Source organism: Bartonella jaculi (assembly GCF_039543045.1).
GTDB lineage: Bacteria > Pseudomonadota > Alphaproteobacteria > Rhizobiales > Rhizobiaceae > Bartonella > Bartonella jaculi.
Genome location: NZ_BAABIZ010000002.1, coordinates 57,672 through 115,342, shown reverse-complemented (window position 1 = coordinate 115,342; position 57,671 = coordinate 57,672). Strand labels below are relative to the sequence as shown.

Genomic DNA, 57,671 nt, shown 5'->3' with positions numbered 1-57,671 from the left:
AACATCAATGCTTTCCAAAGACACTCTCTCATGTATTATACTAAGTCGCCATCTTAATATCTGTAATAAACGTGGATTACACGCCCGTGCTTCTGCAAAATTTGTACAAACTGTTGACAATTTCAACGCCATTGTTGAAGTCGAAAAGGATGGAAAAGTCGTTGGTGGCTCATCAATTATGGGCCTTATGATGTTAGCAGCTTCACCCGGTTGTAACCTGACTATCCGCGTTTCAGGACCTGAAGCAAGGGATGCACTCGATGCTCTTGAAAAACTTATCAACAATAAATTTGGAGAGGAACACTAAAACTTCTCACCAAAAAAAGCATGATAACCCCTGAGATAAAAGAGACTTCTTGCCATAATTATTTTAATTGGCTTTCTCGTTTTATCTTAAAGATATCAGCTTTCTCTTAAAGATATCAGAATTCATATTCCGTTTGTATTGCCGTTACAATGATTGTAGGCATACGTGCTTGTAATCATTGTATTGTTGTACGTGATATCTGTATAAGTTTCCTTTCCTACAGATATTTGATCAGTTTTATGCTTGATCGTTATGGCTATTGCCACGCTTAACACGCAATAATAAAATGGTTATAAAGACATGCTAAAGTAGCTTTGAGTCTACTTCTGAAAAATGTAAAAGATGATCCCACAATCAGAAGTCCATCAACTTTTCTTATTTTAAGCTGTATTTGTAGCGTTGATAATGAAAGCGCAAACCTCATTGCATATCTCTGCAATAAAATTGCACGCAACTTGCATTTTGTTGGAAATATGAAGATTATCTTAAATTCATAATTATGATAGCCATTTTTTAGCTCTTTTTTTTCTATATGATTGCCCCATTCCTAGTGGAGTGATCTACTTATTAATTCATACGTCATTGTGCTCACAGTGATGTTTTCTAACTATAAAGAGGTAACATGCAACGTTTGTTTAGTGCACTTCAGATTCCACAAGAAACAACGAGCGCTCTTATATCGCTGCAAAATGGCTTGCCAAATGCGCAGTGGATTAACCCGCAAAACTTTCACATAACTTTATCCTTTTTTGGTGAAGTTGAAGACGGGGTAGCAGATGAGATTATTCGGTCCTTGGATACAATAAAACTTCCCCCTTTTGCGCTAAAAACAAACGGTTTCAAAGTTTTTGGTTCAGAAGATGCCCCCCATTCTCTTGTTGTCCGTATTGAGCCTTGTGAAACTCTTAATCTTTTGCACGAACAGATGCAAAATATCCGGAACCGCTTGAAGTTAACGCCTGATGAAAAGCAATTTACCCCGCATATCACTCTTGCAAGATTGCTCGATATTAGACCTCAGGATCTTCCTCCTTATCTGTCTCATCGGAGTGATTTTTCATTTCCTCCTTTTGAGATTGACCGTTTTGTTTTACTGTTATCTCCATCTCCCGAAAGCAATTCTCCTTATATTGTGAAAGGAAGTTGGGTACTTCAAAGATAAAGGGTGTTTTTAACACCCTTTTAAAACCTTTTTTAATAAAATGCTTCAAAATGTGAAGCTACATACGTTGTAATACTGTGGTCTTACATTGCAGATGTTTATGCGGAATCAGATTCAGTAAAAGCTTCTTTTGCCCCCCCTTTGGCTACGCCAACTATCGCTGGACGTAAAACACGTTCGCCGATGATGTAACCTGCCTGAACAACTTCCTGAACAGTATTATCTGGAACATCGGAGTTAGAAATTTCAAACATTGCTTGATGAAAGTGAGGATCAAATTTTTGTCCCGCTGGATGAATTCTTTTCACGCCGTGACGTTCTAATGCTGCTATCATTGCACGCTCAGTCATTTCAACACCCTCAGCTAATGTTTTCAAACCAGCATCATTCTCCTTTGCCCCTTCAGGAATAGCCTCCAAAGCGCGGTTGAGATTATCGGAAACAGATAACATATCACGTGCAAAATTAGCGATTGAATAAACCCTTGCATCAGCCACATCACGTGCAGTACGACGCCGAAGATTTTCCATATCTGCAGCAAGACGTAAAAGTTGATCTTTCAGCTCTTTATTTTCATCCTGCAAAGCAGCTAAGGAATCAGTAAACTCATTTCCTTCCTCTTCAACATCTGCACGAGCTTCTGCTTTACGCATTTTTAAAAACTCATCGGCAGCTTGTTTAAGTGCATCACGATCAGCTGCTTTTTTCAAATCGCAATTTTCCAATGAAGCGTCAGTAAATTTGTTTTTTTCGTCAGACATAAAAATTCCATTCCTTCATAAGATTCATTACTATCGATATCGAAATTTTATAAACAAAAATCAAGGGGTATTTGCATATCTTAACACAATGAGCGTCTATAAAAATATCATCTGGGTTGTTCTAACGCAATAACTGCGAAACAAGTTGAGCTGTATAATCAACCATAGGTACGATTCTTGCGTAATTCAGCCGTGTTGGCCCAATAACCCCCAAAGCACCGATGACTCGTTGTTGTGAATCACAGTAAGGTGCCACCACTAAAGAAGAACCAGAAAGTGAGAACAACTTATTTTCCGAACCAATAAAGATACGGACCCCTGAACCTTCATCCGTTAAATCAAGTAGCTGCGCCATACTTTCACGCGTTTCAAGGTCATCAAAAAGGTGTCGTAACCGCTCTAAATCTTCTTCTGCTTTCACATCTTCAAGCAAATTGCTTCGCCCACGAACTATAAGGTGTATTTTATGATCAGCACCTTCTCCTCCCCAAAGAGCTAACCCCGTTTCAACAAGATGATGAGACAAATTATCAAGCGCAGCCCGTGTTTCTGAGCATAAACGCGCAATTTCTTCTTTAGCTTCACTCAATGTTCGCCCCTGAATATGGGCATTGAGAAAATTCGTTGCCTCCGTCAATTGTGCATGGGTAACCCCTTCCGGTAAATGAACAATACGATTTTCAACCTCACCTTGTTGAGTCACCAAAACGGCAAGAGCGTGCTCTCCATCAAGGCGCACAAATTCAATATGCTTCAATGTTCCTTCATATTTTGTCGCTAGAACTAATCCTGCTCCACGTGAAAGATCTGAAAGAACTTGGCTAGCTTGGATGAGAAAATGTTCAACCGATTGTGCATGACCAGCCTCCTTAACTTGGTTTTCAATACTTTCGCGCTCCTCAATTGGCAAATCACCCGCTTCCATAAATGCATCGACAAAAAATCGTAAACCTGATTGTGTCGGCATTCTTCCTGCAGACACATGAGGTGCATAAATCAAACCGAGATGTTCAAGATCACTCATCACATTACGAATTGTCGCAGGCGATAATGTCTGTTGCAAAAGCCGTGAAAGATTTCGTGATCCTACAGGTTCACCCTCATTGAGATAAGCTTCAACGATATGACGAAAGATATCACGTGAACGCTTATCAAGATATTGTAGTTCATTATCAATAGGTTTGTGCTTCATCACAATTGTTTCACTACTTCAAAAATACTCTCTTCTTATATAAGTTTTGCCAAGGTTTGGTCAAACAGTTTAAAGCAGTGCAAAAGTGTAATACATATTTATCATAAAAAAAAATATTATTATAAAAAAGAAAGATACTTTTATATGTCTTTCCAATTATTGTCCTCATCAAATACCTAAGATGTCATTTGAACGAAATATGAATAAACATTCAAAAATATTATGTCTCGTAAAATTTGGCAGAAATTATATTATATGATCGTTCAAACTGGTTTTTAGCACAAAAAATAGCTATCCCCTTTCAATTTAGAGAGATGTATATGAGAAGCATAACAACTAAAAAACTCGTCATTGCTACACACAACACCAGCAAATTGCATGAAATTAGTACATTGATCACTCCCTTTGGTCTAAAAATACTATCAGCAAAAGAGCTTGGATTGCCTGAACCAAAAGAAACAGGAACAACGTTTGAAGAAAATGCTTATATCAAAGCCTTTGCAGCCGCAAAAAATACAGGACTTCCTGCCCTCTCTGATGATTCAGGCTTAGAAGTGGATGCATTAGATGGTGCACCAGGTGTTTATACAGCTGACCTTGCTCTTCAACCCGATGGCACACGTAATTATTTAAAAGCTATGCAAAAAATAGAAGATGAACTCCAAAAAATTGGAGCTTATGAAAAAAAACAACGAAAAAGTCGGTTTATATCGGTTATCTGTATTGCATGGCCTGATGCTCATGCAGATTATTTCCGCGGGTGCGTTGAAGGTACATTTACTTGGCCTCCACGCGGCGATAAAGGTTTTGGCTTTGATCCTATCTTTTTACCAGATGGATATGAAAATACCTTTGGCGAAATGACAACAGAGAAAAAACATGGCTGGAAACTCAACGATAAAACACCCCTCTCGCATCGTGCGCGTGCTTTCAAGCTTTTGGCCGAAAATCTTCTGGTACTCTCATGAATGAAGCTTTTGGCATTTACATTCATTGGCCTTTTTGTGCTGCCAAATGCCCCTATTGTGACTTTAATTCGCATGTTCGCGTAAATGGGGTCGATCAGCCACGTTTCGTAGCTGCCTTTGAACGTGAAATAGAAACACAATACCATAAAATAGGTCCACGTCATATTACCAGTATTTTTATTGGTGGGGGTACCCCCTCCCTCATGACCCCTCAAACTGTTGATGCCTTATTAGAAGCGATTGCAAAAAAGTGGACGGTCAATGATAAAGCTGAAATTACACTTGAAGCCAACCCATCCAGTGTGGAAGCAGAACGCTTTCGCGGATACCGCACAGCAGGAATTAACCGTTTATCCCTAGGTGTACAAGCGCTTAATGATAAAGCACTACGACAACTTGGCCGTCTTCATGATGTAGAACAAGCTCTTCACGCTATTGCTTTAGCGCGAGAAATCTTTCCACGTTTATCCTTTGATCTCATTTATGCCCGCCCCGAACAAACACTCGAACAATGGAAATACGAACTTTTCCAAGCCATTGATTTGGCAGCAGATCATCTTTCTCTTTACCAACTCACTATCGAGGAAGGAACCGCCTTTAAACGGCTTCATGCCGCAGGAAAACTTATTCTTCCCGCATCAGAATTGGCAGCAGACCTGTATCACCTCACCCAAGAAATAACCGCACAACATGGACTCCTTGCTTATGAGATCTCAAATCATGCAATCCCCGGTGCCGAATCAGCGCACAATCTTCTTTATTGGCGCTATCACGAATATGCAGGCTTTGGTCCAGGCGCCCATGGACGCTTTATCGAGCACGCACCAAATTACTATCCTGCCTCTTCAAAAGCACCTGCTTCTCAAATTGAAAAACCTGAACGTTATGTCACAATAAATGAAAAATATCCCGAGCATTGGCTCGAATTGGTAGAAACTACGGGACACGGCTGCATTGAGACAGAACAATTAACCACAGAGCAACAAGCAAATGAAATGCTCCTCATGGGTTTACGCCTCTGCGAAGGTCTGGATCTTTCGCGTTATGAAACCTTAAACACTAAGGGATTACCAATGGAAAAGCTTATCGATTTACAACAACAAGAGCTGGTAGAAATGATAGGAAACCAACGCTTAAAAGCGACAAACAAAGGACGAATCCTTCTTGATCATATCATCAGCCAATTGGTAAACTAAAATCTTTATAATTCTCATCTCCATCATATTAATTGTGATATAATTTTACGGTTTTCAATTTGTAGCAAAAATGCCGTTGAAAAAACCATTGCTTCCTTTTTATGCAAAAAAATCAACAATGAAACGTTCATAAATAACCGTGAGAGTTTCCATCGCATCTAGAGTCACACATTCATCCACCATATGCATGGTTTGCCCCGGTAAACCAAATTCAACCACTGGGCAATAATCCTTAATAAATCGCGCATCCGAAGTTCCCCCAGACGTTGAACATTCTGGTATATTCCCTGTTACACTTTCAATAGCATTGGATAATGTGTTAACAAGTTTATCATTTTTGGTCAAAAAAACATCACCCAAACTTGGAATCCATTCAAGTTGATAGGTGGGGTATTGATCGTGCATATTTTTTGATTGCACTGATGTAAGACGTTCTTCAACTTCCCTCATAAGTGTTTCTTTTGTCCAAAGATCGTTGTAGCGTATATTAAAATGAATCGTCGTCTGTGCTGGAATAACATTCACCGCAGGATTACCTGTATCAATGGTTGTTAATTCCAAATTACTTGGTTGAAAATTTTCTGTGCCTTGATCTAAAGCAGTTTGTGTCAACGCTTGAAGAAGCTTACTTACTAAAGGTAATGGATTGGCTGCACGCTCGGGAAAAGCAACATGACCTTGGCGACCTTTAACGGTAACAATACCAGAAAGTGATCCTCGGCGGCCAATTTTTATCACATCACCAACCGTTTTTACGCTTGTTGGTTCACCCACAAGAGCGGCGGTCCATTTTTCACCTTTTTGCTCTGCCCATTTGAGAAGTTTTACCGTACCGTTAAGTGCAGGACCTTCTTCGTCACCAGTGATCAGAAGGCTTACCGTTCCTTTAATAGGCTGTTTTTCAAGAACTCGAGCCAGCGCCGCAATAAAACAAGCGATCCCGCCTTTCATATCAACAGCACCTCGCCCGTATAATTTCCCCTGATCTATTACACCTGCAAAAGGAGGATACTTCCAGTCTTCCAACGCACCCGGCGGCACAACATCCGTATGACCGGCAAACATAAGATGTGGCCCTTCTCTCCCCATCTTGGCATAAAGATTTTCAACAGCTTCTGTATTTTTATCTGTAAAAATGGGACGCTCAACACAAAACCCTATCTTCTTTAAAAATTGTTCCAAACTTGATAAAGCACCCGCTTCATGAGGCGTAACAGAAGGACAACGAATAAGCGCCAGTAATAGCTGAAGTGGATCTGTAAGGACAGGCATAAGTGCGCTTCCGATCTGAATTTAAGAGTGACCCAAAGATTATTAAGCTGAATTACAAAAAAGATAAAGTAAAAACATTGAAGACACTCAGCAAACCAAGCAGGGGAAGACAATCGTGCTGAGGCTTCAATGGCTTGCTCATCATGCGATGAAGCACATATATAATGAAATGCTCAACACAAAGTTCCGCAAAACATTGTCTTTATAAGGTTTTTTATATTTCCAACTTATATGAATGAAAATTGATCGCTTGCAACATATGACCATTTTCTTTCAACCAAGCGCGATACGTTTTACTATCTGGACAAAGTTTTTCACAAAGAGCCCAAAATTTTGGTCCGTGATTCATTTCAATAAGATGAGCAACCTCATGGGCAACAACATATTCAACAATTTCTTTTGGTGCCATAACAAGACGCCAAGAAAAAGAGAGACGTCCCCTTATTGAACAAGAACCCCAACGACTTTTAGTATCTTTATAACAAATTGATTTCACTTTACGCTCTACTTTATGTGCATAATGTCCCACCAATGGCGTTATAATGAGCGCAGCCTGCTTCTTTAAAACATCAGCAACACGTCTTGGCAAATGTTCTAATTGACCATAAACAATAATTTGAGGCTCTTGACCCACATCTCCTGCAACGATTTCTGTTATCCCACGCCCTGCTTTATGTCTTATGGTATGTGCAATACCCAATATAGGAATTGTTATACCCTCCTTGAGATAAGAATTTTCGTGAGAAAATTGTACGCGAGAAAGGCGGTCCTCAATCCAAGATCGGTGCTTTTCAATAAAATCTTGAACTGAACAGCGGCTTATCGCAGGTGGTGTTGTTACACAAATCTCCTGATTACTCGCATCAATACGTAATGTAAGACGACGCGCATGCTTATGTTCCCGCACCCGCAGAGGCACAACGCGATCAGAGAAAATAAAAGGCTGTTCATAAACAATCATATATTATGTCTTCATCATCAATGAATTTATCTCTTATTCTGCATTAATTCGGTCAACCAATGACCTTAAGACTGTTTCAAGACAATCCAAATCTTGTGGACGTGAAAAGCGGTGATCCGCATCACGAACAAGTGTCAATGTTACATCATGTAAAGGCAAATGGTTAAGTAAAGTCAATGTATGCTGATAGGGTATCTCCTCATCTTCCATCCCTTGTAAAATATGAATAGGACAGCCAACATCAATGCACCCCTCCATAACGCAGTTGTCTCGTCCATCTTCAATCAAGGCTTTTGTAAAAGGCATCGGCTCGTCATCACCAACGGCAGGTCGTTCAATATATCCTTTTTCTTCCAAAATTTTCCATTCCTCTGGGCCTAATGCTGGTTCCACCAAGGTTTGTGTAAAATCAGGAGCTGGTGCAATTAATACCATACCAGCAAGTGCCTTATTCTTCTGCGCAAGCATCATAGCAAGCCTTAAAGCAATCCACCCCCCCATAGAGGTACCAATCACTATTTGTGGTCCTTCACAATAGGTTTCAAAAATCGCTAAACTTTCCTTCACCCAACGTGAAATCGTCCCTTGAAAAAAATCACCCTCAGACTCTCCATGGCCAGAATAATCAAAACGTAAACAGGACAAATTATTCTTCTGAGCAAAATCATCAACCAACATCGCTTTACTTCCCAACATATCGGATTGATAACCATGAAGCCAAACTAAACCAAGAGAACCATTACCTTTGCGATAACGCACGGCTAGATCCGTACCTTCAAATGAAAAAAACTGGCATAAATTATTGAGATTCATTCTTATATTCCTCTATGAAAGATCTTTACTTATAAAAGAAAAAACTCCGTCTTCCAAGTCAACTCTCAAAGCAATAAATCAAATAATGAAACGAATTCTAGTTGTTTTTCCGTATATAATTGTATATTAAATATGTCATAGATGAATCAGAATAAGGAGCATAAATCATTCGCAGACCATTTAAAATGACACCCACGCAGAAAGATGGGCCACGTTCAAACCAGGATATTCGGGTTCCCTGCGTTCAGCTTATCAATGATGAGGGACAGCATCAAGGGGTTGTTGCAACGCAAGAGGCTCTTGCTATGGCTGCAGATGCGGGGCTTGATTTGGTTGAGATTGTACCAAATGCAGATCCTCCAGTGTGTAAAATTGTCGATTTGGGAAAACTGAAATATCAAACCCAAAAAAAGGCAGCTGAAACACGCAAAAAACAAAAAATCATTGAAATCAAAGAAATTAAGATGCGTCCAAATGTTGATATTCATGATTATGAAGTCAAGCTTAGGGCCGTCCGTCGTTTTATTGGTAACGGTGATAAAGTAAAGATTACTTTACGTTTTCGTGGTCGTGAAATGGCCCACCAAGATCTTGGAATGAAACTTCTGCAACGCGTTAAGGAAGATACAAATGAAATTGCTAAGATCGAATCTGAGCCAAAGCTCGAAGGCCGTCAAATGATGATGGTGATAGCTCCTAAATAATTTTTCATGGAGACAAAATAGAGTGCACTATAATGCGCGACTTACCTAGAGTGAGCAGAGGAATATAATGTTAAAAGCATCGCATTTGATTGTTGCGGTGCTTTTTAAGATTGGTAGTCGCTGTGCGCTAATATCTCTATAGGACGGCGCTTCTTTATCAAGAAGGTAAAACGTTTTTAATAAAAAGTACCTCAATCTTGCGTCAAACAATGATAAAATAGAGAAGCGTTTCATGGGCAAAAAACAAATTTTCCCTTTTGATAAACAACTTATCATCCGTCTTTTACGAGAAAATTTTTATAAACATGTGCGCTGGTACAGCATCGCTATTTTTTCAATGATCATCATTTCCTGCACAACTGCAGCCAGCGCATGGTTGATGCGTGATGTTGTCAATTATATTATTGATGCACAAAATTTTAGTATGATTGTTTTGGTGTCTAGTATCATTGCTTTCATTTTTATTCTCAAAGGGATTGCAACTTTTGCACAAACTTATTTTCTGAGCAAAGCAGGAAACAGTATCGTTGCTGAACAGCAGCGCAAAATTTATGCACGCCTTATGGAACAGGGAGTTTCCTTTTACCAAAATAATACTTCATCCGATCTTCTCGTCCGTGTCACCCATAACGCTACAGCAGCCCGTAATGTCATTGATATCATTATTACAACTTTTGTACGTGATTTGCTCTCCGTTAGCGGTTTGTTACTGGTTATGTTTATCCAAAATTTTGCGTTAATTACCATTACCTTAATCGTAGGCCCACTGGCTTTTTTTGGTATTCGAATGACTTTAAAACGTGTTCGTAGTCTTGTGGAAAAAGAACTTCTTTCGCTCGGTGAAATTATCAAAATTGTGCAAGAAAGTACTATTGGTATTCGGGTCATTAAAGCTTTTTCATTAGAAAAGCTGATGAAAAAACGCATGAATCAAGCTATTTGTGAGGTTGAAAAACAAGCAAATAGTATCGCAAAACTTCAAGCTATTACAAATCCGATTATGGAAACACTCGCTGGCGTTGCTATTGCCGGTATTATCTGCTTTTCCGGCTACCTTGCAACCCAACGCGCAGGCGTTCAAGGTGAATTAATGTCTTTTATTGTTGCTTTACTTCTCGCCTACGAACCTGCAAAAAGATTAGCAAATGTACGTGTTAAAATCGAAGCTGGTTTAGTCAATATCCGTACAATGTATGAAATAATCGACACTCCACTTACATTGATAGAGCATAAAGAAGCTAAAGATCTGGATAAAACGCAAGGAGCTATTCGTTTCGAACATGTTTCTTTTGCATATACGGATGGCCAGATGGTATTGAAAGATATCAATCTAGAAATAGAACCTAGAAAAATGACAGCATTGGTAGGACCCTCTGGTTCAGGAAAGTCAACCCTTATCAACCTTATTATGCGCCTTTATGATCCTACACAAGGACGTATATTAATAAATAGTCAAGACATCCGCTACATCACATTTCGCTCCCTTAGAAAGCTGATGGCCTATGTAGGACAGGATACTTTTCTTTTTCAAGGAACTGTTAAATACAATATTGGGCTTGGAAAAGAAGGTGCCAGTGATAATGATATTATAAAAGCAGCAAAAGCAGCCAATGCTCATGACTTTATTATGGGGTTGCCAAATGGTTATGACACACAGATAGGTGATAATGGCAGTAATCTTTCAGGGGGACAAAAACAACGAATAGCCATTGCAAGAGCAATGCTTCATGATAGCGAGATCTTAATTCTTGATGAAGCAACAAGTGCCTTAGACTCACACACCGAAGCCCAAGTTAGTGAAGCACTTCATCATCTGACCAAAGGGCGTACAACTATTGTCATCGCCCATCGCCTTTCAACTATCGTTCGTGCTGATAAAATCGTTGTCATCCAAAACGGAAAACTGGTTGAACAAGGTACCCAAAAAGAACTGCTAGCAAAAGAAAATGGCTTTTACAAAAAGCTTTATAATATCCAATTCAAAAAGCAAATGTCCTAAGCAGTTGGACCTTAAAAACCTCAATCCTTAATAGTCTCTTTCATAAAATAAGCCAAAACTAGAATTCTTTTCATTCCCTATGGCACCTTTAGCTTTGAGATGACGCGAAATATCCAAATTAATTGTTCCCTTCGTCGTCCCATTTGATCCCGCTTCAAAACCTAGATAAATGTTATTGTGTATGTAACGTCCAACACGCAAGCCCGTATTACCTTTTTCATCAACTATAACATCAAGATCATCAAGACCAATTTTAGTCCGTAAAGCGTTCAATAAGGATGTATTAGAAGCTCCTGCAAGTTCAGCTGCCGCCGCTGCAAGCTGCGCAATCTGAAAGGGTGATAATTCATTAAGAGAGCGCTTAAAAATCAAACGCGCTAAAACTTCATCCTGTGGTAAATTGGGTTGTGAAGAAAAATTAATATTAAGATTATCAATCGTTCCACTTACAGTTACAGTGACCCGAATATCACCGCTATTATTATTGGTTACAAAATAAACCGTAGGATTAAGATTACCGCTAAAACTCGCTTGACCTTGATCAAAATTAAGACGTTGTGAAAGAATATCAAAACGTCCACGAATCATCTTAAATTCACCAATTGGATGCACATCATTCAATGGACCTGCTAGGTTAATGCGTCCCCCCAGTTCAGCATCTAACCCTCGCCCACGCACAAAAAACTGATTGTGCGCCATAATACGCATATTCGATAGCACAATAGAGGGAGATTCTTGAGAGATACCACGATTTTTGTTCGTGATTTTAACATCAGCACGTTCGAGTGTTTTTTGAATCGGTTTGGTTAAATTCTTATTTTTAATATCAAGCAATTTCGCATTTTGAAAATGATCAGGAACAAGAACTTCAGCCTTTTCAACTGTAATATCACCACCAATAACAAGATTATCCCCAAAATGCCCCGTCATTGTCATCTTACCTGACAGCGTTGCAAGAATCATAGAACCGTCATTGTAATTGGCGTTATCGAGATTAAATACCAAATCTGGCTGTAGATCATTCGTAATATGCCCCGAAGCAGAAACTACCCCCCCCTCAGACGAAAAAGCAGAAGCTTTCTCTATAAGGATGTGATTGCCATTTAGTTTGCCTTCAATGGTTATATTATTTAGCCCTAAATTCGTTTTTGAATCGAAAAAGCTACCATTAACTATAGAAAGATCCCCTATTAACTGCGGCTGAGATAAAGTACCATTTAGAGTGGCATCAATTCTTGCTGTGCCCTTTAAATGCGCACCACGCTCAGCTAAAAATGGATCCAAAAAAGCAAGCGGCATTAACCCTTTAACATTTAATCCAACTCTTGAATCTTGCAGAGAAATAGGTCCACTTACAGAGAGATCTAGCTCCTTCTCTCCAGTCGCTGTAATACGCTCGATATGAAATGTCGATTTTTCATAAGAACCGCGAGCAGTCATATTTATCGATGCAAGCCCTTTATGTGTTGTAACGGTTAAGTTTTGGCTAGAAAGCTCAAAATGAGCAGATGGATCTTTCAATGTTCCACCAATATCAACCTTGCCCGTCACCATTCCACCAAGCGCTTGTTTTTCGATAAAACCGTTCGCTAAATGCGCAGGCAAATTTTGTAAATTGACATGCAAATCAAACTTATTTTCACCCAAAGACATAGCCCCACGCAGTTGCGCTTGCAACCCATCGCCGGTTAAATCTCCATTTAAAGTAAGATTTTGATCTACCATTTTACCTGTAGCAGAAAGTACAAAAGGCGTTATTTTCTTTTCTTGAAGAGCAACGGTTGTCAGCCCCTCACTTTTTATATCATAGGTCACAACAGGTTTTTTCAAACTGCCACGAATCATAATCTGCCCTGTTAAAGTACCAGCAGCTCCAAGATCAGGTTTCCACAGATTGGCCACAGTAACAGGAAAAGCATTCATTGTAAGATGCAGATTTAGGGTATCATAAAAATCACCCGCAAGTACAATCTTGCCTCCATTAACTGAAAGTCCCAATTCATTTATCACCATGCCATCTTTATCAAAAACAATCGTAGCCAATTTTGGCAATGTTGCGTGAAGATTAGATTGTTTCACATCCATGGTTTCAATCTGTATTTCTCGTTTTATGCCTTCTGAAAGCCCCATCGTAATCATATGACCAGAGAGCTGTACATTTGTATTATCATGCAACATTGTTTGAACAGTAAAAGCTGTTTGCCCATTTCTATCATTGGCGTGAGCCTTCAAACGATTAACCATCAACAAAGGTGTTTGAATATTCTCTGCATTGATAAAACCCTCAAGCTGGGGTGTGCCAAAAGGATCAAATATATCAGCTTTGACTTCCAACTTTTTAATTTTATTCTTTGCAAAACTTAAACGATCAACGTGGGCCTCCAGATTGGCTTTTTGACTGCCATTTTGCTCGTCAAAAAGAAAATCTCCTTTTACTTTTCCACCACCTTCCTGCAAAAATAATGCAGCAAGCACTGAAATATCATCAGCGTCAATATGCAAAGCGCCTTTCACAAAACCTTCAATTGTTTGAGAAAGATTACCGGTTATCTTGGCGTTCCCTCCCTTAATATGAATATCCTGAAGTTTTCGAAGCTGATTGGCTTCCTCAAAAGAAGCAGAGACATGCAGTGGTTTCTTAGCAAAAGTTCCTTCACCTTTTACAGAACCTGTTAAAGAAGTAATTGGCGATGTATTATCTACCAGTGTCTCCATAGTGAGTGTTGTGTTTTGAAGTTTCTTCCCCACTAAAAAGGCTTCAGCAACATGGGCGCTTGTTCTAAGCTTTATACGACTGTTTTTTCCTCTGGCAGTACTTTGAATTGTGAGCGCACCACTTATTCTCGGATCTAACATAGCGAGATCAGATACTTGAGCAAACAAGTCCATCTTAGCGCTCTCACTTGAAAAACGTCCATCAGCCTTTATGTTTGCATATTGATTTTTCAAATCCAAACGACGCAAAACAAAATCCGTTGTATTTCGAGCAACACCACCCGAAAGAGTAAGATTACCTTTCAATAAACGATCAAAAGGCTTCACGCCTATTTTCGTATCGTTAGCCATCCCTGATAATTCAAGATCAAAAGTGCCACTCATTAAACCAATCGTTCCTTTGGCTTTAATATCTGCGCTACTAGAAGGTAATTTATTACTCAACAGTCTTAAAAGAACGAATGTTTGTGCTTTTAAACCAAGATCACCCTTAAAAACAAAATGATCCATCTTTCCTTTTAACCAAGCAGAAAAACCCTGAGCCGTAACACTAAAATCATGAATCAAAACCGGTTTGCCAGAAACAATATCTGTATCCAGATGCACATGAACTGTTTGGCTTGAATCTTTTTCCAATGCGCTGTTAGCCTTTATAACCCCCTGAAGTGTCCCATTAACTTGGATACCGACATGACGAGAAGCTACATTATCAAGATTTTCGCTCACCCCCCCCATATCAAAAATTGCATCACGAATATGAACATTTTGATTTTTCAAATGATGCACAACAAATCGCCCACTCCAAGATTGTTGCCCTTCACGCCCATAATCAATGGTTAAAGCAAGGTTATCGGCACGCGTTTGTGCTTCTGATGCTGGTAAATGCGCAGACTCATTTTCCTTATCAAGAGCCATTTTTCCGTCAACAAAAAGCCGCCGTAAAAACCCATCTGCTGTTACTTCAGCATTAGCAACAACATTCATTGCTTTTCCCTGAATGACCATATGATCAAGGTGTGTTACGCCTTCTTTTGTCATTCTTGCTTCTGCTTGCAACGTTACATCAGATTCGAAAAAACTACGATATTGAGGAGGCATTAAAAAGCCAAGCGTACCTACCAGCTTAGTAGAAATACTATGTCCTTCTGAAATACTTGCAAGAATAACATTGCCATCTAAAATAGGGTGATGATCTGCCTCTAAATAAAGCTTGACAACTAAATCATCAAAAGTACCTTCACCTTTAATAGAAAAATTGACTGCAGAACTCTTTTCAAGGTTAAAAACATGAGTCAAAATGCCATTTTGCGGTTCATTGGCAGAAATATTAATTTTAGCTGTACGGTCGCTATCGGATATCTTTGTTAGAATAGAAAAAGAACCTGGTGCATCTAAACGATGCGCTGCTATATCAACATCAAAGTCATCATGAGCCAAAGTCAGATGTCCCTTTAAGGAGACATCAGTAGAAAAACCAAAAAGACTCTGTTCAAACGCCACACGCTCAGCTGTAAGCGTCTTGATAGAAAGAGTCAGTGGCAATTTTGGAAGAGAGAACTTTCCCGATTCAATGGCAGGAATAAGGGTAGAGCCATACGGTTTGCGTAAAAATGTAATCTGTTCTACCGAAAGCTCATTAATATCCATGCGCCCCTTAAGCAAAGCTAGACGATTCCAATCCATTTTAGCATTGGTAATTTTAAGCCAAACGCCCTTTTTATCACTAACGGTAATGGCATCAATCGACATTTGAGAAGACAATGTCCCCTGCATATTATGTAAACGAACTTGCCGATTAGGCGCTGAAAGTCTGCGTTCAATCAAAGAGACAAACCATGAACGATCATCCGCTGCGGCTTCGCTAGAAGTTATCTTGCCTCCTTTCGTAAAAACAAAAGTGCTTACCAGAAGAAAAAAAAGTCCAAATAAGAAAATCGATAAACGCACACTTTTTTTCATTAAAATGCTTGCCCTATACCCACATAAAAACCAATACGAGGATCACCTTTTTCCCGCTTAAGAGGAAAAGCTAAATCAACGCGTAAAGGACCAAGACCTGTCATATAACGCCCTCCAACACCAACACCCCATTTAATTTTTTGAGAAAAATCAAAACGCGCCTTTTCCCCTACGAGACCTCCATCAACAAAACTAACAAATCCTATCTTATCATTTAAAGAAAGGCGTAATTCTGCTGAACCCTCAACAAGTGCACGCCCCCCAATAATAGCATTATTTTCTGTTTTGATACCAATATTACGATATGCGTAACCGCGAACAGACCCACCACCACCAGCAAAAAAGAGCCTATCCGAAGGTACATATGCTGCATCGCTTCCAATAATCGTACCAAGCTTTGCTCGCGCTGCAAAAACAAAATGATCCTTTTCATCCAGCGCCCAATAAGAACGCCCTTCTAAAGTCATTTTTGTCACAAAACTGCTAAAACGCATTTCATAAAAAGGTTCAACAACCGCTTCACCATACAAACCTTTTGTCGCATTGAACTTATTATCACGACTATCGTAAATCAAACCACTTGGTAACCCAATTGTTGTAAAATTACGGCTCCCCAAATAAGCATTACGTGAATAACCATTAGAAACTTCTACAGCAACCTGTCCTGATAAATCATTATTAAAGATATGTGTAATACCCAATTTTCCTCTGATAGCTTTTGTCGTGTAATTGTCTAAGACATCTTGCTGCACTTTTAGTTCCGTTCTAAAGTCCGTATCAGGAGTCAATATACCGGGCTTTATAAATGTACCTCCAAAAAGATAATCAAAATTCTTGAAATTATACGATTGCTCCTTATTACTGCCGACACCACTTATTTTTGTCTCAATTTTAAGACGTTCTGCATGACCAAAAAGATTTTTATGCATCCAGTACGCTTCAAAACCCGCACCATCTAATGTCGAATAACTGCCACCAGCACCAAACCGTCGTGGTTTGCGCTCTTCTACAACAAGCGTAAGCGGTAAACTACCATCAGGATTAATTGTATCAGCCTCACGTATATTTACAGCACGAAAAACATCAAGTCGCGTAAGTCGTTCATTCGCTTTGACTAACGCGTCAGAATCGTATTTCTGGCCTAATTTTAATCCTGCCATCCATGCGATATAGGCTGAATCCACGCGCGGCTCCTTACTAATATTCCGCACCCTTAAAGGACCGTAATAAGCCTCTCGTCCAGGATCAATCGCTATCTGCGCATCAATGAGACGTGTAGCGTGATCCGCAATAACTTCACTATTAATAATTTTAGCTTTAGCATAACCTTGTCGGCGCCATCCTTCAATCGCCCATCTTTCTGCTTTAAGAACGGTTTCAGATTTGGCAACAGCCCCAACTTTATAGCCTAACTCTCCAATTGTGCGATTTTTATTGGTTTTATATTTCACAAATGGAGCAACTTTATCGATACCAGCAACACTAAAAATATATCGTGGACCAGCATCAATCATAATAACAATATTGGATTGTGCTGGAAGCTGAGTCACAGGACTCAAATCAGAGGCTTCAAAACCATTAATTTTAATACTAATAATACCACCATAGCGTCCATCAGCATAAAGAGCAGAAAGAATTGCTCGATAATCTGAACGGGCTTTAGCTAACAAACCAGAAGAACTAGATAAGGCTTTATCTTTATCAGCGACAAGAGAAGAAACAGCCTTAACTATTTTAATACCATCTGGCGGCGCCCCCGGTGATGCAATAACATCAACTGTATAAAATTTCTCTGTACTATTAACATCAAAAGAGGAATTTATTTTCTTTTGACCAAAAAGTGGAATGCCGAAAAATTCAAACGCTGCAAGCGGCTGTGGAAAAGCAAAAACGAAGCATAACCCCATAAATACACAGCGCACGATTCCTGATTTTAATAAAATCCGCGTTCGACATATCATCAAATCAGATACCTTTAGTACATTCACATCTTTACAAATAACATCAAACAAAAAAGATAAATATATCTACTTGCAATATTTCACACGTTTGCTCACACAAAACAACATCTTTGGCTTGAAATGCATAACGTCATCCTCCCCCTTATATTCACGAAATCCTGCACTGCTGTGCAACACAAACAGCTCCCATCTTTTCTCCTAGCATATTCATTTAGTGCATTATAAATGTTTTGTTTGGCCGCATATTATCATGGTTAAATTTGTGCAAATTATCATCCATGATTGCATTACAAAAGCTTGCACACGTATATAGATCTCTCACTCCCAAAAACCATATGGACACTTCTTGATTTTTATGTGCAGATGTGATTGTTTCTTCTAAGTCAAACGGGGAGGCAAGCTGATGATCGCACGTGTTACAACTGTTGCTTTTCGCGGTCTAGAAGCAGTACCTGTTGATGTACAGGTTATGATCTCCTCTGGTAAAATAGGAATGGCTATTGTTGGATTGCCAGATAAAGCAATTGCAGAAAGCCGTGAACGCGTGCAAGCAGCTCTCCATGCTTGCGGACTTTCTATGCCCAATAAACGGGTTACCATTAATCTTGCACCAGCTGATTTACCTAAAGAGGGATCACATTATGATTTGCCAATTGCTGTAGGCTTAATGCTTGCTATGGGAGTTCTTCCTCCTGACGTAGCACAAGATTACATCATCTTAGGAGAATTATCACTGGATGGGTCACTTACCGCCATCAACGGTGTTTTACCAGCTGCAATGACAGCTTTATCACTTGATAAAGGGCTTATTTGTCCCCATCAATGCGGACCTGAAGCGGCATGGGCAAACGCAGAGATGAACATTCTTGCACCTGAGACTCTTCTCACCATAGTTAATCACTTTAAAGGAACCCAAATACAAAAACGCCCACAACCGCGCCAATATACAATCCAAACTGAATTTCCAGATCTTTGCGAAATTAAAGGACAAAAAACCGCCAAACGCGCATTAGAAGTTTGCGCTGCTGGGCGACATAACATTTTGTTTGTAGGTCCTCCTGGTGCAGGAAAGTCTATGTTAGCTCAACGCTTACCTTCCATTTTGCCGCCTCTTGATAGCCGTGAGCTCTTAGATGTTTCTTTGATCGCTTCTATCACTGGAGAAACAGTCCATAATACCATTTCACTCCACCGCCCTTTTCGTGCCCCGCATCATTCTGCTTCCATGGCAGCAATGATTGGTGGTGGTCTTAAAGCACGACCAGGAGAAGTCTCACTTGCACATAACGGTGTTTTATTTCTTGACGAGTTGCCTGAATTTTCTCCGCAAGTTCTTGATTCTCTTCGTCAACCTTTAGAGAGCGGAGAATGTGTTATCGCCCGTGCTAACCACCATATTAGTTATCCCGCTCGTATCCAACTCGTTGCTGCAATGAACCCTTGCCGATGTGGTATGGCAGGCGAAAAAGACCATGTTTGTGCTAAAGGAATACGTTGTCAAATTGATTATCAATCACGCATTTCTGGTCCTCTGCTCGACCGAATTGATTTACGCATCGATGTCCCTGCTTTAACAGCTATGGATCTTATGCAACCAGAACAATCAGAAAAAAGCTGTGATATTGCAAAACGTGTTGCACGGTGCCGTGCTATTCAAACCAAACGTTTTGCTAAACTGGGACTTGACTATATTCGCACCAACGGCGATTGTCCTGCTAAAATCATCGAACAAATTGCCATTCCTGACAAAAACGCCGCTAAACTCTTAAGGGATGTGAGTGAAAAGATGCACCTTTCTGCACGCGCCTATCATCGCATTCTCAAAGTTGCACGCACTATTGCTGATCTTGACGAAGCAAACCATCTTTCACGCCACCACCTTGCGGAAGCTATTTCCTATCGATTGGGCACTGAAAGGTTAACAGTTCTTACCTGAAAACAAGTATGCGTCAATAAAAACTAACAGGAAAATAACGCAGATAAAGCTCCGCAAGTTTGCCATCATCTTCTAGAGATTTTAGAGCATAATTGAGTGTATCAACTAATTTTGCATTCTTTTTTGCAACAGCAAGCTGCATTCCTTGCCCCAATAGTTGTGGAGCCATATAAGTACCTCCAACAAAATGACAGCAATCAACGGACTTTGAATCGTTTAACCATAAAGATAAAGCAAATCCATCATCGAAAATAAGATCAATTTTATGATCCTGTAACGCTTTATAGAGCTCTACCCTGTCTTTAAATCCTTGCCCTTTAGCTTCAGGAAAATAACTATGAAACAACTTTTCGTGAGCACTCTTAAACAAGAACCCACTGCTTAAATGTGCAAGTTTATCACTTATTGGCTCATCGAAATTCATAAGTCGAGATGCAACAAACCGAGCGGGAAAGCGCAGATAAGTTTTTGTAAAAACAAGATCTTGACGCGTTTCGATCGTTTCTTTTAAACCAGCGATAATCACTTCTGCACCGCCATTTTTAACATGATCTACGAGTTCTTCCCAAGGAACAACTTCCACTTCACAGAATTTCTCAAGATTTAATTTTGCGCAAATAGCGCGCAACAAATCGAGATTATAGCCCGCAAAGCGTCCTGTTTTGTCAAGAAAATTAAAAGGAGGAAAATCAAAAGTTGTTACAAAACGCAAACGGGTTATACCCGTTGTATCAGGTCGTAGCAAATGCTCATGCGAATCAAAAAAAGAGGGGAGTCTCCCAGCTGTTTCAGCTTTTGCCAAGAATGGAAAGAGGAGTACCCATGCTATCAATAAGGCTTTCATAAGAGTATTTAACACATCTATAGATTTATTTATTTTCAAAATCTTTCCCCCCTCCTGATTTCTCAAAGTTAAAATGCAACTTGCTTAGTCACAATATTATTTAATGCACTTAACTAAAACATCTGGTACTTTCATAAATTAAAATGGCTGGTATGTTTTTAAACTGTCAAAAAACTGAAAAAAATTCCTATGTGTTTTAGGATACAGCGGTAATATCAGAATTTTTGCATAAATCTTCTCAAATCAAATAAACGCACAAAAAAAAGAAAGTAATAATGAAAGAAAGCGTTTTTTAGCACAAATGTAAAACTAAAGACTTTTGTGCTGTTATCAGTTTTATTTTATCTTAAATATCCTCACTGAAGTAAGAAAATCTCTTTTATCTTCCTTCTGAAAAACGCGTACAAACCACTAACCGTATATACTTCGAATGCTATTTCATAATTTTTAGAAAAATCCTCCTCTTGCCAACACCAAATGACGCAAAAACACATCATCCGTATCCGTTTTTAGGCATTATGCAAAAATAAGCAAAACGAACGGCATATTTTTACAAAGCTAATTATCGTATATCAAACAAAAAGGACGCCTATAAAAGACTTCGTTGGCTTTCTACAGAGTCTTACTCATCATAAGGAAGCAATAATATCTCATGCCTCTCGTAAGCGAAAAATCCACGTGGCTATTCGTTTCTTCTCAAAAATTAACAATCCATGGAAATGGCTTTTATCAAATTGCATTACGTTTCTCTAAATCCAAAATGCAATGTACGGTACAACATCATTTGCTTATGCAAAAATCATTCTCTCTTGAACGCCATTATATATTAACAGATGTTGAATATAAATCTGATATACGGTAAATGTTTAATGTGGTTATTCCATAAATAACTGGCCGAAATGTTAAGCGCACAAAAAGCTGATGAAATATTGCAAATTGAACACAGAAATGGATTAACTTTATGAGTGATGAAATAACTTCACCAATATGTGGTGATGAGTATGATGCCGCTTCCATCAAAGTTCTCAAAGGTCTTGATGCTGTACGTAAACGTCCTGGCATGTATATCGGTGACACCGATGATGGTTCAGGTTTGCACCATATGGTCTACGAGGTTGTAGACAATGCTATTGATGAAGCTTTAGCCGGTCATGCTACCCTTGTGAATGTCACACTTCATGCTGATGGATCTTGCTCTGTTCGTGACAATGGACGTGGAATTCCAACAGATATTCACCCAACAGAAGGCATTTCAGCAGCTGAAGTTATCATGACGCAACTTCATGCAGGTGGAAAATTTGATCAAAACTCTTATAAAGTTTCAGGTGGATTACACGGCGTTGGTGTCTCTGTTGTTAATGCATTATCGGTTTGGCTAAAACTGCAAATCAAACGCAATGGTAAAATTCATGAAATATCATTTACTCATGGAGTCGCTGACGCCCCGCTAAAAATCATTGGTGATTGCGATGCAGAAAGTGGAACAGAAATCAGATTTCTACCAAGCTCTGAAACCTTTACCATGGTTGAATTTGATTTTGAAACCTTGGAACGCCGCCTGCGGGAACTCGCTTTCTTAAATTCTGGCGTATATATTCTTCTTGTTGACGAACGCCATGCTGACATTAAATCCGTCGAATTACACTATGAAGGTGGATTAGTTGAATTCGTCAAATATATTGATCAATCAAAAAAACCGCTGTTGAACGATCCTATTTACATTGCAAGTGAAAAAGATGGGATGAGCGTTGATGTTGCTTTATGGTGGAATGATTCCTATCATGAAAAAGTCTTATGTTTTACCAACAATATCCCTCAACGTGATGGCGGAACCCACTTAATAGGTTTTCGGAGCGCTCTAACACGTCAAATTAATGGCTATGCTGAATCTTCAGGTATTGCAAAAAAGGAAAAAGTTAACCTGACTGGTGATGATTGCCGTGAAGGCTTAACCGCTATTCTTTCAGTCAAAGTTCCAGATCCAAAGTTTTCTTCGCAGACAAAAGATAAATTGGTTTCTTCTGAAGTGCGTCCTATTGTTGAAAATTTGGTGAATGAGGGGCTTTCGGTATGGCTGGAAGAGCATCCTAATGAAGCAAAGTTGCTTATTAGTAAAGTGGTAGAAGCTGCAACAGCACGTGAAGCAGCGCGTAAAGCACGTGAACTCACAAGACGAAAAGGAGCGCTCGATATCACTTCTCTGCCAGGAAAGCTTGCCGATTGCCAAGAACGTGATCCAGCTAAATCAGAAATTTTTATCGTAGAGGGCGATTCAGCTGGTGGTTCCGCAAAAAGTGGGCGTTCACGCCAAAATCAAGCGATTTTGCCCCTACGCGGTAAAATTCTCAATGTTGAGCGGGCACGCTTCGACCGCATGCTCTCATCTGAGATGATTGGAACACTTATCACCGCTCTTGGAACTTCTATTGGTAAAGATGAATTTTCACCGGATAAATTACGTTATCATAAAATCATCATCATGACCGATGCGGATGTTGATGGTGCGCATATTCGCACCCTGCTCCTTACTTTCTTTTTTAGACAAATGCCCGAATTGATTGAGCGTGGACATCTTTATATTGCTCAACCCCCCCTCTATAAAGTGACGCGTGGAAAGGCTTCTCAATATATCAAAAATGAAGCAGCATTCGAAGAATTTTTGATTGATTCTGGACTGGAAGAAACAACTTTAGAATTATCAACAGGAGAGATTCGTGCAGGAGCTGATCTGCGCCAACTCACCGAAAACGCTCGTGTGTTACGCCAACTTTTAAATGGTCTTCATACACGCTATGATCGCACAATTGTTGAGCAAGCAGCAATTGCCGGTATTTTTAATTCTGAAGCTCTTTCAACATCAGAAAAAGCACAACAAACAGCGGATAAAGTAGCCAAACGTCTTGATTTGATTGCTGATGATATGGAACGTGGTTGGAGCGGTTACAACACATCAGATGGAAGTTTGTGTTTTGAGCGCGTTTTACGTGGAGTTAAAGAGGTCATTACCCTTGATGCAGGACTTATCAATTCAGCCGACGCACGTCAAATTGATCGCGTTTCCCAAAATCTCATAGAAATATATAATATCCCACCTCTCTTACACCGTAAAGATAAGTCAGAGCATATTTTTGGACCCATGAGTCTTTTAGAAAGTATTTTTACAAATGGTAAAAAAGGCATCACTCTCCAGCGTTATAAAGGTCTGGGAGAAATGAATGCTGAACAACTTTGGGAAACAACTCTTGACCCTGATGGTCGCTCTCTTTTACAAGTCAAAATCAATGATGCAACCGATGCCGATTCACTCTTTTCCCGTTTAATGGGTGATGAAGTTGAACCGCGGCGGGCTTTTATTCAAGATAATGCTTTAAATGTTGCTAATCTTGATATCTAAAAGTACTCTTTTGTTTCTGGCTGTATAAACGTCACGGTTTTATACATTTCTTTTTCGTATTTGAACATTCCCTCTCCGCTTCATTTACGATAAAAGAAAATAGGAAAGGTCACATACATGGCAGCTGAAACAGAACGCGTAGGAGCCAAAGGTGGTATGGAGAGCTCTTTCGGCTTTAAAAGAGTTGATGAGGCGCAAAAACAATCCATGGTTGATGGCGTGTTTCACTCTGTTGCTGAAAACTATGATAAGATGAATGATATCTTGTCACTGGGGCTACACCGTGCATGGAAAAATTCCATGGTTGCATGGCTCTCTCCACCAGCACGTTCCAATTGGAAAGTTCTTGATGTGGCTGGTGGTACCGGTGATATTGCCTTTCGCATTCTTAATGCTTCACGCCGCAAAGCTCATGCTACAGTCCTTGATATTAACGGCTCGATGCTTAACGTCGGCAAAAAACGTGCACAAAAAAACGGTCTTGACCCTCTGATTGATTTCGTTGAAGCCAATGCAGAACATCTCCCCTTTGAAGATCAAAGCTTTGATGCTTACACTATTGCCTTTGGAATCCGCAATGTACCGCATATTGATCAAGCTCTTAGAGAAGCTTTTCGTATTTTAAAACCGGGGGGGCGTTTCTTATGTTTAGAATTTTCAAATGTCGAAGTACCTCTGCTTGATAAAATTTATGACCTTTGGTCTTTTCATGCCATCCCCAAACTTGGTCAAATCATTGCAAATGATGGTGATGCTTATCGTTATTTAGTTGAATCTATTCGCAAATTTCCTAAACAAGATGATTTTGCTCATATGATCAATCATGCAGGTTTTTCGCGGGTATCGTACCGCAATCTTACGGGCGCAATCGCAGCACTCCATTCAGGCTGGAAAATTTAAAAATGGTGCAAATTTCCACTTACTTTCAATTAATGCGTGCAGGATGGGTTCTAGCACGGGAAGGCGTTTTGAGTGCTCTGCCTCACGATGATCTTCAAGGATTTCCCGCATTCTTGCACCGCATGGCAAGAATATTAGAACGACGCAAAACCAAAAAGAAGCAGAGATCTGAAAATATTTCATATGCCATTAATAAACTTGGCCCTTCTTACATAAAATTTGGTCAATTTCTTGCCACAAGACCTGATATTGTTGGACGTAATATCGCAGAAGATCTGGCACAACTACAAGATCGTGTTCAAACATTTTCTTGCACTGCTGCCATTGCACAAATTGAAAGTTCGCTTGGTCGATCTATCAATGATTTATTCGTCAACTTTTATCCCCCCATTGCTGCCGCTTCTATTGCTCAAGTTCATCCAGCTGAATACTCCAATGAAAAAAGCCATATAAAAAAATGCGCTGTTAAAGTCATTCGCCCTAATATCAGAACGCGTTTTGCTAAAGATCTTAGAGGCTTCTATCTTATTGCCCATTTACAAGAACGTTACATTCCCGCTTCTCGACGCCTTCGTCCTGTTTGTGTTGTTGACACTTTAGCACAAACCACACGTATTGAAATGGACTTGCGATTAGAAGCAGCAGCGATATCAGAAATGGCTGAAAATATTCAACATGATGTAGGCTTTCGGGTTCCAAAAATTGATTGGGAGCGGACAGGACGCAACGTTCTCACAATGGAATGGATTGATGGCATAAGAATATCTGAAATTTCTGCTCTCAAAGAAGCTGGTTTCGATTTAAAAGCTTTAGCAATCACGCTTATCCAGTCCTTTCTTCGCCATACATTGCGTGACGGTTTCTTTCATGCCGATATGCATCCTGGTAATTTATTCGTGGACTCAGAAGGATGTATTGTTGCTGTTGATTTAGGAATTACGGGACGGCTTGGGAAAAAAGAAAAGCATTTCCTTGCTGAAATCCTTTACGGTTTTATTACCCGTGATTATTATCGAGTAGCATATGCGCATTTCGAGGCAGGATATGTGCCTCCATACCATAATATTGAAAGCTTTGCTCAAGCCAATCGCGCTATTGGTGAACCAATTCATGGACAATCAGCGCAAAGCATTTCCATGGCAAAGTTGCTCACACTGCTGTTTGAAGTCACCGAATTGTTTGATATGCAAACGCGACCTGAACTTTTATTATTACAAAAGACTATGGTTGTTGTGGAAGGTGTTGCCCGCACATTGGATCCAGATTTTAATATGTGGAAAGCCTCTGAGCCAGTCGTTAGAGAATGGATTGGCAAAAATTTAGGTCCCGTGGGAATTGCAAAAGACTTTAGTGAGGGAGCCCAAGCACTCCTTTCTCTGGCACGTAAAACACCGCAACTGATACAAAATTTCCAACGTATGGAAGAAGACCTTAATCAAATGGTAAAAACAGGATTTAATCTTTCTCCAGCTACTCTTAAGCAACTTGCTGTCGAGCAAAGCCGCTCTAACCGCTATGCTCGTTATAGTCTCTTTATCATTGCGCTTTGTTGTGTTTGTCTCATTTTTTATCTTTTTCGCCTTTTTTAATCTGCACAATATGCTAAAATATACCCATTATGCAATCATTGAAATCAATTTATTTCTTGAGTATATTTTATGGCAAGCATTACTATCCGTAATCTTTCATCTGAAGCCAAAGAAGCTTTGCGCATACGTGCCGCGCAAAACGGCATTTCTATGGAAGAAGAAGCCCGCCGCCTTTTAAGCAATTCCACTATTCCAGCCATACAACCATCTCAAGCAAGTGCTCTTGAAGCGCAATCATTGCAATCAAAGTCACTCCTTCTTATTATTGGGGGAAGTATTGCTGCCTATAAAGCGCTTGATCTAATTCGCCGTTTGCAAGAACGGGGAGCACGCCTAAATATTATTATGACAAAAGCAGCACAAAAATTTATTACACCTTTAGCAGCTGAAGCTCTAAGTGGTCGTACTGTGTATAGCGATTTATTTTCACGCCAAGAAGAACATGATATCGGTCATATCCGACTAGCGCGTGACGCTGACTTGATTATTTTAGCACCAGCTACAGCTAATCGTATTGCAAAAATAGCCTCTGGCATAGGAGATGACTTGGCCAATTGTGTACTTTTAGCAGCACGTTGTCCACTCTTGATTGCGCCGGCCATGAATCCCGCCATGTGGGCACATCCAGCAACTGTTCGCAATATCACGCAGCTTCACGCAGATGGCGTTCATATAGTTGGACCAGAAACCGGCAAAATGGCTGAGCGTGATGAAGCTGGCTGTGGACGCATGAGTGAACCTTTAACCATTGTAGCTGCAATAGAAACTCTTTTGCGTGTACATGTACAAGAAAAACCTCTTTCTGGCAGGCATTTTATTGTTACTTCTGGTCCTACCCATGAACCAATTGATCCAGTACGTTATCTTGCTAATCGCTCTTCGGGTAAACAAGGCCATGCCATTGCAACAGCTTTAGCCAATTTGGGTGCCAAAGTGACACTCATTTGTGGACCTGTTGATCTTGCTGATCCAAAAGAGGTAAAAACCATTCATGTTGAAACAGCTTGTCAGATGTTACAGGCTGTTCAAGCTGCATTGCCTGCCGATGGCGCAATTTTTGTTGCTGCCGTTTGCGACTGGCGCAGCCAAACGCAATCTTCACAAAAAATTAAAAAAAATGCCAATAAAACGCCCCCATCTTTGTATATGATCGAGAATCCTGACATCTTGGCAACTGTCGGACATGCTCCAAACCGCCCTCCACTCGTGATTGGATTCGCTGCTGAAACTTGCGACACCGTTGCCAATGCACAAAAAAAATGTATTGAAAAAGGCGCAGATTTTATTCTTGCTAATGATATTTCTCTGCCTGATGGTACAAGCGTTATGGGTGCTGATACAAATCAAGTTTATCTTATCAGCAGAGAAAATGTCGAACAGTGGCAGCACATGAGTAAACAACAAGTCGCGCAAAAATTAGCGAACTTTATTGTATCATTCTTCCACTCTCCCTCTCCTGCTCGTTAAAATTAGCAAAAAAACCTTTATTTCAATTCTTCAGAAAGTTGAACACTTCTAAATTAAACTGCATAAAATGAGAAATGAATCTTCCTCACTAAATCATGCAAAGTATTTGTGTACATAGATCTTGTTCGTTGAATAACCGCCTTTACACAAAGATCCATCTCCTTCACTCAAAAGAAATGAAAAACCTATGGGTAACACTTCAATCTTTTTGAAAAGAGTTAATCTTGATGATTTTTATGACCACAAGCACATGCTGTTTATTGCATTAACATGACAGAAAAATCTTATCGTGATTTTCTATAATGTTTAAAGAATAAAAATTCCTTTTCTTGGCTGTCTACCCTTAATCAATAAAATGATACGATCTATGAAACAAATGGATATTTAAAAGCACTTTCCAATCTATCTCTTGCTTTCACTGTTTTTTTCTTATTTACTTACTTATGATTTTTACTGCTGCCTATCGCGCTTTACAACGTCTTATAACTCCGCAATATCGATCTATGATATTGAAAGTATTTGGTATTACCTTTGTTGTGCTCACCATTCTATGGTTATGTGTGCGCCAGCTTTTTATATCCTATTTGTGGCCTTGGATTGCACATTTTCTTCCTGGATTACCAAGTTGGGCAGGATGGTTAGGATTTGGCATGTTCATCATTTTTAATCTTGGTTTGGCTTTACTGATGGCTTTTTTGATTGCCCCTATCACTGCTATGATCGGTGGCTTTTTTACTGATTCTGCTGCTGAGATTATTGAAAAAGAAGATTACCCAAACGAGCTTATTGGTCATGCTCTGTCGTTCGGGCGTTCTCTCATTCTTTCTTTTAAATTTGTTATTTTAAGCCTTTTGGGTAATATACTCGCTTTTATTTTGTTTTTCGTGCCGGGTATTAATTTAATCGCCTTTTATGTTATTAACGGCTACTTACTCGGTCGCGAATATTTTGTATTTGCTGCCTACCGCTTTCGCTCTGAACAAGAAGCACATGCTTTTTTACGCGTTCATTACGTAACGGTTTTTGGTGCGGGGTTGTTGATTGCGCTTTTTGTTTCAATTCCTGTTCTCAATTTAGCAACACCCCTTTTTGCAGCCGCCTTTATGACACACTTACACAAGATGCTTTCCCAAAAGGCATCATACGCATCACCCCCACATAACGGCACTCCTTAACTTCAAAGCGCGTAAGAGCGGGCACAAAGCGTACTTGATCCTTTAAAAGATCGTTTACCCCTTATCATCAGGAAAAATCCTTGCCTCTCTCTAGTGTTTTGCTAACATAATGTTATCGCATCCATTGTTTTTATAGACTATTTGGCCTTATTGATGTTTATAGTTATAAGGTTTTTTTGTTTCAGATTTATACTACTCGTGTTAACAGTTTGCTGAATGTTCGTTTTTTATCAGAAACAAATGGGGTGTTTGTCAACCAGCACAAGCTATGGGCTTTAATATCAAAGCAAACAATGAAAATTAATTAAAACTGCTAAAAAATTTGTTGTATGGAATACTTTGATTTAGATTGTTGTTGTAACATTAGCAGAACAAAAATTTAAAGGATAATAGGGTTAAAAGCTGTACGTACATAGATAAAAGTATTAAATGGGGTCTTTTTATTAACCGGCAAAGCGAATCTGTCTATTCAGTCCTAGTATTTCCTTGAATTGCGCAAAAGTGTATAATGTTTAAAGAGAGGCTATAAAGATGAACTGGATTACAAATTATGTGCGTCCTAAAATCAACTCCATACTGGGACGCCGTGAAATTCCAGACAATTTGTGGATTAAAGATCCCACCACTGGTGAAATGGTATTCCATAAAGATTTGGAAGTTAATCAATATGTAGTCCCCAATTCTGGTTATCATATGCGTATTAGTGCCAAAAATCGTCTCATGCATTTTTTTGATGATGGCATTTATACGCCTCTTGAAAATCCAAAAGTTGTAACCGACCCTTTGAAATTTCGCGATGAAAAACGTTACATCGACCGGTTAAAAGATTATCGTTCCAAACTTGGTGTCGATGACAATATTTTAAGCGCACGAGGTACTATCGAAGGTTTACCAATTATAGCTACCGTTCAGGACTTCGCTTTTATGGGGGGATCACTCGGTATGGCTTCGGGAGAAGCTATTATCAAAGCTTTTTATACTGCTATTGCTGACAAATGCCCTTTGGTTCTTTTTGCCGCTTCTGGTGGTGCACGCATGCAAGAAGGAACGCTCTCACTCATGCAGATGCCTCGTACAACCGTAGCAATTGAAATGCTGAAAGAAGCAAAGCTCCCCTATATTGTGGTTCTAACCAATCCTACTACCGGTGGTGTTACTGCTTCTTACGCTATGCTTGGCGATGTCCATATTGCCGAACCTGGCGCGATGATTGGTTTTGCAGGACCACGCGTGATTCAACAAACCATACGTGAGACCTTACCTGAAGGTTTTCAAAGCAGTGAATATCTGCTCGAACATGGCATGGTTGATATGGTTGTATCGCGTTTAGAAATGAAAGCTACTATTGCACGACTTTTACGTTTGATGATGAAATATCCTGCAGCTGTTAATCCCTCCAATCCATCTCCAACAAGCTCTCAAACATCGCTTTCTAAAACAGAAGCAGCTTAAGTTCATGGAAAAAAGCCAAGTACAAAGGATGGTAGATGATTTATTGAAAAACTATCCAAAGAAATTTGATCTTTCTTTAGAACGTATTTTCCGCCTTTTAGAGCGCCTTGGTAATCCCCATTTAAAGCTTGCGCCTATTATTCACATTGCTGGAACAAATGGCAAAGGATCTGCTTCTGCTATTTGTCGCGCACTTTTGGAAAGCGCAGGCTATCGCGTTCATGTCTATAGTTCACCTCATTTAGTGAACTGGAATGAACGCTGTCGATTAGGCCAAAAAGGAGGCGGCCAACTTGTCACAGAAAACCAATTGGCTGAAACAATTCATGAAATTATAAAAGTAAATCATCAAGAACCGATTACTATTTTTGAAATTTTCACAGCTGCTGCCTTTATGCTGTTTAGTACACATCCAGCAGATGTCGTGATTTTAGAAGTTGGATTAGGAGGACGGTTTGATGCTACAAATGTCATTAAAAAACCAGCTGTATCCCTTATTATGCCTATTGACTATGATCATGAGACTTTTCTTGGAAATACAATTGCACAAATTGCTTTTCAAAAAGGAGGCATTATCAAACCCGCTGTTCCAGTGGTCATTGGTAAACAAGATCATGATGAAACTCTTTCTGTTTTAACATCTATTGCTGATAAGAATAAAGCTCCTTATTCCCTGTTTGATCAAGATTATCAAAGCTATACAGAATATGGACGTATGGTCTTTCAAAATAATCAAGGTCTTATGGATCTTCCTCTTCCTAACCTTATTGGAGCTCATCAAATTGCTAATGCTGGAGCCTCTCTTGAAGCAGTGTATCGAGCAGGTTTTCAACTTTCCGAAAAAACGATAAGTCATGCTCTGCAAAATATTTACTGGCCAGCACGGATGCAACATCTTACCCATGGATATTTGGTTGATCAGCTATCCCCCGATATTGATTTATGGTTAGATGGTGGTCATAACCCTGCTGCTGGAAAAGTTGTTGCAGAAGAACTCACTAAGTGGAGAAAAAAATCAAACCGCCCTCTTATTATGATCGCTGGCATGCTCAATACCAAAGATGCTGTCGGTTACTTTTGTCCTCTAGCAAAACTCGTAGATAAAGTCTATACAATCCCATTGACTGAAAACAACGCAGGTATTTGTCCCACGATTTTAGCTGAATCCGCTCGAAAAGTAGGACTCCTTGCTAGCCCGCAAGCACATCTACAAGATGCTTTACAGAGAATTAACGCAGAGCATAGAGAAGCTATCGTCCTTATTGGTGGTTCCCTTTACCTTGCTGGCGATATTTTACGTGACAATAAAACACCGCCATGTTAGAAATTGATTATTCATAGAGCTTTGAAAGATAGACCTTTTTATCATGCAACTTGATTGTGCACTTTATCAGCATCCTAAACTTATTACTGTTTTCGGCGGTTCTGGCTTTGTGGGGCGGCATGTCGTTGAAGCTTTAACTAAGCGAGGTTATCGCGTTCGCATCGCTGTTCGTCGTCCACAAAAAGCCTATTATATGCTCCAAATAGGAGAAGTGGGACAAACCCAAATGCTCAAAACTGATGTCAAGCATCGTGCCTCTGTTGAACGCGCTTTGCTTGGTGCAGATGGCGCAGTATTTCTCCCTGGTAGCTTAACACAAGCAAATCAATCGGACTTTCAAAAGACACAAATTGATGGTGCAGAAAATGTTTCTGAATTAACAGCCAAAGCCGGTATTCCACTCTTTTATATGTCAGCACTTGTAGCCAATCAAAACGCTTCTTTTCTTTATGCACGTGTCAAATCTATAAGTGAGCAAATCGTTCATAACAAACATCCTCAAGCAATTATTATGCGTCCATCGGTTATCTTTGGGCCAGAGGATTGTTTCTTTAATACCTTAGCAAATCTATCGTGTTTTTTACCTATTATGCCCCTCTTTGGAGGTGGACAAAGCAAATTGCAGCCCGTCTATGTTGGTGACATCGCTGAATTTATTGTACGCGCTTTAGAAGGACAAGTTATCTCTGGAAAAACTTATGATCTTGGCGGTCCACAGATTATCACATTTCAAAATGCCCTTGAAAATATATTGAAAATCATTCACCGCAAAAAATTAATTCTCTCCATGCCTCTTTCTGCAGGAGTGTTGATCGGAAAACTTTTTGGAACTATCGGTAAATTGCCTCTCGTGCCAACATTGATAACAGCCGATCAGATACGCTTCCTACAAGTAGATAACGTCGTTTCTCAAGAAGCAGTAGAAAATGGATATACTTTAGAAGGTGTTGGTATTACCCCTAGAGCAATGACGGCCATTTTACCAAGTTATCTATGGCGATTTCGTCCACAAGGTCAATTTTCCAAAAATTTACTAGCTTAGCATATATTTTCCAAGGATATATTCAAGATATTGATTTTGAATGATAATTTTTTATATTGAGAAATTACCATAGCAAATAGAGTTACATTTTCTTATTCCAAACTCCTTCGTTTAGAACTATTTATTTGCACATCACAAGAAAGATCAACGTGTGGATAAAACTGTTTGAGAAAGAGCTTAGTATAGCACTTGTGAACTGTCTTAAATACAAAAGCAGATGCAACATTGGAAACTGGAAAATATAATAATGGTTCTGGTTTGTGCTTTCACAAGCGTAAAGATGGTAGTGTCCAATAATCTTGCTTTAGTACCCATTCATGGGCAGCGCTAAAATGCGATAAGGAGCGAAGTAAGATGTCTTTTTAAACAAGTGTGCACAAATGACAGTATGATGGCATATTGTTCTTGGTAGCACATATTTTTCGTGATTGAATTAATTTCTCCTTTATAAAAGGAAAAGAGTAGATGCATCGATGAAATTTATATGTCCTACTGTTTTTTCAGAATGCAGAACTTTATAATAAATTCTCTTTGTCACTTCACTCTTCTCACAGTTAAAAAACTAAAAAACCAATAAGCTTTATTTGCACAATAGAGTTTTTCATGAATCCTCTTTATACCCTGTCAGTAACGTCATTACTCACTTTGCAAATACATATCTGTTGCGTAAATTTATAGAGGCTTGAAAAGGATTTTTTCACAGAGAGAAGTCTTCCTATTGGCTTGCATTTTTTTTTGATTTCTCCTACCGTCTTGAAAAAACTGATTTTGAAGGAATAAAAAATGGCAGCCCAAGATTATGTTGTTAAAGATATTGCACTTGCTGCTTATGGTCGTAAAGAGCTTGATATCGCCGAAACGGAAATGCCCGGTTTGATGGCTTGTCGTGAGGAATTTTCTTCCCGTCAACCTTTGCGCGGATCACGCATTTCTGGTTCATTGCATATGACCATTCAGACAGCTGTTTTGATTGAAACACTGAAAGCACTTGGCGCCGATGTACGCTGGAGTTCTAGCAATATTTTTTCTACACAAGATCATGCAGCAGCGGCTATTGCAGCCACTGGTACTGCCGTTTTTGCGGTTAAGGGTGAAACACTTGAAGAATATTGGACTTATATAGATGCCATTTTCCAATGGCCTGATGGCAATCCCTCCAATCTTATCTTAGATGATGGAGCTGATGCCACAAATTATATTTTAATGGGAAGTCGTGCGGAAATAGATAAAAATATTCTGACTCATCCCAAAACAGAAGAAGAGGGATTTTTTTTCAAACAAATCCAAAAGCGTATGGATGCTACACCAGGATTTTTTACACGTCAGCGTACAGCAATAAAAGGTGTGAGCGAAGAAACTACAACGGGCGTACACCGTCTTCATCAATTACAAAAGGAAGGACTTTTGCCTTTTCCGGCTATTAATGTCAATGATAGCGTCACAAAATCAAAATTCGATAATAAATATGGATGTAGAGAATCACTCGTAGATGGCATTCGGCGCGGAACAGACGTAATGATAGCTGGAAAAACCGCCATTGTCTGCGGTTATGGCGATGTAGGTAAAGGTTCAGCAGCATCTCTTTCAGGTGCTGGAGCTCGTGTTAAAGTGACGGAAATTGACCCAATCTGTGCCCTTCAAGCCGCTATGGACGGCTATGAAGTGGTTACTTTAGATGATGCAGCCTCCAGCGCTGATATTATCATCACAACAACTGGCAATAAAGATGTTGTCCGCTTAGACCATATGCGGCAAGTGAAAGATATGTGTATTCTTGGAAATATTGGCCATTTTGATAATGAAATCGAAGTCTCAGCCCTTAGAAACTTGCCATGGACGAATATTAAGCCACAAGTCGATATGATCACCTTTCCCGATGGAAAACGCATCATTTTACTCTCTGAGGGGCGCTTGCTTAACCTCGGCAACGCTACAGGACACCCATCTTTTGTTATGTCAGCCTCATTTACAAACCAAGTTTTAGCGCAAATTGAACTCTTTACCCGTTCAGAACACTACAAAAATGAAGTGACTGTTTTGCCCAAACATCTTGATGAAAAAGTTGCACGTCTTCACCTTGATCGGCTAGGAATAAAATTAAGCGTTTTATCAGAAGAACAAGCTGCCTATATTGGAGTCACACCACAAGGACCCTATAAACCAGATCAGTATCGTTACTAAAACGGTTTCCTTGGGTTAAAAGAAAAAGGAAAACGCATCGTGCCTAGCTTTGGTGATTATGACCCCAAAGAAAACACTCAAAAAATGATCCGAATCTGTGTTGGTATTTTTTGCCTTCTTTTCCTTTTTTCTCCAACATGGGCTGTTGCTCAATCATTGACAATGCATTTACCATTCCACTTCACTTTACCCGACGGACCATGGCTTCTTTTCGCTCTTTGTGGAGGAATTTCTTGCGCCTCACTTCTCACTTGCATGACAATTATTACGCGTGCAAAAAAAGCTTCTCTAGAGCCCTTGAAGACAATTCAAGCAGACTTTTCTGAAAAACTTAAGTATTATGAATGGTTTTTAGAAGAAACTGGACAATGTCTTCTTATTTGGGAAGACCCAACTGCTTTACCACGTGTAGTTGGTAATATTCCCGCATTACAAAAAGTGGGAATTCATCAGCAAGATTTTCAGCGTTTTGAGCTCTGGCTTGAAGAAACCTCAAGCCGAGAACTTGACTACGCACTCACTCAATTGCTTTACAAGTCTTACCCTTTTGACCTCTCTGTCACCACCAAGAACAATATATTGTTGCAAGTTACAGGGGTCATCGCAGGAACAGCAGCCATCGCACGTTTTCAAGATATCTCAGCACAGCAGAACGAAAATGCGCGTTTAAAGAAAGATATCGCCCGAATCCTCATTGAGCTAAGAATGCAACGCAATCTTCTCGATCTTATTCAAGAACCGGTATGGATACGCGATTATGAAGGGAAAATTTGTTTTATTAATCGCGCCTTTAGAGAAATGACAGGTTTTCGAGAAGGTAGTAATGAAATCGTTGATCTTTTTAATGAAACAACACAACGCAAAACAGAGGAAGCAGAAACGATTTTTCAAGAGCACGTTCATACAGTCATTGATGGAGAACGGCACCATTTTCATCTCACACGTGTTACAACAGAAGAAGGAATGGCAGCTTTTGCTCGTGATGACAGCGCTTATGAAAATCTTACCAACGAAATGAGACGGATTCTTCAAAGCCATTGTGAAACACTTGACCAAATCTCAACGGCTGTAGCCATTTTTGATACCAACCAAAAATTAAAATTCTGCAATCATGCTTTTAAAATTTTATGGCCGTTAGAGAGTTCTTTTCTAGAAAGTGAACCAAGCCACACGTTACTTCTTGAACATTTGCGTGAAAAAGGGCTCGTTGGTCAACACCCTGATTGGCGCATGTGGAAAGAAGAACTTTTAAAAGCCTACCAACAAACAGAATCAAATCAACAGATTTGGAATCTCCCAGATGGGCGCACATTACGTGTTATTTCTAGTCCGCACCCACAAGGAGGTGTCACTTGGCTTTACGAAAATCTCACAGAAAAAATTGATCTTGAACGGCGCTATAATACACTCATTAAAATACAAGGCGAGACACTTGATAAACTTTCAGAAGGAGTCGTGGTTTTTGGCACTGATGGACGTCTTCGTTTATCGAATCCAGCTTTATCGAAATTATGGTCTCTCCCCTATAATTTACTGGTAGAAGGTACCCACATTACGCAATTACAAAGTCATTGTTCAACCTTAACCCTAGGAAAAGAATGGGATCAGTTTACCAGACTTATTACGGGTTTTGCTGAAAAACGTGATACATATTCAGGTCGTATGGATCTCAAAAATGGCACGATCATTGATTACACAGTGGTACCGCTTCCCAATGGACAGACAATGCTCACTTTCGTTAATGTTACGGATACTGTTCATGTTGCACGTGCTCTTCAAGAGAAAAATGAAGCCCTAGAAAAAGCTGATCATTTACGCAATGAATTTGTCCAACATGTTTCTTACGAATTGCGTACACCCCTCACCAATATTATTGGGTTTTCCGATATTTTGCGCGATCAAATTTTTGGCTCTATCAATGAACGCCAACAGGAATATCTTGGACATATCCATTCAGAATCAGGCGTTCTTTTAAATATTGTTAATGATATTCTTGACCTTGCAACCCTTGATGCTGGCATTATGGAGCTCGATATAAAACCGGTTAACATTGCCGATTCTATGGTGCACGCAGTAGCGCGGGTGGAAGAGCGCCTTAACGGACGCCATATTACGCTTTTACAACAAATTTCTCCTTCCTTAAATTTTATTTCCGCTGATGCAACACGTTTGCATCAAATCTTTGTTAATATTCTTAGTAATGCTATTAATTTCGCAACCGAAGCAAGCACAATTGAATTTTGTGCTGAAGAACAAGATGATAACATAGTCTTCAGTGTCCATAATGAAGGATCTGATATTCCAGCAGATATTCTTGAGCGCATTTTCAAACGTTTTTCTTCCCATGCACATAATGGTCGGCGTGCAGGAGCGGGTCTTGGTCTTTCCCTTGTTAAAAGTTTCGTTGAACTCCACGGTGGGCACGTTGAAATTCTTACCGGTACTGGACAAGGAACAACGGTTAAATGTTTTTTTCCAATTCCCAAAGGAGATAAAGTTTTTTAATCTCATTCTCTGTTATTATAAAATTTTGCCTCATCCATTTCACGGGATTTTTAATGCATTTTAGTTTTTTTCTTGAAAATGAAGAAGCAACCAAGCTTTTTGCACAAGATTTAGCCCTCGCTTTAAAGTCTGGTGATCTTGTAACGCTCCAAGGAGATCTTGGAACAGGAAAATCAACTCTCGCGCGTACAATCATCCAGACACTGGCCAACGACAATACGCTAGATGTTCCAAGTCCTACTTTTACTCTTGCTCAAAGCTATCAACTTCCGCAATTTGAAATTATTCATGCTGACCTTTATCGCCTTTCTATGGCAGAAGAAATTGATGAATTAGGGCTTCTTGAAGCACGTGAGCAAGGTATTTTACTTATTGAATGGCCAGAAAAAAGTGCAGATCTTTTAGGACCTGTTACCTTTGCACTCACCTTACAATATGAAAACCATGGGCGTCATGTAACTCTTACATCAGCAGAATATTCTACTGAACGTCTACAGCGATCTTTTGCAATTCGCACATTTTTAACAACCCATGGACGCGGTCATGTCCATCGTCGTTTTTTGGCTGGAGATGCCTCAGCACGTACCTATGAACTGCTGGATGATGGACATTGTCAAGAAGTCCTCATGGATGCACAAACTATGGAAACAGACCTCTCCTATGCCACAACCGCACAGCTTGCAAAAGATATTCGTCAATTTGTAGGGATCAATCAGCTCATTTTAGATAATGGCTTTTCTGCTCCCCATATCTTTATCAAAGATTTTGAAAAAGGACTTTTGATTTTAGAAGATTTCGGACATGAAGGGCTTTTAGATCAAAATGGTAATCCTTTAGAAGAGCGTTATATTGCTTGTAGTAAATTATTGGCTACCTTTCACCAAAAGTCGTGGCCTTCCGAAAAGCAATTTGCGACATTTTTGCTGCAAATTCCTTCCTACGACTGCCAAGTACTACAAGCAGAACTCTCCTTATTGCTAGACTGGTATTTGCCCTTTAAAACACAAAAAACCTTGGATCAAAAACAACGTGAGGATTTTTTTACTTGTTGGAAGCCTTATCTCGATAGTCTCACCCAAGGAGAAAGTACCTTTGTTATGCGTGATTATCATTCTCCTAATATTCTTTGGCGTGCACATGAAAAAGGCAGTGCCCGCATTGGTCTGATTGATTTTCAAGATGGTTTAACAGGTCCAACAGCCTATGACCTTGTTTCTTTAGCACAAGATGCACGTCTGCTTATTCCACCAACGCTCGAAGCGAAAATTCTCGATGCCTATTGCAATGCACGTCATCAGGCATCACGCCCTTTTGATGAAAATGAATTACGTAAGCTTTACGCATTTGCAGGCGCTCAGCGGGTTTCAAAAATTCTAGGGATTTTTGTACGCCTTCACCAGCGCAATGGGAAATCATCTTATCTTAAACATCTACCTCATCTGCAAGATTACCTTGCCCGTAATCTTTCACATCCAACCCTTGCCCCTTTAAAAAGCTTTTATCAGAAAGTAGGACTCCTTTCGAAAATATGATAGAACCCTCATACTTTCATCTTTTAATCAAAGCAAACCATTTTTGTTAATAAACGTGAGGGTAAATATATGCCGACGACTATTATTTTTTCTCAAATCTTTGATAAGAATTAACAAGAATTCTCTCCTAAACTGTTGTTTAACTCAAATAAAAAATCTACTACACAAGTAGTGCTTTTCAGTTTTTCCTACCATAAAAATTGTATACAGTAGAAACAATGCAAATAATCAACAAGATGGAATATTTTCCACGCACTCCTAATGAGATCATATGACCCATAAACCGCGTGTCTTTTCTATTTCTCCAGGAACTTCTTTTCTACCGCATTTTGTTGATGCATTGCTCTCAGGTGCTCTTATTGATAACTTCGTACCAAATGGGGATATCCAAACTGCTCTTGCTGATACTCTCATTTACGTACCGACACGGCGTGCTGCCCGCGCTTTACGTGCTGCCTTTGTTGAAAGAAGTGACACAAAATCAACCTTCTTGCCGACCATTCGCGCTCTAGGGGATCTAGATGAAGATAGCTTCCTTTTTGTTGAAAATCATACCAACATTCTAAATCCTCCCATTGGAGAAAGTGAACGTCTCCTGCTTTTGGCACGCCTCATTCGTCCTTGGCGTGAAAATTTGCCTGCTCACCTGCGTGTCATGTTTGGCACAGAAGATGTTCTTATTCCCGCTCATACTGCCGATGCAATTTGGCTTGCGCAAGATTTAGCACATCTGATGGATGAAATTGAAACAGAAGCTGCAGATTGGTCAAAGCTTAAAGATATTGCACCCGATATGGTTGCCGAATGGTGGCAAATAACGCTCAGCTTTCTCACCATTGTTACACAAAGCTGGCCACAAATCTTACGAGAAAGACAGCGGAGTAATCCAGCTGAATGGCGTAATCAAGCACTTAAAATGCACGCAGAAACTTTACATCAAACACAATCGAATAAACCTATACTTACAGCCGGTGTAGCAGGTTCTATTCCCGCAGTTTCTCATCTTTTAAAGGTAATTTCTCGCCTACCAAAAGGCGCTGTTGTTCTTCCAGGTCTTGATCTTCAGATGGATGAAAAACAATGGGAAGCGTTAGGCACAATTCATAAAGATAATAAAGAAAAAACAACTTTTGATTTTTTTGATCATACCGCTAACGCTTTTAGCCATCCTCAATATCATTTAAAAAAACTTCTCTCTCTCATGAAATGTCACCGCATTCATGTTCGCGAAATTGGCCAACAAAGTGCGATAAAAGCAAAACGAGCAGCTCTTTTATCAGAAGCACTCCGACCAGCTTCTACAACAGACCAATGGGTACAAATTGTCCGCGATGATTATGAAAGCCTTTGTGAAGATTGGTCATTCATTGAAGCTATAAATGAGCGCGAAGAAGCTCTCGCTATTGCCGTTGCATTACGTAATGCCATTGAAGAGCCTCAAAAAACTGCAGCTCTTATCACAAATGACCGTAATTTAGCACGCCGTGTCTCAGCTGAATTACAGCGATTTGGAATTGAAGCAAATGATTCAGGGGGAATACCACTGGCACAAACGTTGCCTTCAACCCTGTTACGACTTCTTTTAGAAAATGTGTTTCAGCCTAGTGATCCGGTTGCTTTTCTTTCTCTTCTTAAACATCCACTCACAACACTGCGTCAAAATCGTCATCGTTTACGTGAAATAGCAGAAAATTTTGAACTCTTTGTTCTTCGGGGAAGCACTGGTCGTATCAATCTTTGCGAATGTGACCAATTTCTTGAAAAATGGATAGAAACACATTGCCACAATACTTCTAATACGAAGCCCCTTGATCAACAAAAGTGCGAAGAAGCACGCGCTCTTTGTCATCTTTTGGTCAAAGCTGTCGAACCTTTAGCATCTCTCATGAAACAAGAGAAAGAATGCACCATCAATGAAGCCGCAATAGCAACTGTTGAGGTTTTTGAAAATTTTGGACGTGATGAAAACGATTCTCTTGTAAATCTTTATCAAAATGAAGAAGGGCAGGCCTTATCAACTTTTTTGCGTGAATTGGTAAGTGATCAATCAGGTTTAAAATTTCGTCTTTGCGAATGGCCTACTATGTTTTCGGCTCTGATAGCGACACGCTCTGTTACACCTCCCCCAGGAGGGCATCCACGTTTATTCATCTGGGGCACTTTGGAATCACGTTTACAAACGGTTGATACAGTGGTTATTGGCGGTCTGAATGAAGGCTCATGGCCTATAACAACCCGCAATGATGCTTTTTTATCACGACCGATGAAAATGATGTTAACTCTTGAACCACCAGAACAGCGTATTGGTATTTCAGCACATGATTTTCAATGGGCTATGGGAATGAATAAAGTGGTGATGAGCCGAGCACTACGAGTTAATCATGCTCCTTCACTTCCTTCACGATGGTTACAGCGCTTAGAAACGGTTATAGGAAAACAGGTTTGGAAACAAATCCGTGCACGAGGTGAAAAATTTCTTCATTGGGCGAAAATGCTTGATAAGACAAATATAACTGCATGTACAACACGTCCTTGTCCGGTACCTCCTCTTGATATACGTCCACGCCATTTTTCGGTCACCGAAATAGAAACGTTGCGGTATGATCCTTATGCCATTTATGCCAAAAAAATCTTGCGCCTCAAACCACTTAAAGCGCTCATCCATGACCCTTGTGCTACTGAGCGGGGAACGCTTTATCACGCTATTCTTGCTGCTTTTTGCACACAAATAAAAAATCAAAATGCCGCAAATGCTTTAGATGCATTCCTCACACTTGGGCGTAAAGAATTTGATAAATTAAATTTACCTGCCGATGTTGAAACAATCTGGTGGACAAATTTTGAAAATCTTGCTCCTTTCATTCTTCAATGGGAACAAAGTCTAGAGCCTCGAGAACGGCATGCTGAAGTGGTGTCCCAAAAAATCCCCATAGGCACAACAGGTGTAACTCTTTCAGGACGCGCTGATCGTATTGATGTTTTGCCAAACAAAATGGTTGAAATACTTGATTTTAAAACCAGTACTCCCCCTTCGTCAAAACAAGCTCGCGATTTATTATTTCCACAATTAGCATTGGAAGCAGCCTTACTCATGCAAGGCGCTTTTACAGATTTTCAAGATCTTACCCCATCAAATTTACTTTACATCGCCCTGAACGGAAAAGGCGAAATCACCCCTCAATCAATTCTTTCAAAAAAAGGAGCAAAGGATTACCAAAGTGCAATGAATCTTGGTGAAAAAGCATGGGAACATCTTATCGCATTAATGAACTATTATCAAAATCCACAACAAGGCTATCTTTCACACGCAGTTCCTTTAAAAAAACAATATGAAAGCGACTATGATCATCTGGCGCGATTATGGGAATGGTCAAATGGATTCCATAAAGGAGATCAATCATGACTCTTTTTTCTATTCCTGAAGCAGCTCTTGATGCACAAGCAATGGCAACACATCCAAAAACAAATGTATGGGTTTCTGCAAATGCGGGATCTGGAAAAACGCATGTTTTAAGCGAACGTGTTATCCGTTTGCTTTTAAACGGTACCCCTCCAGCACGCATTTTATGCCTTACTTACACAAACGCAGCTGCCGCCGTTATGCAAACACGGATTTTTCGCACACTTTCTAGCTGGAATGAGCTCGATGATGCACAGCTCCAAACAGTCTTATTGCGGCTTGAAAATAAACCCGCCAATGCGCAAAAACTAACCTATGCCCGCCAACTCTTCGCTCGTGCCCTCGAAACGCCTGGGGGCTTGAAAATACAGACTATTCATGCATTTTGCGAATCTCTTTTGCATCATTTTATGCTAGAAGCCAATATTGCTGGGCATTTCGAACTTCTTGATGATATCAATCGAAAAAAACTCTTACAAGAAGCGCGCCGCCAACTTTTAATGCATAATGAGGCGCAACCCGCTTTAAAACAGTTGTTTGAAGTTATCAGTGAGCACACTTTTAATCGACTATTGGATGAAGCAACCCAAAAGCAACATAAATTGTCTGATTTTTTATCCTCTCTTCTCTCTGAAAGCAAAGAGGAAAAGTTATGTGCGCTGTTTAATTTAGCACCCAATGAAACAAAACAACTGCTACTGGAAAAAATTCAACAGACGGCTCGTTTGCCTCTTTATGCCCTTACGCATTGCCAAACCTATGGCAATCAAAATCTCAAAGATATGATTGAGAAATTTTCCCAATTAGAAACCGCTTATAGTGAAACAAAGATCATTAACATTATTTCAAATTTTTATTTTAAAACGACAGGCGATCCGCGTAATTTTTCACGTTTATTTTCTAAAAAATCTGATGAAATTTGGCCTTTTATTCAAAAAGAGGTTGAAGATAAACAAAACCTGCTTTCTTTGCTTTTAGAGAAATATCAATGCGCAAAAGTCCTCACACTCAATAAGGCTGCTTTTCAACTTTGTACTATTTATCTTAAAATCTATGCAAATTTGAAAAAAGCCAGTGGACTGTTAGATTTTGATGACCTCATTGAGCGTACACTCCATTTGTTGCAACGTGAAGGTGCAAGCCAATGGGTACACTATAAACTTGATCGTGGTCTTGATCATATTTTGCTTGATGAAGCACAAGACACCAACCCTGAGCAATGGAAAATTATTCAACTTTTAGCACAAGAATTTTTTGCAGGTCATAGTCAACGTAACAATATACGTACCCTTTTTGCTGTTGGAGATGAAAAGCAGTCCATCTATTCTTTTCAAGGCGCTGCTCCAGAAAACTTTGCTGAAAATGGCAAAATGATTCAAAAAAAAGCGCAACAAGCGAAGCAAAAATTTGAAAAAGTGCAACTGAACTATTCTTTTCGCTCTACAGCTGATGTTCTTAAAAGTGTTGATCTTGTCTTTGAAACACCAGAAAATTACAAAGGGCTCTCAGCTGATAATATAAAAACAGTACATCAAGCTATTCGTGTTCATAGCCCCGGTGAAGTTATTTTATGGGATACCATTTCCAGAGAAACAAACGAATTTCCTAATGATTGGCATATAACTGTTGATCATTTAGATACACCGGAAGTACGTTTGGCAGAGAAAATTGCTGAAACTATTGGTGACTGGTTACATAAAGGAGAAATGCTTCCAGCAAAAAGACGCTTAATGCGTGCCAATGATATTATGATTCTGGTTCGCAAACGTGATCAATTTGTCTCTGCACTTTCTCGTGCGCTTAAACAGCGCAATATTCCCGTCGCTGGCGCTGACCGTTTACAGCTTACCAACCATATTAGTATACGTGATTTACTAGCTCTTGCGCGTTTTGTCTTGCAACCAAAAGATGATCTCTCTCTTGCTTGTGTTTTAAAAAGTCCTCTTTTCGCACTCAGCGAAGAAGAACTTTATCAGCTTGCCGCTCATCGTACAGATTCTCTTTGGCAAAGCCTTTGCATGCACGAATCGTTAAAAGCTTCTTTTAAAAATGCTTCTGAAAATCTGAAAAATTATCGCAATTTAGTTGATAAAATGCCAGTTTTCGAATTCTATAGCCATATTCTCAACAATGATAAGGGGCGACAAAAAATTCTAGCCCGCTTAGGATCTGAAGCAAACGATGTGCTCGATGCTTTCATGGATTACACGCTCTCTATTCAAAAAACTGGTTTACCAGGATTACAAGCTTTTTTGGAAACGCTAAGCGCAAGCGAACCAGAAATTAAACGTGAATTTGATCAAAACCATGAAGAAGTCCGTATCATGACTGTTCATGCCGCTAAAGGGCTGGAAGCTGCTGTTGTTTTCCTCGTTGATCCAGGGAGTGCAATTTGGCATTCGCAGCATGCACCGCATTTGCTTAAAATCCCTCTAAGCGATCAACAATTGGGTGATCAACAAGCTTTTATCTGGCGTCCTAATGCTGAATTCAATACAAAACCCTCTGACAAAGCACTTTCGCGTTTAAAAGAGCGTGCTGAAGAGGAATATAGGCGCCTTCTCTATGTAGGAATGACACGTGCTGAAGATCGATTATTTATTTGCGGATATAGCAGTGAGCGAGCCTTATCCAATACATGGCACCAATTGGTAAAGAAAGCGCTCAAACCGCATGCGGTTGCTATAAAAGGTCCTGCGGAAGATATTGCGGCTTGGCGCTATTGCATCACACCCCACACTTCTACCTCAATAAACCAAGAGGAATCCCAAGCGAATAACCAAACATTCCCACCTTTACCCGATTTTTTCTCCCATAAAGTCCCAGCAGAACAAACCCTACCGAAACCATTAAGACCCTCTGTTGCTAGTCTGTCTATTGAAGCCGATAATGAGCTTTTCTCTCATCCAAAACAGTCTAGTATCTCACCTGTTTTAGGAGAAACAAACACCAAAAAAGCTTTTTCCATTGAATATGGTAATATCGTTCACCGATTGCTGCAATATTTGCCCAATTGCGCTCCCGAAAAACGTCGAAATTATGCTCGAAACTATCTTAATACTAAAGCCTCTCACTGGCATGAATCCCAAAGAGAAGACGCACTACAGCATGTTTGGCAAATTTTAAACCATTCATATCTCAAACCGCTTTTCTCTGACCATTCACGTGCTGAAGTCTCCCTCATGGGGATTATAAAAATTCGGGGCAAAGAACGAGCGCTTTCCGGTCAAATTGATCGTCTCTCTATCACACAAAATAGCATTATCTTTGCCGATTTTAAAACGGGAATCCCACCAGAAAACGAAGCTGCTATCGCACCACGCTATTTGCTGCAAATGGCTCTTTATAGAAAATTACTGCAAACTATTCATCCCGACAAAGACGTTCAAGCGCTTCTCATCTACAGTAAAGAAACAAAAATCTTCAAACTTTCTCCGGAAAAACTCGAGGCGATTCTTGATGAAGTTGCACTATAAGCTAAAAACTTTTTCCCCTAAAGCTTCTTATAATTTAATTTATCTTTGTAATAACTTGATATGAATTTCCACCATACCAATCTATAGAAGTGAATATAAAGGATATACTCATGACATGTATAAAAATTGATAACAGCAATTTTGAAAATGAAGTTCTCGCCTCTTCCACTCCTGTTGTGGTTGATTTTTGGGCAGAATGGTGTGGACCTTGTAAAATGATTGCACCCATTTTAGATGAAATTGCAATAGAAATGAAAAACCAGATTAAAATTGCCAAAGTAAACATTGATGAAAATCCAGAATTGGCTACCCAATACGGAGTACGCTCGATTCCTACCTTATTGATGTTCAAAGGTGGAAATGTCTCATCAAATATGGTTGGTGCTGCTTCTAAGGGACGTGTTTCTGAATGGATTAAAGAGGGACTTGCTTAAGTCCGCTGATAACAGGTATTGTCACAAAGGAGAGGAATCTCGCCTCTCCTTTTTGTTTGGATTTTATTAAAATAACTGCTTTTACAAGTGCAAAAGCAAAAGCTTCTGTTTATTCAGAGCGGACTTGATAATCTTTAAAAGCCGCAAATTTTATCTTCGGTGCCCGTTCTGCTTCATAATTTAATGAAAAATGATTTTCTGCTAAAAAAACTGGATCGCCATCTAAATCATGAGCGATGGCAAAGCGATGATTGCTTACAAACTTTCGCAATTCATCTTTATCCTCTGAAGAAATCCAACGGCATACACTAAAGCGCGCTGATTCAAAACTTACTGGCAAAGAATATTCCACTTTCAGTCGTTCCGTTAAGACATCAATTTGCAAAGCACCAATCACCCCAACAAGAGCAGGCGAGCCATCATCAGGAATAAATAATTGCACGACACCTTCTTCGGCCATTTGCTGTAAAGCTTCTTTGAGCTTTTTTGCTTTCATTGGATCGCCCAAATTAACACGACGTAAAATTTCCGGTGCAAAATTGGGCACACCTTTAAAAAGAATATCTTCCCCTTCCGTCAATGTATCACCAATCCGTAATGTTCCATGATTAGGAATACCAACTATATCACCAGCATAAGCTTGATCAGCAATTTGACGCGAGCGTGCAAAGAAAAATTGCGGTGCCGAAAGCGTCATTGGCTTTCCGGTTCTTACCAACTTTGTTTTCATCCCACGTTCAAGCGTCCCTGAACACACCCGCAAAAATGCAATACGATCACGATGATTGGGATCCATATTCGCTTGAATTTTAAAGACAAATCCTGCCATTTTTGGTTCAGTGGCTATGACACTGCGTTGATCTGCAACCTGATCACGAGGACTTGGACCAAAATCAATGAGCGCATTGATCAAATCACGAACACCAAAGTTTCGTAAAGCCGAACCAAAATAAACCGGTGTCATATGTCCTTCACGGAAAGCTTGCACATCGAAATTTTTACAAACACCCTGAGCAAATTCAACTTCTTCAATAAAAAGCGCACGTTGATTTTCAGGAAGCAAATGCGCAACCTCATCAAGCTTAGAGACCACTTGTGGTGTTACTTCATCATCTTTTCGACGAAAACAATTGTGATAAAGATTAAAAGTACCAACAAAATCTTTACCCATACCAATGGGCCAAGTTATTGGTGCGGTATCAAGTGCGAGTTTTTCTTCAATTTCATCTAAAATTTCTAAAGGATCACGTGCCTCACGATCCATTTTGTTGACAAAAGTAATAATAGGAATATCGCGCATACGACATACCTCAAATAATTTCAGTGTTCTTGGCTCAATTCCGCGTGCACCATCCAAAACCATAATAGCACTATCAACTGCTGTGAGAGTGCGATACGTATCATCGGCAAAGTCCTCATGCCCTGGAGTATCTAATAAATTAAAGATGTGGTTTTCATACTCAAACGTCATCACCGATGTCACAACCGAAATACCACGATCACGTTCAATATTCATCCAATCAGAACGGGTTTGAATACGGTCTTTTTTCGCTTTTACCTCACCAGCAAGCTGAATAGCACCACCAAACAATAACAATTTTTCCGTCAGTGTTGTTTTTCCTGCATCTGGGTGAGCAATGATCGCAAATGTACGCCGCCGCTTTACTTCTTGCACTCTCTTTTCCATTATTCCTCCACAGGACGTGCAAGCGCTTCAGCAATGAGGGCACGCATTTCATTAATCCCATAGAGCGCAATAAATGATCCTAATCGTGGCCCTCTCTCCTGCCCCAAAAGCACTTCATAGAGCATCTGAAAAAAGACATTTGAAACACCAGGTCCCCCTTCAGGGCTTTTTTTGCTATGATCTTGATAGCGCTCCATTACACGTGCAACATCAAGAAGTGCATTTTGAAGCGTATTTCCATCAACATCTTCAGGCAAACTAGCCAATTTTGCATCAATTTGCCCCAATGTTATGCGTTCACTCTCATCAGGAAGCCGGAATTTTTTATTTGGTCTGACAAAGACATCAAAATATTTAATGGCAAATTGCACCAACTGATCAAGTTCCGGATAAGTTTGTGCATTTGCTCCTTTAGCATAGCGAGAAATAAAGCCCCAAAGAACCTCTTTATTCTCCGCATTGGAAGCACTGACCAAATTCAGGAGCATAGCAAAGGAGACAGGCAAATCAACTTGCGGAGGACAACCATTATGGATATGCCATACTGGATTATTAAGTCGCTCTTGCCATTTTTGGCGACCATAAGCTGAAAGATGCGCATAATACTCATCAACAGCTTTTGGAATAACATCAAAATAAAGCCGTTTTGCTGTTTTGGGCTTTGAAAACATGTAAAGCCCTAAACTTTCCGTTGGCGCATATGTTAACCACTCATCAATGGTTAAACCATTCCCCTTGGATTTCGAAATTTTCTGCCCCTTATCATCCAAAAAGAGCTCGTAATTAAAGCCTTCAGGTGGATTCCCACCAAGAACTTTGCAAATTTTAGAAGAAAGATTGGTGGAATCAATAAGATCTTTTCCCGCCATTTCATAATCAACCCCTAGCGCTTTCCAACGCATCGCCCAATCCACCTTCCACTGACATTTAACTTTGCCACCTGTTACTTCTGTTTCAATGGTTTCTCCTGTTTCAGGCTCAATATAGGTGACTGTGCCTTTTTCAATATTACGGGCAATCATCGGTACTTGCAGCACCTTTCCAGAAGATGGAGAAATAGGTAAAAAAAGCGAATAGGTAGCTTGCCGTTCTTCACCTAATGTTGGCAAAACGATTGCCATTACCTTGTCATAACAGGCAAGTATTTTTAAAAGTGTTTCATCAAAACGACCGGAACTGTAATAATCTGTCGCGCTCGCAAATTCATAATCAAAACCAAATTGATCAAGAAAAGCCCGTAAACGGGCGTTATTTGCTGCCCCAAAAGAAGGATAAGCATCTCCAAAAGGGTCTGGTACACGGCTAAGTGGTTGACCAAGATAGCTTTCCATTTTTTCGCGATCAGGTACATTATCAGGAACCTTGCGTAAACCATCCATATCATCAGAAAAACAAAGAAGTTTTGTTTTAACTTTATTCTCTGTTAAAACTCGGAATGCATGGCACACCATGGTCGTACGCGCGACTTCTCCAAAAGTTCCGATATGTGGTAAGCCGGACGGACCATAACCTGTTTCAAATAAAACCGTCTCTGGATAACCGGTTTTTTCATACCGTTTGATAATTTTGCGTGCTTCTTCAAACGGCCAAGCTTTCGATTGAACAGCTATGTCTCTTAATTCGGGTGTAAAGCTAAAAGTATCACACTGGTCACGCATCATCATCTTTATCCTAAAATTAAATTCTTTCACGATATGGTGTATGGTTCTTGAATTTTTTTGCCAATAATAGCAAGTAAAAAGGCGTAAACTCTTATCATACTCTTGCCATAATCAGCATCCACCCTATTATTTTGTTTATATTTTACGTAAACAAAAGTGTGAATATTATGAATCGCAATTTACTTGTTTTGATTATCGGTGCTTTAATCGTTCTTCTCATAGGCTTTTCTTATTACACTCATCGGCAAGAAAGCAAAACCTCTAGCATTGAACTTAAAATTGATAAATAATCTATACGCAAACAAAATCAATTAAAGAAATTGCCTTCTTCAACTTTTGATATAAAAGCTATTTTGTGCTTAACGCTTAACATTGTCAAAATGACTGCTCTTATGTTTCTGGGTGTGTCAATGAACGTGCTGCTAATGTACGGAGGCGTAATGCATTTAATTTAATAAAACCAGCAGCATCTTTTTGATCATAAATACCTTGATCATCCTCAAAAGTTACTAATTCATGAGAGTAAAGTGATTTTTTGCTTTCGCGACCTTCGATAATCACATTACCTTTATAAAGCTTTAGCGTAACTTCGCCTTCAACATTTTCTTGAGATAAATCAATAGCTGCCTGTAACATCTTACGTTCAGGCGAAAACCAAAAGCCATAATAAATGAGTTCTGCGTAACGCGGCATTAATTCATCTTTCAAATGCGCTGCACCACGATCCAATGTTAAGGATTCAATTGCCCGATGAGCCGTTAAAAGAATGGTTCCTCCTGGTGTTTCATAAATGCCACGTGATTTCATACCGACAAAACGATTTTCTACCAAATCTAATCGGCCGATACCGTTATCGCATCCATAATGATTCAATTCAGCAAGTAAATTCGCAGGAGATAAACTTTTCCCATTAATCGAGACAGCATCACCTTTCTTAAAGCCAATCGTGATTATGGTTGCTTGATCTGGAGCGGCTTCCGGAGAAAGAGTGCGCATATGCACATATTCAGGAGCAGGAAGTGCTGGATCTTCCAAAACCTTGCCCTCCGATGACGAGTGCAATAAATTTGCATCAATCGAAAAAGGCGCTTCGCCTTGCTTATCCTTCTCTACCGGAATTTGATGCGCATGCGCAAAGTTAATCAAATCCGTCCGACTTTTAAAAGACCAATCACGCCATGGAGCAATAATTTTGATATCAGGATTAAGAGCATAAACAGAAAGCTCAAAGCGTACTTGGTCATTGCCTTTTCCTGTTGCCCCATGGGCGATAGCATCTGCACCTGTTTCCTTAGCAATTTCAATAAGGCGCTTTGAAATGAGTGGACGGGCAATGGATGTCCCCAAAAGATAGCATCCTTCATAAACGGCATTAGCTCGAAACATCGGAAAAACAAAATCACGCACAAACTCTTCACGCAAATCTTCAATATAGATTTCTTTAACCCCCAGCATTTCAGCTTTACGACGAGAAAGCACTAACTCTTCCCCCTGCCCTAAATCAGCTGTAAAGGTTACAACTTCAATACCTAATTCGCTTTGTAACCATTTAAGAATAATTGACGTATCTAGTCCCCCTGAATACGCTAGAACAACTTTCTTAACATTTTTCCATTTTTTCATCTTAAAGCTCTATATAGTTTCCTTTCTTTTCTTCTACTCAAAAATTAAAACTATGCAAGCAATGAAAATAAATTCCTTTTAAGCAGCATTAAACAGATGCAAAAAAAATGAAAAAGTGTAAAAGAGAATATTTTTGTGGGGGGGGTAATAGATTGTGAATAACTCTTTAAAAAAATAAAGGTGCGTTTACATGTCATTTTTCCCTGAATGGTCTATCATAGTGCAATTTTTCTCAGCGGCGTTGGTTCTAGCACTCATTCCAGGACCTGATATTATGCTGTCTGTATCACGCACTATTGCACAAAGCAAAAAGGCTGGCATTATGTGCACTTTAGGGAGTGCAACGGGTTTTGCTATTCAAGTTGTTGCTGTAGCACTTGGCATATCGGCGCTCATTTTTACCTCACCGCGCGCTTTTTTTCTTCTTAAAGTTGTAGGTGCCTTTTACCTTCTATGGCTTGCCTTTCAGGCATTGCGTAAACATTCGACATTTTCTCTCAAAGAAATATCCCCTAAATACCAAAGCCTCACACGTAATTATTTTACTGCTATTGGAATTAACCTTTTAAATCCAAAAGTCATCCTTTTTAACGTGACTTTCTTGCCACAATTTATCAATGTAAATGACCCTATGGCTACGCAAAAATTGCTCATTTTGGGTCTCTCTTATATCCCTATTTCTTTACCCATCAATATTTCTATAATTTTTATGGCTCATAAATTTTTCTATGGACTCAAGCAAAACTCTGCTTATATCCGCTTCCTCGATTGGCTTATCGCAGGCATTTTTACCAGTTTTGCTCTACGTATTCTTATTGATGAAAATTGAAATCATTCATTGCAAACGTTCAGATTTGCGTAAACGTTCCGAAGCAGATTTAAGCTGACCACATGCAGCCAAAATATCGCGTCCGCGCGGCATTCGAATGGGTGAAGCGTAACCTGCTTGATTAACCACATCGGCAAAACGCTCAATTTGTTCCCAATCAGAACATTGGTAATTCGTCCCTGGCCATGGATTAAAAGGTATCAAATTGATCTTAGCAGGAATACCTTTAAGTAACTGAACCAACCGTTTGGCATCATCCAAACTATCATTTACATCTTTCAGCATAACATATTCAAATGTAATTCTCTTAGCATTCGAAAGACCTGGATAATTACGGCAAGCTTCCATTAACAGTGCAAGTGGGTATTTTTTATTGATTGGAACAAGCATATCTCGTAGCGGATCATGCACCGCATGGAGTGAAATCGCCAACATAACGCCAATTTCTTCTCCGGTTCGAATAATTCCAGGAACGATCCCACTGGTTGAAAGCGTAATTCGACGTTTTGATAAAGAAAGCCCATCTCCATCGGAAGCAATCAATAAAGCTTTTTTGACGGCTTCAAAATTATAAAGCGGTTCTCCCATCCCCATCATAACGATATTAGTGATTTTGCGCCCTTCAACTGGAACAATTGCACCATCAGGGGTATTCCTATCAGGAAAATCACCCAAACAATCACGTGCAACCAATAATTGCGCCAAAATTTCTTCCGCTGTTAAATTGCGAACAAGTACCTGTGTTCCCGTATGACAAAAAGAACAAGTTAATGTACACCCTACCTGCGATGAAAGACATAAAGTGCCACGCCCTTCTTCAGGAATATAAACCGTTTCAACTTCAACAGGCCTTCCAGCTCCACGTGCTGGAAAGCGCAACAGCCATTTACGTGTACCATCTTTTGATATTTGCTCTCCAACAATCTCCGGACGTGCAATGGAAAAATGGCTTTTAAGCATTTCTTGCATTGACTTAGAAATGTTCAGCATTTCATCAAAATTTGAAATGCCACGCACATAAAGCCAATGCCAAAGTTGACGGACGCGCATACGCGTTTGACGTTCCGGTATACCGATCGATCTTAAGGTTTCGACCATTTCATCCTGCAATAAACCAATTAAAGAGAGCTTGGATCTCTCCTTCACGACAATCTTTTCTGATTCTCGTGCTAAGCATGCACCAACTGGTCTGAGATCATATGAAACGGCCATTGTTTTCCAATTTATATCGCTATTTTAGAGTTACAGAAAGACCTTAATGGCATTTTTGTGCTGCATTTAATGCAGCAGTTACCCCTTTTAAGGAATAAGTATAGGTGGTATAGGTTCCCCGTTTTGAGAGCGCTTTCACTGTCATACTTCTTCCAGCACGCATAGCAGAAACAAGCTGTTTTTCTAACGCTGAGGATGCTAACCAAGCTGACGAATCTTTCGTGAAAAAATCAAAATCCTGATCTCCAATGGTCACAGTAACCTTTGAACCTTCTTTAAGTGTATAACCAGCCATGAATTGCGGTTCAAACGAGACAGGCGAATTCGAGCGCTTGGTTACCAAAAAGAAATTATCGCCATGATTAACCGTCGTTGGAAGTGCCTCCAAAGGTACCGACAATACGTAGCAAATTGTATTTTTTGGCGATTTATAAGAATAGGCTCCCCAAGCCTCAAATTGATCTAAACGGCTTGGTACTTGTGCCCAAACCATTCTGGCAGTAACCAAAACTATTACAGATGCAGCAATAACAGTTTTTTTTAACATCTTCATTTAGCTCACTTCTTTAGTCTCTAACAAGATTCTCTTCATTGAAAAGCTCAACAAAAGCTCATCAATGCTTAATTTAGGTATCCTCCCCCCTCTTTAAGCGAAATATTCTTCCGCCAATCAAAACAAATTTTTTACATCTAATTGTGATCTTTTAGTTGTTACTAAAACATGAATTTTCTATTCAATAATCAGATAAAAAAACAACATTTTGATTTTATTTCAACAATTTTGTTTTTTGTATAAAATCCACCCTTCAAGCAATAGGATTTCAAAACAAAATATGAATATATCATCACTCTGTTAAGAAACAAACTACGCTATGTTACTGCAAACAATTTGTTGCCAAACTCTATAAAGGCGTCCTCTTAAAGAACACCCCAAATTTTACAGTCTTTCGGATAGCATTAATAAACTTAACATACTAAACGCATTTGTGTTAGTAAAATCGCAAAACACTCTCTCCTTTCTCCGATTATAGCGTATTTATGCTCCTGTTCAATATTGTCTCGTACCGCCTTTTTACAATCTTAAAGCTATTCTGTAGAAAACTACCCAATATTATCAGCATTTTTGCCATGAAACACAAAGAACACAAGTTCCTGCCTCAACCACCGCATATAATTCTGCCTACTCTGATACCATTTACTCTCTCGTCATATGCCTTGCCATTTCGAATCAGCAATTTCTGAAGCCATGCTCATAAGTTAAACTAGCTTAACCATACTGTTCCAATGTATGAGGTCACATTTACTCTTTTTCACTAAAAACTTTTTCGGAATTTATTGGGCAAACATCATCATTCCATTTTGGTATAATTATAAACAAAAACACCAACCCATTCTTTTTCCACAATAATTCTAAAACCTTTCCCCTTATATTTCTTTAAATGACCTCTTTGTCGATTAAGCAGTGACCAGATAAATTTTTACAGGCACAAAAAAGTCTCTGCTCAACCCAAAATATATCGTCTCGATTTTTTGTACCATGCAAAATTTTTTTCCCGTCTTCGCTCTATGCAGCAACTGACATTTAAATCAAAGCTACCTAGAGCTGATCACTCTCATCATCTATACAAAGAAAATAATACCCCTTATCCCTCTGGTCCTTAACCAATATCACTCCCAAATATTTAAATCATCCTGACTTACGAAAAAATTTCAATTCACGGATGAATACCCTATGTAAAGAGCTTGAAAAGCATGATAATAAGTACTTTATATTTTGAGAAAATAATAAAAACTAACGGTCGCCATGCCCCTCTGTTTTTTAAGCGAGAATTCTTGAGAGAGATTTCTTCAAAAGAGGTTTCTTCAAATATGTGATGTGATAAGTGTGCTCAGTTCTTTAAGCCTAGATTATATCATTTTCCAAGCTGTCTTGTAGTGCACTCTCCGCAATGAAAATGCACCACAGCGACTTTTGATTCTTCCATACAAGAACATTTAAGCTGCGTTTGACGCTGAATTCTGAATCAATAAAGCATAAAGCGTATTAGCATCAGGCGCATTGCGCAATTTTTGAACAACATCAGAATGGCGCAAAACACGCGCAATCTGTGATAAAGCTTTTAAATGGTCAGCACCAGCGTTCTCAGGTGCCAAAAGTAGAAAAACAAGATCAATAGGCTCATCATCAAGAGCCTCAAAATCAACAGGGCTTTCAAGACGTGCGAATATACCAATGATTCGGTTAATATTAGGCAGCTTCCCATGAGGAATCGCAATACCACCACCCAAACCTGTGGAGCCTAGTTTTTCACGTTGTAAAACAATATCAAAAATTACACGTTCATTAAGACCTGTCAATTCAGCAGCTTTTTCAGCTAAAATTTGCAAAACTTGTTTCTTAGAATTCGCCTTAAGAGTCGGAATAATAGCTTCCGGTGCAATTAACTCACTCAAATTCATACTTTAGCTTTCCTTTTGCACACTAAAATGCTCACCTACAAACCAGTAAATGGTATGGATACTTAAAGTTCTGTCACTTTTTTGCATCATCGCATATGTATTTATTTTTCAATTTATAACGGGTGATAGCTCGATTCATCTCATGATAGCTATCAGCACAACAATAAATAGTTTTCAGCTCCTCATTGACAGCATAAGAAAACAAGGAAATGTATTGTCCATAAAATTAATTTTCCTACGATATTAACAAAGACCACAATCCACACATTTTCAACCATTTAATCACAAAAGTTGGTGTACAATTCTTCATCAGATTTTCCTTTTCCTTTTTTAAGAACTGGCTCTCATAAAATGATGAGCATATCGAGATAAAATGGCTCTTTACTTTGACGATGACTAATGTAGCTTGAGTGCTGCCCACGACAACCATCTAAACAGGCTTTAGTGCTTTTAACAGATGTTTTAAAAAGACTCGCAAATCTGCCCTGATATCCATAGTAGTGCATCAGCTTTTAAATGCGCAAAGCAAACCAACAAAATATCATAACCCCTATTTGACAACCGTAATATACACAACCCATGGTGCTACCATCAAAATATCTAAAACAGCATCATCAATACGTTATTTGATTCGATAGAGAAAAGTATTATTAATTCTATTTATTTTCCAATAACATGTGCGTTTATTTACAGCTTCGTTTATCATTCATTATAAAGTTAAGCTAGTGATATCTTTTTCCATGGTGCAATTAAAAGCAAAAGAAACCGATAAAACAATGGTATCACCTCATCTTTATGGTGTTTCTCATCCCTAAACAATAAATTCAGTTTAAGGTTATAATCATAAAGAAGTATTCGGCACAAAGAAGGAGATTTGCAGCAATAACGTGACGAACATGATCACCACAGAAAATCTTATGCATAACCCAACTCAAAAATACCCATTCTCCTTTTGCCTTTAAACAACTACATCCCTTGTTTGTTTGATGCTTTTAAGATATTATTATTCATTCTGTACTCATAATTGCTCTTGGTTACGTAATGGAAGTTTATTGATAACACCTGTATTAAGAATCAAAATAAAGTCTTATTTAACCCTGTGAAATATGTTTGATCACCTGAATATAGGGGAATAGCACTTATATTCACCATGATATTTACCTTTTTAAGCTTAAGTAAGAACACATAAGAACTATAACATCAGAGGGAAAATTGATTTCCCAGATAAATTCTACGCACATCAGCGTTATTGATAATATCGTTGGGACAACCATGAACTAACACTTTTCCAGCGTGAATGATATAAGCGCGGTCGACAAGCCCCAATGTCTCACGTACATTATGGTCGGTTATCAAAACACCAATACCACGCTTAGTTAAATGACGAATAAGTTGCTGAATATCAAAAATAGCGATAGGATCAATGCCTGCAAATGGTTCGTCAAGTAACATAAAATTAGGGCGAGAAGCTAAAGCACGTGCGATTTCAAGGCGGCGGCGTTCACCCCCTGATAAAGAAAGTGCAGGCATTTTACGTAAATGATCAATTTTAAATTCATGTAAAAGGGCATCTAACTC

Annotated in this window: 38 protein-coding genes (1 of these 38 only partly in view); 23 read left to right on the top strand and 15 right to left on the bottom strand. The window is 39.4% G+C overall.

The genetic code is table 11. The annotated features are described in order from the left end of the window. Positions 1–7 precede the first annotated feature (7 nt). Positions 8–307, top strand: a complete 300-nt coding sequence (locus tag ABD915_RS01595; RefSeq protein ID WP_345114222.1) for an HPr family phosphocarrier protein — start codon at positions 8–10, stop codon at positions 305–307. Between the two features lie 622 nt (positions 308–929). After that, positions 930–1,469 carry an RNA 2',3'-cyclic phosphodiesterase gene (gene thpR / locus ABD915_RS01590; RefSeq protein ID WP_345114220.1) on the top strand — a complete coding sequence of 180 codons (540 nt, stop codon included), beginning with the start codon at positions 930–932 and terminating at the stop codon, positions 1,467–1,469. Between the two features lie 98 nt (positions 1,470–1,567). On the opposite strand, the gene grpE is transcribed toward thpR, so the two are convergent. Next, positions 1,568–2,230, bottom strand: coding sequence for a nucleotide exchange factor GrpE (gene grpE / locus ABD915_RS01585; protein WP_345114218.1), 663 nt, complete (start codon positions 2,228–2,230; stop codon positions 1,568–1,570). A 121-nt stretch (positions 2,231–2,351) separates the two neighbouring features. After that, on the bottom strand, positions 2,352–3,422 hold the full coding sequence (hrcA, locus tag ABD915_RS01580; RefSeq protein WP_345114215.1) for a heat-inducible transcriptional repressor HrcA: 1,071 nt from the start codon (positions 3,420–3,422) through the stop codon (positions 2,352–2,354). A 320-nt stretch (positions 3,423–3,742) separates the two neighbouring features. On the opposite strand from hrcA, the gene rdgB reads away from it, so the two are divergent. Then, positions 3,743–4,390, top strand: a complete 648-nt coding sequence (rdgB, locus tag ABD915_RS01575) for an RdgB/HAM1 family non-canonical purine NTP pyrophosphatase (protein ID WP_345114213.1) — start codon at positions 3,743–3,745, stop codon at positions 4,388–4,390. Beyond that, the gene (hemW, locus tag ABD915_RS01570; RefSeq protein WP_345114210.1) at positions 4,387–5,586 is read left to right on the top strand and encodes a radical SAM family heme chaperone HemW; all 1,200 of its coding nucleotides are present in this window, start codon (positions 4,387–4,389) and stop codon (positions 5,584–5,586) included. Before rdgB ends, hemW begins: the two co-directional genes overlap by 4 nt. A 99-nt stretch (positions 5,587–5,685) precedes the next feature. Here the strand turns inward: hemW and dapE are convergent, their stop codons facing one another. The 3 genes from dapE to ABD915_RS01555 all read right to left on the bottom strand — a co-directional run bounded on the left by dapE (position 5,686) and on the right by ABD915_RS01555 (position 8,632). After that, on the bottom strand, positions 5,686–6,858 hold the full coding sequence (gene dapE / locus ABD915_RS01565; RefSeq protein WP_345114208.1) for a succinyl-diaminopimelate desuccinylase: 1,173 nt from the start codon (positions 6,856–6,858) through the stop codon (positions 5,686–5,688). A gap of 214 nt (positions 6,859–7,072) precedes the next feature. Further along, the gene (locus ABD915_RS01560) at positions 7,073–7,819 is read right to left on the bottom strand and encodes a M48 family metallopeptidase (RefSeq protein WP_345114204.1); all 747 of its coding nucleotides are present in this window, start codon (positions 7,817–7,819) and stop codon (positions 7,073–7,075) included. 33 nt (positions 7,820–7,852) lie between these two features. Further along, entirely contained in the window at positions 7,853–8,632 is a 780-nt protein-coding gene (locus tag ABD915_RS01555) for an alpha/beta hydrolase (protein ID WP_345114201.1), read from the bottom strand. Between the two features lie 185 nt (positions 8,633–8,817). Here ABD915_RS01555 and infC point away from each other — a divergent pair, with 185 nt between their 5' ends. Beyond that, positions 8,818–9,336 carry a translation initiation factor IF-3 gene (infC, locus tag ABD915_RS01550; RefSeq protein WP_345114198.1) on the top strand — a complete coding sequence of 173 codons (519 nt, stop codon included), beginning with the start codon at positions 8,818–8,820 and terminating at the stop codon, positions 9,334–9,336. Between the two features lie 232 nt (positions 9,337–9,568). Next, positions 9,569–11,335 (top strand): ABC transporter ATP-binding protein, encoded by a 1,767-nt coding sequence (locus ABD915_RS01545; protein ID WP_345114195.1) that lies wholly within the window; start codon positions 9,569–9,571, stop codon positions 11,333–11,335. 27 nt (positions 11,336–11,362) lie between these two features. Here ABD915_RS01545 and ABD915_RS01540 read toward each other — a convergent pair whose 3' ends face one another. Together ABD915_RS01540 and ABD915_RS01535 are read right to left on the bottom strand one after the other, a co-directional pair. Then, positions 11,363–16,009, bottom strand: a complete 4,647-nt coding sequence (locus ABD915_RS01540; RefSeq protein ID WP_345114193.1) for a translocation/assembly module TamB domain-containing protein — start codon at positions 16,007–16,009, stop codon at positions 11,363–11,365. After that, the gene (locus tag ABD915_RS01535; protein ID WP_345114418.1) at positions 16,009–17,970 is read right to left on the bottom strand and encodes an autotransporter assembly complex protein TamA; all 1,962 of its coding nucleotides are present in this window, start codon (positions 17,968–17,970) and stop codon (positions 16,009–16,011) included. Before ABD915_RS01535 ends, ABD915_RS01540 begins: the two co-directional genes overlap by 1 nt. A 403-nt stretch (positions 17,971–18,373) precedes the next feature. Here ABD915_RS01535 and ABD915_RS01530 point away from each other — a divergent pair, with 403 nt between their 5' ends. Continuing rightward, on the top strand, positions 18,374–19,906 hold the full coding sequence (locus tag ABD915_RS01530; RefSeq protein WP_345114190.1) for a YifB family Mg chelatase-like AAA ATPase: 1,533 nt from the start codon (positions 18,374–18,376) through the stop codon (positions 19,904–19,906). 13 nt (positions 19,907–19,919) lie between these two features. On the opposite strand, the gene ABD915_RS01525 is transcribed toward ABD915_RS01530, so the two are convergent. Then, the gene (locus ABD915_RS01525; protein WP_345114187.1) at positions 19,920–20,789 is read right to left on the bottom strand and encodes a transporter substrate-binding domain-containing protein; all 870 of its coding nucleotides are present in this window, start codon (positions 20,787–20,789) and stop codon (positions 19,920–19,922) included. A gap of 922 nt (positions 20,790–21,711) precedes the next feature. On the opposite strand from ABD915_RS01525, the gene gyrB reads away from it, so the two are divergent. From gyrB to trxA, 14 genes are all read left to right on the top strand, one after another. Further along, entirely contained in the window at positions 21,712–24,144 is a 2,433-nt protein-coding gene (gene gyrB, locus ABD915_RS01520) for a DNA topoisomerase (ATP-hydrolyzing) subunit B (protein ID WP_345114185.1), read from the top strand. A 117-nt stretch (positions 24,145–24,261) separates the two neighbouring features. Beyond that, positions 24,262–25,044 (top strand): bifunctional demethylmenaquinone methyltransferase/2-methoxy-6-polyprenyl-1,4-benzoquinol methylase UbiE, encoded by a 783-nt coding sequence (gene ubiE / locus ABD915_RS01515; RefSeq protein WP_345114183.1) that lies wholly within the window; start codon positions 24,262–24,264, stop codon positions 25,042–25,044. 2 nt (positions 25,045–25,046) lie between these two features. Next, positions 25,047–26,633, top strand: coding sequence for a 2-polyprenylphenol 6-hydroxylase (gene ubiB / locus ABD915_RS01510; RefSeq protein ID WP_345114180.1), 1,587 nt, complete (start codon positions 25,047–25,049; stop codon positions 26,631–26,633). Positions 26,634–26,702: 69 nt separating this feature from the next. Further along, positions 26,703–28,100: a bifunctional phosphopantothenoylcysteine decarboxylase/phosphopantothenate--cysteine ligase CoaBC gene (gene coaBC / locus ABD915_RS01505; RefSeq protein WP_345114177.1), complete on the top strand. Its 1,398-nt coding sequence runs from the start codon at positions 26,703–26,705 to the stop codon at positions 28,098–28,100. 443 nt (positions 28,101–28,543) lie between these two features. Continuing rightward, entirely contained in the window at positions 28,544–29,275 is a 732-nt protein-coding gene (locus ABD915_RS01500; RefSeq protein WP_345114174.1) for a sulfate transporter family protein, read from the top strand. Between the two features lie 531 nt (positions 29,276–29,806). Next, positions 29,807–30,727: an acetyl-CoA carboxylase, carboxyltransferase subunit beta gene (accD, locus tag ABD915_RS01495; RefSeq protein WP_345114172.1), complete on the top strand. Its 921-nt coding sequence runs from the start codon at positions 29,807–29,809 to the stop codon at positions 30,725–30,727. Between the two features lie 4 nt (positions 30,728–30,731). Beyond that, positions 30,732–32,051 carry a bifunctional folylpolyglutamate synthase/dihydrofolate synthase gene (locus tag ABD915_RS01490; RefSeq protein WP_345114169.1) on the top strand — a complete coding sequence of 440 codons (1,320 nt, stop codon included), beginning with the start codon at positions 30,732–30,734 and terminating at the stop codon, positions 32,049–32,051. Between the two features lie 43 nt (positions 32,052–32,094). After that, positions 32,095–33,093, top strand: coding sequence for a complex I NDUFA9 subunit family protein (locus tag ABD915_RS01485; RefSeq protein WP_345114166.1), 999 nt, complete (start codon positions 32,095–32,097; stop codon positions 33,091–33,093). 783 nt (positions 33,094–33,876) lie between these two features. Then, positions 33,877–35,274 (top strand): adenosylhomocysteinase, encoded by a 1,398-nt coding sequence (gene ahcY, locus ABD915_RS01480; RefSeq protein WP_345114163.1) that lies wholly within the window; start codon positions 33,877–33,879, stop codon positions 35,272–35,274. A gap of 39 nt (positions 35,275–35,313) precedes the next feature. Then, the gene (locus ABD915_RS01475; protein WP_345114161.1) at positions 35,314–37,779 is read left to right on the top strand and encodes a PAS domain-containing sensor histidine kinase; all 2,466 of its coding nucleotides are present in this window, start codon (positions 35,314–35,316) and stop codon (positions 37,777–37,779) included. Between the two features lie 53 nt (positions 37,780–37,832). Next, positions 37,833–39,311: a tRNA (adenosine(37)-N6)-threonylcarbamoyltransferase complex ATPase subunit type 1 TsaE gene (gene tsaE, locus ABD915_RS01470; protein ID WP_345114158.1), complete on the top strand. Its 1,479-nt coding sequence runs from the start codon at positions 37,833–37,835 to the stop codon at positions 39,309–39,311. Between the two features lie 271 nt (positions 39,312–39,582). Next, complete coding sequence (gene addB, locus ABD915_RS01465) at positions 39,583–42,714, top strand: double-strand break repair protein AddB (protein ID WP_345114155.1); 3,132 nt, start codon at positions 39,583–39,585, stop codon at positions 42,712–42,714. Then, positions 42,711–46,187 (top strand): double-strand break repair helicase AddA, encoded by a 3,477-nt coding sequence (gene addA, locus ABD915_RS01460; protein WP_345114152.1) that lies wholly within the window; start codon positions 42,711–42,713, stop codon positions 46,185–46,187. The genes addB and addA overlap by 4 nt, the downstream gene beginning before the upstream one ends. A gap of 110 nt (positions 46,188–46,297) precedes the next feature. Continuing rightward, positions 46,298–46,621, top strand: coding sequence for a thioredoxin (gene trxA, locus ABD915_RS01455; RefSeq protein ID WP_345114149.1), 324 nt, complete (start codon positions 46,298–46,300; stop codon positions 46,619–46,621). Positions 46,622–46,730: 109 nt separating this feature from the next. Here the strand turns inward: trxA and ABD915_RS01450 are convergent, their stop codons facing one another. Further along, positions 46,731–48,308, bottom strand: coding sequence for a peptide chain release factor 3 (locus tag ABD915_RS01450; protein ID WP_345114146.1), 1,578 nt, complete (start codon positions 48,306–48,308; stop codon positions 46,731–46,733). Further along, positions 48,308–49,969, bottom strand: a complete 1,662-nt coding sequence (locus ABD915_RS01445) for a lysine--tRNA ligase (protein WP_345114414.1) — start codon at positions 49,967–49,969, stop codon at positions 48,308–48,310. Before ABD915_RS01445 ends, ABD915_RS01450 begins: the two co-directional genes overlap by 1 nt. Positions 49,970–50,136: 167 nt before the next feature. Here ABD915_RS01445 and ABD915_RS01440 point away from each other — a divergent pair, with 167 nt between their 5' ends. Continuing rightward, positions 50,137–50,259: a hypothetical protein gene (locus tag ABD915_RS01440; RefSeq protein ID WP_345114143.1), complete on the top strand. Its 123-nt coding sequence runs from the start codon at positions 50,137–50,139 to the stop codon at positions 50,257–50,259. Between the two features lie 100 nt (positions 50,260–50,359). Here the strand turns inward: ABD915_RS01440 and ABD915_RS01435 are convergent, their stop codons facing one another. Continuing rightward, the gene (locus ABD915_RS01435) at positions 50,360–51,592 is read right to left on the bottom strand and encodes an argininosuccinate synthase (RefSeq protein ID WP_345114140.1); all 1,233 of its coding nucleotides are present in this window, start codon (positions 51,590–51,592) and stop codon (positions 50,360–50,362) included. 190 nt (positions 51,593–51,782) lie between these two features. On the opposite strand from ABD915_RS01435, the gene ABD915_RS01430 reads away from it, so the two are divergent. Further along, positions 51,783–52,421 (top strand): LysE family translocator, encoded by a 639-nt coding sequence (locus ABD915_RS01430; RefSeq protein WP_345114137.1) that lies wholly within the window; start codon positions 51,783–51,785, stop codon positions 52,419–52,421. A gap of 6 nt (positions 52,422–52,427) precedes the next feature. Here ABD915_RS01430 and rlmN read toward each other — a convergent pair whose 3' ends face one another. From rlmN to lptB, 4 genes are all read right to left on the bottom strand, one after another. Next, complete coding sequence (gene rlmN / locus ABD915_RS01425; protein WP_345114134.1) at positions 52,428–53,633, bottom strand: dual-specificity RNA methyltransferase RlmN; 1,206 nt, start codon at positions 53,631–53,633, stop codon at positions 52,428–52,430. Positions 53,634–53,676: 43 nt separating this feature from the next. Then, a complete protein-coding gene (locus ABD915_RS01420) occupies positions 53,677–54,180 on the bottom strand; it encodes an invasion associated locus B family protein (protein ID WP_345114411.1) in 504 nt (167 codons plus the stop codon). A gap of 1,448 nt (positions 54,181–55,628) precedes the next feature. Then, entirely contained in the window at positions 55,629–56,093 is a 465-nt protein-coding gene (ptsN, locus tag ABD915_RS01415) for a PTS IIA-like nitrogen regulatory protein PtsN (protein WP_345114132.1), read from the bottom strand. Between the two features lie 1,200 nt (positions 56,094–57,293). Further along, a protein-coding gene (gene lptB / locus ABD915_RS01410) for an LPS export ABC transporter ATP-binding protein (protein WP_345114130.1) crosses the window boundary here: on the bottom strand, positions 57,294–57,671 show its 3' end. Its footprint extends 417 nt past the window's final position; only the last 378 of its 795 coding nucleotides appear in the window; its start codon lies off the right edge, out of view; it ends in the stop codon at positions 57,294–57,296.

Coding starts and splice junctions, on each gene's coding strand:
- ABD915_RS01595 (WP_345114222.1), top strand. CDS start 8: ATGCTTTCCAAAGACACTCTCTCATGTATTATACTAAGTCGCCATCTT.
- thpR (WP_345114220.1), top strand. CDS start 930: ATGCAACGTTTGTTTAGTGCACTTCAGATTCCACAAGAAACAACGAGC.
- grpE (WP_345114218.1), bottom strand. CDS start 2,230: ATGTCTGACGAAAAAAACAAATTTACTGACGCTTCATTGGAAAATTGC.
- hrcA (WP_345114215.1), bottom strand. CDS start 3,422: ATGAAGCACAAACCTATTGATAATGAACTACAATATCTTGATAAGCGT.
- rdgB (WP_345114213.1), top strand. CDS start 3,743: ATGAGAAGCATAACAACTAAAAAACTCGTCATTGCTACACACAACACC.
- hemW (WP_345114210.1), top strand. CDS start 4,387: ATGAATGAAGCTTTTGGCATTTACATTCATTGGCCTTTTTGTGCTGCC.
- dapE (WP_345114208.1), bottom strand. CDS start 6,858: ATGCCTGTCCTTACAGATCCACTTCAGCTATTACTGGCGCTTATTCGT.
- ABD915_RS01560 (WP_345114204.1), bottom strand. CDS start 7,819: ATGATTGTTTATGAACAGCCTTTTATTTTCTCTGATCGCGTTGTGCCT.
- ABD915_RS01555 (WP_345114201.1), bottom strand. CDS start 8,632: ATGAATCTCAATAATTTATGCCAGTTTTTTTCATTTGAAGGTACGGAT.
- infC (WP_345114198.1), top strand. CDS start 8,818: ATGACACCCACGCAGAAAGATGGGCCACGTTCAAACCAGGATATTCGG.
- ABD915_RS01545 (WP_345114195.1), top strand. CDS start 9,569: ATGGGCAAAAAACAAATTTTCCCTTTTGATAAACAACTTATCATCCGT.
- ABD915_RS01540 (WP_345114193.1), bottom strand. CDS start 16,009: ATGAAAAAAAGTGTGCGTTTATCGATTTTCTTATTTGGACTTTTTTTT.
- ABD915_RS01535 (WP_345114418.1), bottom strand. CDS start 17,970: ATGATATGTCGAACGCGGATTTTATTAAAATCAGGAATCGTGCGCTGT.
- ABD915_RS01530 (WP_345114190.1), top strand. CDS start 18,374: ATGATCGCACGTGTTACAACTGTTGCTTTTCGCGGTCTAGAAGCAGTA.
- gyrB (WP_345114185.1), top strand. CDS start 21,712: ATGAGTGATGAAATAACTTCACCAATATGTGGTGATGAGTATGATGCC.
- ubiE (WP_345114183.1), top strand. CDS start 24,262: ATGGCAGCTGAAACAGAACGCGTAGGAGCCAAAGGTGGTATGGAGAGC.
- ubiB (WP_345114180.1), top strand. CDS start 25,047: ATGGTGCAAATTTCCACTTACTTTCAATTAATGCGTGCAGGATGGGTT.
- coaBC (WP_345114177.1), top strand. CDS start 26,703: ATGGCAAGCATTACTATCCGTAATCTTTCATCTGAAGCCAAAGAAGCT.
- ABD915_RS01500 (WP_345114174.1), top strand. CDS start 28,544: ATGATTTTTACTGCTGCCTATCGCGCTTTACAACGTCTTATAACTCCG.
- accD (WP_345114172.1), top strand. CDS start 29,807: ATGAACTGGATTACAAATTATGTGCGTCCTAAAATCAACTCCATACTG.
- ABD915_RS01490 (WP_345114169.1), top strand. CDS start 30,732: ATGGAAAAAAGCCAAGTACAAAGGATGGTAGATGATTTATTGAAAAAC.
- ABD915_RS01485 (WP_345114166.1), top strand. CDS start 32,095: ATGCAACTTGATTGTGCACTTTATCAGCATCCTAAACTTATTACTGTT.
- ahcY (WP_345114163.1), top strand. CDS start 33,877: ATGGCAGCCCAAGATTATGTTGTTAAAGATATTGCACTTGCTGCTTAT.
- tsaE (WP_345114158.1), top strand. CDS start 37,833: ATGCATTTTAGTTTTTTTCTTGAAAATGAAGAAGCAACCAAGCTTTTT.
- addB (WP_345114155.1), top strand. CDS start 39,583: ATGACCCATAAACCGCGTGTCTTTTCTATTTCTCCAGGAACTTCTTTT.
- addA (WP_345114152.1), top strand. CDS start 42,711: ATGACTCTTTTTTCTATTCCTGAAGCAGCTCTTGATGCACAAGCAATG.
- trxA (WP_345114149.1), top strand. CDS start 46,298: ATGACATGTATAAAAATTGATAACAGCAATTTTGAAAATGAAGTTCTC.
- ABD915_RS01450 (WP_345114146.1), bottom strand. CDS start 48,308: ATGGAAAAGAGAGTGCAAGAAGTAAAGCGGCGGCGTACATTTGCGATC.
- ABD915_RS01445 (WP_345114414.1), bottom strand. CDS start 49,969: ATGATGCGTGACCAGTGTGATACTTTTAGCTTTACACCCGAATTAAGA.
- ABD915_RS01440 (WP_345114143.1), top strand. CDS start 50,137: ATGAATCGCAATTTACTTGTTTTGATTATCGGTGCTTTAATCGTTCTT.
- ABD915_RS01435 (WP_345114140.1), bottom strand. CDS start 51,592: ATGAAAAAATGGAAAAATGTTAAGAAAGTTGTTCTAGCGTATTCAGGG.
- ABD915_RS01430 (WP_345114137.1), top strand. CDS start 51,783: ATGTCATTTTTCCCTGAATGGTCTATCATAGTGCAATTTTTCTCAGCG.
- rlmN (WP_345114134.1), bottom strand. CDS start 53,633: ATGGCCGTTTCATATGATCTCAGACCAGTTGGTGCATGCTTAGCACGA.
- ABD915_RS01420 (WP_345114411.1), bottom strand. CDS start 54,180: ATGTTAAAAAAAACTGTTATTGCTGCATCTGTAATAGTTTTGGTTACT.
- ptsN (WP_345114132.1), bottom strand. CDS start 56,093: ATGAATTTGAGTGAGTTAATTGCACCGGAAGCTATTATTCCGACTCTT.